The sequence below is a fragment of the Alcanivorax sp. UBA3183 genome, assembly GCF_002364155.1.
Classification (GTDB): domain Bacteria; phylum Pseudomonadota; class Gammaproteobacteria; order Pseudomonadales; family Alcanivoracaceae; genus Alcanivorax; species Alcanivorax jadensis.
Genome location: NZ_DEXN01000015.1, coordinates 26351 through 83720 on the forward strand (window position 1 = coordinate 26351; position 57370 = coordinate 83720).

The 57370-nt window shown below is 57.5% G+C and carries 52 protein-coding genes (1 of these 52 only partly in view); 36 read left to right on the forward strand and 16 right to left on the reverse strand.

Going from position 1 to position 57370, the window contains the following annotated elements:
• Positions 1 to 475 precede the first annotated feature (475 nt).
• Genes B3Q33_RS06450 through xthA form a run of 4 tightly spaced genes read right to left on the reverse strand, consistent with a single transcriptional unit; the run spans position 476 to position 4141 of the window.
• Positions 476 to 1690: a serine/threonine-protein kinase gene (locus B3Q33_RS06450; RefSeq protein WP_286827266.1), complete on the reverse strand. Its 1215-nt coding sequence runs from the start codon at positions 1688 to 1690 to the stop codon at positions 476 to 478.
• A gap of 51 nt (positions 1691 to 1741) precedes the next feature.
• Positions 1742 to 2245: a response regulator gene (locus tag B3Q33_RS06455; RefSeq protein ID WP_035244105.1), complete on the reverse strand. Its 504-nt coding sequence runs from the start codon at positions 2243 to 2245 to the stop codon at positions 1742 to 1744.
• A 51-nt stretch (positions 2246 to 2296) separates the two neighbouring features.
• Positions 2297 to 3322 carry an ion transporter gene (locus B3Q33_RS06460; protein WP_035244108.1) on the reverse strand — a complete coding sequence of 342 codons (1026 nt, stop codon included), beginning with the start codon at positions 3320 to 3322 and terminating at the stop codon, positions 2297 to 2299.
• A gap of 3 nt (positions 3323 to 3325) precedes the next feature.
• Positions 3326 to 4141 (reverse strand): exodeoxyribonuclease III, encoded by an 816-nt coding sequence (xthA, locus tag B3Q33_RS06465; RefSeq protein ID WP_272962656.1) that lies wholly within the window; start codon positions 4139 to 4141, stop codon positions 3326 to 3328.
• Positions 4142 to 4385: 244 nt separating this feature from the next.
• Here xthA and B3Q33_RS06470 point away from each other — a divergent pair, with 244 nt between their 5' ends.
• The 6 genes from B3Q33_RS06470 (at position 4386) to B3Q33_RS06495 (ending at position 9446) form a co-directional block, all read left to right on the forward strand.
• A complete protein-coding gene (locus B3Q33_RS06470) occupies positions 4386 to 5198 on the forward strand; it encodes an alpha/beta fold hydrolase (RefSeq protein WP_272962655.1) in 813 nt (270 codons plus the stop codon).
• Entirely contained in the window at positions 5198 to 6046 is an 849-nt protein-coding gene (locus B3Q33_RS06475) for an alpha/beta fold hydrolase (protein ID WP_272962654.1), read from the forward strand. The genes B3Q33_RS06470 and B3Q33_RS06475 overlap by 1 nt, the downstream gene beginning before the upstream one ends.
• A 108-nt stretch (positions 6047 to 6154) precedes the next feature.
• Positions 6155 to 6616 (forward strand): MaoC family dehydratase, encoded by a 462-nt coding sequence (locus B3Q33_RS06480; RefSeq protein WP_272962653.1) that lies wholly within the window; start codon positions 6155 to 6157, stop codon positions 6614 to 6616.
• Positions 6617 to 6905: 289 nt separating this feature from the next.
• Positions 6906 to 7859, forward strand: coding sequence for a hypothetical protein (locus tag B3Q33_RS06485; RefSeq protein WP_035244113.1), 954 nt, complete (start codon positions 6906 to 6908; stop codon positions 7857 to 7859).
• On the forward strand, positions 7852 to 8940 hold the full coding sequence (locus B3Q33_RS06490) for a GGDEF domain-containing response regulator (protein WP_272962652.1): 1089 nt from the start codon (positions 7852 to 7854) through the stop codon (positions 8938 to 8940). Before B3Q33_RS06485 ends, B3Q33_RS06490 begins: the two co-directional genes overlap by 8 nt.
• A complete protein-coding gene (locus B3Q33_RS06495; protein ID WP_272962651.1) occupies positions 8937 to 9446 on the forward strand; it encodes a DUF2505 domain-containing protein in 510 nt (169 codons plus the stop codon). The genes B3Q33_RS06490 and B3Q33_RS06495 overlap by 4 nt, the downstream gene beginning before the upstream one ends.
• 168 nt (positions 9447 to 9614) lie before the next feature.
• Here B3Q33_RS06495 and B3Q33_RS06500 read toward each other — a convergent pair whose 3' ends face one another.
• Positions 9615 to 10415: an SDR family NAD(P)-dependent oxidoreductase gene (locus tag B3Q33_RS06500; RefSeq protein ID WP_272962650.1), complete on the reverse strand. Its 801-nt coding sequence runs from the start codon at positions 10413 to 10415 to the stop codon at positions 9615 to 9617.
• Positions 10416 to 10516: 101 nt separating this feature from the next.
• Between B3Q33_RS06500 and B3Q33_RS06505 the strand changes: the two genes are divergently transcribed.
• Positions 10517 to 10726, forward strand: a complete 210-nt coding sequence (locus B3Q33_RS06505; protein WP_035244118.1) for a hypothetical protein — start codon at positions 10517 to 10519, stop codon at positions 10724 to 10726.
• Here the strand turns inward: B3Q33_RS06505 and B3Q33_RS06510 are convergent.
• The 5 genes from B3Q33_RS06510 to B3Q33_RS06530 form a co-directional block, all read right to left on the reverse strand.
• Complete coding sequence (locus B3Q33_RS06510; protein WP_272962649.1) at positions 10711 to 12039, reverse strand: dicarboxylate/amino acid:cation symporter; 1329 nt, start codon at positions 12037 to 12039, stop codon at positions 10711 to 10713. The genes B3Q33_RS06505 and B3Q33_RS06510 overlap by 16 nt on opposite strands.
• Before the next feature lie 101 nt (positions 12040 to 12140).
• Complete coding sequence (locus B3Q33_RS06515; RefSeq protein ID WP_035244123.1) at positions 12141 to 12758, reverse strand: hypothetical protein; 618 nt, start codon at positions 12756 to 12758, stop codon at positions 12141 to 12143.
• A complete protein-coding gene (locus B3Q33_RS06520) occupies positions 12755 to 14050 on the reverse strand; it encodes an ammonium transporter (RefSeq protein ID WP_272962648.1) in 1296 nt (431 codons plus the stop codon). The genes B3Q33_RS06515 and B3Q33_RS06520 overlap by 4 nt, the downstream gene beginning before the upstream one ends.
• A gap of 174 nt (positions 14051 to 14224) precedes the next feature.
• Positions 14225 to 14704: an EVE domain-containing protein gene (locus B3Q33_RS06525; RefSeq protein ID WP_272962647.1), complete on the reverse strand. Its 480-nt coding sequence runs from the start codon at positions 14702 to 14704 to the stop codon at positions 14225 to 14227.
• A complete protein-coding gene (locus tag B3Q33_RS06530; protein ID WP_035244128.1) occupies positions 14701 to 15081 on the reverse strand; it encodes a hypothetical protein in 381 nt (126 codons plus the stop codon). Before B3Q33_RS06530 ends, B3Q33_RS06525 begins: the two co-directional genes overlap by 4 nt.
• A gap of 223 nt (positions 15082 to 15304) precedes the next feature.
• On the opposite strand from B3Q33_RS06530, the gene prmB reads away from it, so the two are divergent.
• From prmB to B3Q33_RS06545, 3 genes are all read left to right on the forward strand, one after another.
• Positions 15305 to 16231, forward strand: coding sequence for a 50S ribosomal protein L3 N(5)-glutamine methyltransferase (gene prmB / locus B3Q33_RS06535; protein WP_084573341.1), 927 nt, complete (start codon positions 15305 to 15307; stop codon positions 16229 to 16231).
• Between the two features lie 70 nt (positions 16232 to 16301).
• Positions 16302 to 17387: a chorismate synthase gene (gene aroC, locus B3Q33_RS06540; protein ID WP_272962646.1), complete on the forward strand. Its 1086-nt coding sequence runs from the start codon at positions 16302 to 16304 to the stop codon at positions 17385 to 17387.
• Between the two features lie 258 nt (positions 17388 to 17645).
• Entirely contained in the window at positions 17646 to 18800 is a 1155-nt protein-coding gene (locus B3Q33_RS06545) for an MFS transporter (protein ID WP_272974626.1), read from the forward strand.
• A gap of 4 nt (positions 18801 to 18804) precedes the next feature.
• Here the strand turns inward: B3Q33_RS06545 and B3Q33_RS06550 are convergent, their stop codons facing one another.
• Positions 18805 to 19680, reverse strand: a complete 876-nt coding sequence (locus tag B3Q33_RS06550; RefSeq protein WP_084573342.1) for a LysR family transcriptional regulator — start codon at positions 19678 to 19680, stop codon at positions 18805 to 18807.
• A gap of 159 nt (positions 19681 to 19839) precedes the next feature.
• Here B3Q33_RS06550 and leuC point away from each other — a divergent pair, with 159 nt between their 5' ends.
• The 21 genes from leuC (at position 19840) to B3Q33_RS06655 (ending at position 43911) form a co-directional block, all read left to right on the forward strand.
• Entirely contained in the window at positions 19840 to 21258 is a 1419-nt protein-coding gene (leuC, locus tag B3Q33_RS06555) for a 3-isopropylmalate dehydratase large subunit (RefSeq protein WP_035244134.1), read from the forward strand.
• A 10-nt stretch (positions 21259 to 21268) separates the two neighbouring features.
• A complete protein-coding gene (gene leuD, locus B3Q33_RS06560; RefSeq protein WP_272962644.1) occupies positions 21269 to 21907 on the forward strand; it encodes a 3-isopropylmalate dehydratase small subunit in 639 nt (212 codons plus the stop codon).
• 42 nt (positions 21908 to 21949) lie between these two features.
• Positions 21950 to 22390, forward strand: a complete 441-nt coding sequence (locus B3Q33_RS06565) for a hypothetical protein (RefSeq protein ID WP_035244137.1) — start codon at positions 21950 to 21952, stop codon at positions 22388 to 22390.
• A gap of 46 nt (positions 22391 to 22436) precedes the next feature.
• Entirely contained in the window at positions 22437 to 23513 is a 1077-nt protein-coding gene (leuB, locus tag B3Q33_RS06570) for a 3-isopropylmalate dehydrogenase (RefSeq protein WP_286827279.1), read from the forward strand.
• Between the two features lie 62 nt (positions 23514 to 23575).
• A complete protein-coding gene (gene asd, locus B3Q33_RS06575; protein ID WP_272962642.1) occupies positions 23576 to 24688 on the forward strand; it encodes an aspartate-semialdehyde dehydrogenase in 1113 nt (370 codons plus the stop codon).
• Between the two features lie 126 nt (positions 24689 to 24814).
• Positions 24815 to 25828: an aspartate-semialdehyde dehydrogenase gene (locus B3Q33_RS06580; protein WP_035244143.1), complete on the forward strand. Its 1014-nt coding sequence runs from the start codon at positions 24815 to 24817 to the stop codon at positions 25826 to 25828.
• Between the two features lie 206 nt (positions 25829 to 26034).
• A complete protein-coding gene (locus B3Q33_RS06585) occupies positions 26035 to 29112 on the forward strand; it encodes a FimV/HubP family polar landmark protein (protein ID WP_273009590.1) in 3078 nt (1025 codons plus the stop codon).
• 226 nt (positions 29113 to 29338) lie between these two features.
• Positions 29339 to 30136, forward strand: coding sequence for a tRNA pseudouridine(38-40) synthase TruA (truA, locus tag B3Q33_RS06590; protein ID WP_272974641.1), 798 nt, complete (start codon positions 29339 to 29341; stop codon positions 30134 to 30136).
• A gap of 92 nt (positions 30137 to 30228) precedes the next feature.
• Positions 30229 to 30885, forward strand: a complete 657-nt coding sequence (locus tag B3Q33_RS06595; protein ID WP_272962640.1) for a phosphoribosylanthranilate isomerase — start codon at positions 30229 to 30231, stop codon at positions 30883 to 30885.
• Positions 30878 to 32089, forward strand: a complete 1212-nt coding sequence (trpB, locus tag B3Q33_RS06600) for a tryptophan synthase subunit beta (RefSeq protein WP_035244150.1) — start codon at positions 30878 to 30880, stop codon at positions 32087 to 32089. The genes B3Q33_RS06595 and trpB overlap by 8 nt, the downstream gene beginning before the upstream one ends.
• A gap of 9 nt (positions 32090 to 32098) precedes the next feature.
• Entirely contained in the window at positions 32099 to 32902 is an 804-nt protein-coding gene (gene trpA, locus B3Q33_RS06605) for a tryptophan synthase subunit alpha (protein ID WP_272962639.1), read from the forward strand.
• Positions 32903 to 32914: 12 nt separating this feature from the next.
• Positions 32915 to 33796, forward strand: coding sequence for an acetyl-CoA carboxylase, carboxyltransferase subunit beta (gene accD / locus B3Q33_RS06610; protein WP_035244153.1), 882 nt, complete (start codon positions 32915 to 32917; stop codon positions 33794 to 33796).
• On the forward strand, positions 33789 to 35015 hold the full coding sequence (locus B3Q33_RS06615) for a bifunctional folylpolyglutamate synthase/dihydrofolate synthase (protein ID WP_272974628.1): 1227 nt from the start codon (positions 33789 to 33791) through the stop codon (positions 35013 to 35015). Before accD ends, B3Q33_RS06615 begins: the two co-directional genes overlap by 8 nt.
• Position 35016: 1 nt before the next feature.
• Positions 35017 to 35631, forward strand: a complete 615-nt coding sequence (locus B3Q33_RS06620; RefSeq protein ID WP_272974629.1) for an SPOR domain-containing protein — start codon at positions 35017 to 35019, stop codon at positions 35629 to 35631.
• A gap of 140 nt (positions 35632 to 35771) precedes the next feature.
• Positions 35772 to 36257: a CvpA family protein gene (locus B3Q33_RS06625; RefSeq protein ID WP_272974630.1), complete on the forward strand. Its 486-nt coding sequence runs from the start codon at positions 35772 to 35774 to the stop codon at positions 36255 to 36257.
• 68 nt (positions 36258 to 36325) lie between these two features.
• The gene (gene purF / locus B3Q33_RS06630) at positions 36326 to 37849 is read left to right on the forward strand and encodes an amidophosphoribosyltransferase (protein ID WP_272961896.1); all 1524 of its coding nucleotides are present in this window, start codon (positions 36326 to 36328) and stop codon (positions 37847 to 37849) included.
• Between the two features lie 30 nt (positions 37850 to 37879).
• On the forward strand, positions 37880 to 39091 hold the full coding sequence (locus tag B3Q33_RS06635; protein ID WP_035244164.1) for an O-succinylhomoserine sulfhydrylase: 1212 nt from the start codon (positions 37880 to 37882) through the stop codon (positions 39089 to 39091).
• Between the two features lie 94 nt (positions 39092 to 39185).
• A complete protein-coding gene (locus B3Q33_RS06640; protein WP_035244165.1) occupies positions 39186 to 40097 on the forward strand; it encodes an AAA family ATPase in 912 nt (303 codons plus the stop codon).
• Between the two features lie 3 nt (positions 40098 to 40100).
• The gene (locus B3Q33_RS06645; protein ID WP_272961895.1) at positions 40101 to 41057 is read left to right on the forward strand and encodes a DUF58 domain-containing protein; all 957 of its coding nucleotides are present in this window, start codon (positions 40101 to 40103) and stop codon (positions 41055 to 41057) included.
• A gap of 8 nt (positions 41058 to 41065) precedes the next feature.
• A complete protein-coding gene (locus B3Q33_RS06650; protein ID WP_272961894.1) occupies positions 41066 to 43108 on the forward strand; it encodes a DUF3488 and transglutaminase-like domain-containing protein in 2043 nt (680 codons plus the stop codon).
• A 68-nt stretch (positions 43109 to 43176) separates the two neighbouring features.
• Positions 43177 to 43911 (forward strand): TenA family transcriptional regulator, encoded by a 735-nt coding sequence (locus B3Q33_RS06655; protein ID WP_035244169.1) that lies wholly within the window; start codon positions 43177 to 43179, stop codon positions 43909 to 43911.
• 121 nt (positions 43912 to 44032) lie between these two features.
• On the opposite strand, the gene B3Q33_RS06660 is transcribed toward B3Q33_RS06655, so the two are convergent.
• Positions 44033 to 44599, reverse strand: a complete 567-nt coding sequence (locus B3Q33_RS06660) for a hypothetical protein (RefSeq protein WP_272961893.1) — start codon at positions 44597 to 44599, stop codon at positions 44033 to 44035.
• Positions 44600 to 44739: 140 nt separating this feature from the next.
• On the opposite strand from B3Q33_RS06660, the gene hrpB reads away from it, so the two are divergent.
• The 4 genes from hrpB (at position 44740) to B3Q33_RS06680 (ending at position 51452) form a co-directional block, all read left to right on the forward strand.
• Entirely contained in the window at positions 44740 to 47193 is a 2454-nt protein-coding gene (gene hrpB, locus B3Q33_RS06665) for an ATP-dependent helicase HrpB (protein WP_272961892.1), read from the forward strand.
• Positions 47194 to 47567: 374 nt separating this feature from the next.
• Positions 47568 to 48056, forward strand: coding sequence for a hypothetical protein (locus B3Q33_RS06670; RefSeq protein WP_272961891.1), 489 nt, complete (start codon positions 47568 to 47570; stop codon positions 48054 to 48056).
• Between the two features lie 57 nt (positions 48057 to 48113).
• Positions 48114 to 49160, forward strand: a complete 1047-nt coding sequence (locus B3Q33_RS06675) for a hypothetical protein (protein WP_272961890.1) — start codon at positions 48114 to 48116, stop codon at positions 49158 to 49160.
• A gap of 54 nt (positions 49161 to 49214) precedes the next feature.
• Positions 49215 to 51452 carry a tetratricopeptide repeat-containing sulfotransferase family protein gene (locus tag B3Q33_RS06680; RefSeq protein WP_272961889.1) on the forward strand — a complete coding sequence of 746 codons (2238 nt, stop codon included), beginning with the start codon at positions 49215 to 49217 and terminating at the stop codon, positions 51450 to 51452.
• Between the two features lie 86 nt (positions 51453 to 51538).
• Here the strand turns inward: B3Q33_RS06680 and acnB are convergent, their stop codons facing one another.
• Together acnB and B3Q33_RS06690 are read right to left on the reverse strand one after the other, a co-directional pair.
• Positions 51539 to 54139 carry a bifunctional aconitate hydratase 2/2-methylisocitrate dehydratase gene (acnB, locus tag B3Q33_RS06685; protein ID WP_035244172.1) on the reverse strand — a complete coding sequence of 867 codons (2601 nt, stop codon included), beginning with the start codon at positions 54137 to 54139 and terminating at the stop codon, positions 51539 to 51541.
• Between the two features lie 181 nt (positions 54140 to 54320).
• Positions 54321 to 55229 (reverse strand): lysophospholipid acyltransferase family protein, encoded by a 909-nt coding sequence (locus B3Q33_RS06690; RefSeq protein ID WP_272961888.1) that lies wholly within the window; start codon positions 55227 to 55229, stop codon positions 54321 to 54323.
• A gap of 120 nt (positions 55230 to 55349) precedes the next feature.
• Between B3Q33_RS06690 and B3Q33_RS06695 the strand changes: the two genes are divergently transcribed.
• A complete protein-coding gene (locus B3Q33_RS06695; RefSeq protein ID WP_272961887.1) occupies positions 55350 to 55955 on the forward strand; it encodes a tRNA-(ms[2]io[6]A)-hydroxylase in 606 nt (201 codons plus the stop codon).
• 163 nt (positions 55956 to 56118) lie between these two features.
• On the opposite strand, the gene B3Q33_RS06700 is transcribed toward B3Q33_RS06695, so the two are convergent.
• Together B3Q33_RS06700 and B3Q33_RS06705 are read right to left on the reverse strand one after the other, a co-directional pair.
• A complete protein-coding gene (locus tag B3Q33_RS06700; protein ID WP_272961886.1) occupies positions 56119 to 56847 on the reverse strand; it encodes a UDP-2,3-diacylglucosamine diphosphatase in 729 nt (242 codons plus the stop codon).
• A gap of 2 nt (positions 56848 to 56849) precedes the next feature.
• On the reverse strand, positions 56850 to 57370 hold the 3' portion of the coding sequence (locus B3Q33_RS06705; protein WP_272961885.1) for a peptidylprolyl isomerase. 76 nt of this gene lie beyond the right edge of the window; only the last 521 of its 597 coding nucleotides appear in the window; its start codon lies off the right edge, out of view — the gene reads right to left on this strand; it ends in the stop codon at positions 56850 to 56852.

The following is a 57370-nucleotide window of genomic DNA, read 5'->3' on the forward strand; positions in this document are numbered from 1 at the left end:
GCAAGCTGGACCGGTTCGGTCGAGCGTATCGGTTTCAATGTGGGGACCGTGGCCTGTCTGGATGTGGAGGTGGCCGCAGCCGCCGGTGCTCGCCTGCTGTGGTTACGCAGCCCCGGCGAAGCCGTGTCTGGCCGCTAATCCGGAAAACCCTACCCTTGATAACGCGTTGCGTACCGTTCGCCGATAGGCGCTGGTCAGGTTATTTGCGATTGCCCTAATCTGACCCTGATGGCACTGGAACGCATGGCAGACTCCTGAACGGTGTCATCGGTACCACCCTAAGGGGGGGAATGTGATGTCTCCTTGCATCACATCAACTTAGGCAGATCCTCGAGCACCAACCTATGTTGGTGCTTTTTTTATGTCTGTCAGCCAGCGATTTCTGCCCCGGCAGATACCCTGTTTTCGCAGTGAATTCGCGAGGGGAACGGGGAACAGACACGGTTTTACGCTGTGACATTGCGGCCGCTGGGTTTTAACTGGATTCGGAGTCCGGTTCCCAGGCTAACCGTTCAATGGGCTGACCATCGGCGGCCACCAGGTTGAGCAGAATTGGCAGACCACCGAGAAATTCCAGCCCCTCTGACTGACGAAGCTCTTTGAGATACTGCTTTACCCGGCCACTGATCCACGGGTGCAGGGTCGCCTTGATGGTGACACCCTTGCAGCGCGAGCCCCTTTGCCGGTGCCAGTCCTGCAGAGCAGAGCGCAGTACCGGAAAGTGGGACTGGAACTGCTCGAAGTCGTCGGCCACCAGATAAATGTCGTACTGGTAGAGATTGCCTCGCCAGCTCATTCCTGCCTTGGTTTCCTTGAGCCGCAGCCGTGGTGCCAGGGTACCGTTGATGCCGGCTTCCCGTGGGCGGTAGCGGGCCCGTTCACGGGTGTAATGCTCCGGGGATTCCAGGTGGTCGAGGGCGTCAACCAGAGCGGCGCCGCTTTCCGGTCGATCTGCCGGGGCCTTGGCCAGCAACTGGCGCAGCAATGGCTGATAATGGCGGAGTGTGACTGGCAGTAAAGGTATCGGCTCACGCAGGTGGGCCTGCGCCATAGCGCTGGTATCCTCGCCGTGATAAGGCGGTTTGCCAGTGAGCATTTCGTAGAACACACAGCCCAGGGAATACAGGTCTGATTGCGGTGTCAGCGGCTGGGAGCGGTGTTGTTCCGGGCTCATGTATTTGGGGGTGCCCATGATGCTGTTGGTAGCGGTGACGCTGTTATCGCGCAGCATGTTGGCGGCGATGCCGAAATCCATCAACAGTGCGGAGCCGTCGGCACGGAACATCACATTGTCCGGCTTCACGTCCCGGTGAATGAAGCCATGCAGGCCGGCGTAGTCCAGGGCGCCAGCCAATTGCCGCAGCACGTTTTCTGCTTCCCTGGGCTCTATGCCATCGCGAATGCGCTGTTTCAGGCTGCCCCCGGTCACGTACTCCATGCTCAGATAATAGTAACCCTCGTGCTCGCCCACGTCGTACACCGGCACGATATGGGGATGATTAAGGCTGGCCACGGTGCGAGCTTCCTGCATGAAGCGTTCGGCAAAGCTGGGTTCCAGGGCGAGGGAGGGGGTGAGTATTTTGATCGCGACCTGGCGCTCGAAGGAATGCTGGGTAGCGAGAAAGACATGCGCCATGCCACCCTTGCCAAGGCGTTCGGTAATTCGGTATCCGGGAAGTCTGATGGCCATGCTGTTATCGAGGTCGTCCTGACCGATTATTGTTGTCGGGCCCGGGAAAATTTACTCGGGCGGTTCGCCGTAAAGCGCCTTCATTTCGGCTTCGGAGCGACGGGCCTGGGCCAGTTTCGCTTCCAGTCGCTTCTTCTGTTGATCGAGGCTGAGGAAAAAGCTGACCTTACTCTGCAGCAGTTGCGGATCAATAGGCTTGAACAGATAGTCTACGGCACCACTACGATAACCTTGTTGCACAAAGCGGGTTTCTTTCGAGATCGCAGTCACAAAAATGATAGGCACATTCTGGGTGCGCTGATGGGATCGCATGATGCCGGCTACTTCGAAGCCGTCCATTTCCGGCATTTGTACGTCCAGTAAGACCAGGGCGTAATCTTCCTTGAGGAGCTTGGCCAGGGCCGCATTGCCGCTGGTCACGCTGTCCAGATCACAGTCCATATCTTCCAGTACCACTTCGAGCGCCACCAGATTCTGCGGGGTGTCATCCACCAGCAGGATACGGGAGCGGGGTAGTTGCAGATTGTCGTCACTGGAATCGGCAGTGGTACTCATGATGTGATCCGGTTGGCGTAGTCGCTGAGACTTTAGTCTTACTCGATGTTATCAACTTTTTTCGGGGCCGTCTTGCTCTTCCAGCTTCCATTGTTGCACGGCCATCTGGGCTTTTACCTGTTCCAGCACATCCAGCAAGGTATCGCGGATCAGCTGGTCGAGTTGCTCGCCTTCTCCCTTGGCGGCACCGATCAGATCGTGGAGAAGTTGCTCAAGCTGCGGCCGGTTGGCCGGTGAGGCCAGGTCATCCACCAATTGATCCACGAAAGCGGTGCCGGTCTCGCGCACGGCGTCGCCGAGCAGGGCGATAGCCCTTGGCCCGGCCACGGGGATGGCCGCCAGGCGTTTACCGGCCTGGGTGCGGGTCAGCGATTCGTCGGTCAGGTGGGCGAAATATTCCGCCAGTTGATCGCGATACTGGCCGTGGCTTTTCTGGGTCGCGTCGGCGATGCGGGTGGCGATAAAACTCACCAGCTTGTCCTGGCGCGGTGCCAGTACCTGAGTTTCGATACGATGCAGCAGCGGACTGCCGCCACCGATTTCTCGTTGGGCGCCGCTTAAGACATTGATGACCACGCGGTCGGACACTTCCTCTACCACGATGCCGTAATACTTGAGGATAGTCTGGCCCAGCCAGGTTTGTGACAGGTCGATAATGCCCATGCGCTGCAGACGCATGACCAGGCCAACCACACGCAGAATCCGCAACCAGCGGAAACTGCCCACCGGAATACAGCCGAGCAGGTCATACCAGTGGGCAAAGGGGTAGAAGAACCAGCGGTGGTAGGTGCTGCGGGCAATGGCGACAATCCAGCGGATGACGAACTCGGTCAGGTAGACAGCGACGAAACAGAGGTCGTAGAACAGAAAATTACTGTGGATGGTATCCCGGTAGAAGGCATGGAATGCTGGCGTCATCTCTGCCAGAAACCCCTGTACCGGTGGCACCTGGAAAAGCCAGTCGAACAGGATCAGGCCAAGGTTGAGGATGACCAGGGCAATCATCAACAGATCGATAACAAAACCGATCGTGTCCAGATTGAGCTTCAGCTTTTCCGGGTGCAGTTTGATCTTCATGGGTTAGCCGCGAAACCTGGCCCATACCGGGCAGTGGTCGGACGGTTTTTCCATGCCACGCAGGTCATAGTCCACGCCGGTGGTATCGAGTTTTTCCAGCAGCGGGGCTGTGGCCAGGACGGTATCGATGCGCAGGCCCCGGCGTGGCTCGCGCTCGAAGCCCCGGGAGCGATAGTCGAACCAGGAAAAGATGTCATCAGTTTCCGGGTTCTGGTGCCGGAAGGTGTCGGTGAGCCCCCAATCGATCAGGCGCTGCCACCATTCCCGTTCTTCGGGCAGAAAGCTGGTCTTGCCCTCGCGTAGCCAGCGCTTGCGATTTGCTTCGCCGATGCCGATGTCCAGGTCGGTGGAGGAAATATTGAAATCCCCCATGACGGCCACCTGCTGGTCGGGTTGCTGGTGGTTATCCAGGTAGTTCTGCAGGTCCTGGTAGAACTTTTCCTTGGCAGGAAATTTGAGCGGGTGCTCGCGGTTTTCGCCCTGGGGGAAATAGCCGTTGAGCACGGTAATGGCAGAGCCATCGGAATGACGCAGGGTGCCAATGATCATGCGACGTTGGGCGTCCTCATCATCGGAGGGAAAGCCGTACTGAACCGATTCCAGCGGTTCGCTGGTAATCAGTGCCACGCCATAGTGGCCTTTCTGGCCAAAATAGTAGGGGTGGTAGCCCATGTCGCGAACCGCCTGTTCGGGAAACTCCGGGTCGTGAACCTTGGTTTCCTGCAGGCCGATCAGGGCCGGCTGATATTTATCGATGACTGCCTGCAACTGGTGCAGACGGGCGCGAATACCATTGATGTTGAATGAAATCAGGGTCATGGAGCCTCCTTTGTGCGGGCATTGTACACCAACAAAAGATGACCAAGGCAGACCACTCTGTGGCGTTATCGGACATGGTCCGGGGTGAACAGTTGCGGCTATGATGTCTCCTGAAACCGTGACTTCATCGTGGCGCCTGACGCAAGCCTTTGCCGCCACAGAAAATTCTTACGCCATGCATCTACGCTGAAGTCACGGTTTCAGGAGATCTCTTTTATTTTCGTGCCCAACTTAGGGAGACACCATGTCAGCAGTTTCCGCCGGTCGTCAGACGCTGGTCTTTGCCCACGCCAACGGCATTCCCGGCCATAGCTATGACACCTTTCTGGCACCGCTGGCGGACGAGTTCGATGTCATCATCATCGATCGCTTGGGCCACAATCCGGCTTACCCGGTGGATGCGGACTGGCATAGCCTCAGCCTGGAGCTGGAAGCCAGGCTCGAATCCCTGCCCAAGCCGCTGGTTGGAGCCGGACATTCGCTGGGGTCGGTAGTCATGTACCTGGTGGCCCAGCGCCGCCCGGAATGGTTTTCCGCGCTGATCATGCTGGACCCGCCGATGATGAATGGTTGGCACGGGGTGATGATGCATGCGGCGAAGCTGACCGGCATGATTGATCGAGTGACACCGGCGGGCAAGAGCAAGGGGCGGCTGGATTACTGGCCGAACTGGGAAGCCGTGGAAAGCTATTTTTCCTCACGCGGCCTGTTCCGGGCCTTTGATCCACGTTGCCTGGCAGATTATTTGCGTGCGGGGCTGGAGCCCTGGGAGGGCGGCTGGCGATTGCGTTTTCGCCCAGAGGTGGAAGTGGCCATTTTTCGACATACCCCCACGGCTGCCACACGCATGCCCAGGCTGAAAGTGCCTGGGGCAATTATCACCGGCAAAGGGTCACCATCTCCGTTTCTCGACAGTGCCCGGCGCCATGTGCGCCGCCACGGCATGCTCCACCGCATTGCGGAAGGATCGCACATGTACCCACTGGAGAAGCCTGAACAGACCCTGGCCCTGTTTCGCGAAACCCTGCAAACGCTGCAACAGGGGGAGGCGAGTTAATGGCTGCAAAAGAGAAGAAATTTCAGGTTTTCGGACAGGCTCTGGCCGCCCTCAGCTGGGACGGCGAGGGCGAGCCGGTGTTGGCCCTGCATGGCTGGCTGGACAATGCCGCGTCCTATATTCCGCTGGCGTCGCAGTGGCAACGCCCCATGGTGGCACTGGATTTTTCCGGTCATGGTCACTCGGACCATCGCCCCGACGGGGTGGTAACCCACCTGGTGGATCATGTGCGAGATGTGCTGGCAGTGGCAGATCAGCTCGGTTGGCAACGCTTTACACTGGTTGGCCACTCCATGGGGGCGGGGATTGCCTGCCTGTTTGCGGCAGCGTTTCCGGATCGGGTCTCCCGGCTGGTGCTGATTGAAGGATTGGGCCCGCCCAGCACGCCCGGTAAGGACGTGGCCAGCACCCTGCGCAAGGCACTGGATGACATGATGGCGTTGGCAGACAAGCGCAAGCCGGTGTACACGGACATTGCCGACGCGGTTGAGGCACGCACCCGCGGCTTCGGTGGACTCAGCCGGGAGGCGTCTGCGTTGCTGAGTGAGCGTGGCCTGATGCCGGTGACCGATGGCTGGACCTGGCGGGCGGACAGCCGCCTACGGCTGACTTCCTCGTTGCGGCTTACCGAAGAACAGGTGGAGGGTTTTGTTCGTGCCATTCAGGCACCGGTTTGCCTGATTCTCGGTGAGCAGGGCATGGGCGGCAACGGCATGTTCGATCACCGGCTGGACTGGTTGCCGGATGCCAGCGTGGTGCGTTTAGCGGGTCGGCACCATTTGCATATGGAAGCACCGGAGGTCGTGGCAGGCGCAATCAATACCTTTCTGGATGACAACAACCGCTGACTGACCAAAAGCACCAGACCTGTCCAGGCCACTGCCTGAAAGGGTCATGTATTGCCTTGCCCAGGCTCGCTAAGCTTCAGGAAAAATGTATTCAAGGAGCGCGTTACGATGAAAGTGGTTGAGGTAGCCTCGCTGACCGATTACGTGGGCAAGGAACTGGGAGCGTCCGACTGGTTCCAGATAGATCAGGACAGAATTAACGCTTTTGCTGACGCGACCCTGGACCATCAGTTCATTCATGTGGATCCGGATCAGGCCAAGAGCACCCCTTTCGGCACCACCATTGCACACGGTTATCTGACCCTGTCGCTGCTGCCTTATCTGCAAGCCTCCATTGATGGCTTCTTGATGCCCAAAGGCATGAAAATGGCCATGAACTATGGCTTCGACAAACTGCGATTCATGGCACCGGTGAAAGAGGGCAAGCGGGTTCGAGCAGTAGCCACCTTGCTGGAGGTCACCGAAAAGCGTGAAGGGCAGTGGTTGTTGAAATTCGCCTTTACGGTGGAAATCGAAGGAGAGGACAAGCCGGCACTGGTTGCCGAGTGGTTGCTGATGTACTTCGTCTGAGACAAACAGCGCCATAGAGAGAATCACAAGGTCTCCTGGTCAGGTCTGTCGTTTTGTGCACGGCAGGCCTGTTTTTTTATCGCACACTCCTCTCGACAGACATAACTGATGTCAGCTTTGAAAGTTCGGGTTCTACACAAGGTTGATCAAATAAGCTACTGATTTGGCTCAGGTTGAGTTGTGGCGCTGGCCGTTATTGTTGCTGGCAAAATAGCGCATTTCGACGTACTGTACAGGGGAACTTTCGTGTTAGAGCGAATTTGTCGCCACCCCGTATCAGGGCTTCCCAATGTTGCACCGTCCCCGACAATGGCTTCGCCGTCTGGTAGACAACCGTTCTGCCATCCGTCGTGATCTGCGCCTTAGCCTGACCCATGCAGCGGATATTCCCCGCATGGTCCTACCATTGGGCCGGGAGCCAGGTGTTCGCTCGGAAATGGCCTGGTCATCCTACTCCAGCCGCGGTGAGGCCCTGTTCTCGCTCTTGCAGTTGCTGGTGCCGGCCACCCGTGAGTCCATCAGCCAGGGCACCCTGGTCTGCCATCCTCCGCGGACCACCCATGAAGGGCGCTCTTCGCGCTGGTTCTTCATCAATGGCATGGGAACGGCCGGGCCGGTGGCGCTGCTCAATGCCAGCGAGATCGCGCGGATTTTTCGCCGTCCGGTGCACCTGATCCATACCCCTACATGGGGACTGATCCGCGATGTGGCCGAGTCGATTACCGCTCGTACCCTGCGCAAGGACGGCAAACTGTCGCGCCCGGCGTTGAATATCCTGGTGGAAGCACTGGAAAATAATGATCAGGTAGTGCTGGTCTGCCACTCCCAGGGCACCATTGTTGCCAGCTATATCGTGCGCAAACTGCTGCGTCACCCGAGCGCCCGGCAACTGGTCAAGAAGCTGGAAATTTATTGTATCGGTGGGGTGGCCGACAGCCTGGAAATCGATCCGCAGCTGACGCTTGCGGCCGGTCACCCGGTGCCCTATGTGGAACACTTTGCCAACGGCCGTGATTATCTGGCGCAGATCGGCATTCTTTCCCATCTGGACAGTACCGCTGGCACTGTCTATTGCCTGGCCGACCGCCCCGGGCATCTTCTCAACGAACATTATCTGCCTGCCATCGCGCGCGGGGATTTTTGTCAGCGTCATTCCCGGCTTTACGGGTATGTGCGAGGGCGAGAGCCCGGCCTGAAAGGGGCGCTGTCCGTGGTAAAAAAGGGAATGGAGCCACATGGATAACAACAACAAACCGGTGCTGCTGTTTGTCGATGACTCGAAGGTAATGCGTCTTGCTGCTGACAAGATGCTGGGCAGGGAATTTCGTGTCGAAGTGGCGGAAAACGGCGTCGAAGCCTGGGAAATGATCTGCCACAACCCGACCATCAGCGTGGTTTTTTCCGACCTGGCGATGCCGGAGATGGACGGCTTTACGTTACTGAAAAAAATCCGCACCAGTGACGATGACGGCATTGCCGGTCTGCCGGTGATCATCGTTACCGGTGCCGAGAACGACGAGGAAACACGCAGCGAAGCCCTACGTCTTGGCGGCACCGACTTCATCAGCAAACCGTTCAATTCCACGGATCTTCTGGCCCGTGCTCGTGCCCATGCCCACTACCAGCGTGAGCGCAAGGAACTGGCCCGCCAGGCCATGATCGATCCGCTCACCCGACTCGGTAACCGTCGTTATCTGCAGCATCGCCTGCGCCAGGAGCTGGCGCTGGCCAGTCGTCAGCAGATCCCGCTATCGGTTGTGCAACTGGAGATTTACCAATTCAATCAACTTTTCGTACAGCTCGGTAAACGTAGAACCGATATGGTGTTGATGAAAATGGCGCAATTGATGCGGGGAGTGGTACGTAAGGAAGATTCGCTGGCAAGAAGCAGCGTGGCCCAATTTACCATTCTGCTGCCCAGTGCCGGAGCCAATGGCGCCCAGCGTTTTGTCGAGCGGGCGTTGAAGGTCAGCGAGAAACTGGCTTTCCAATTTCGCGGCCGGGCACAGCAATTGCCGCTGTCGGTGGTCATTCATACGCCCACTGCGCATACCGGGCTGATGCCCCGCCAGGTTCAGGCGGTATTGGATGAACAGATGAGCAAGGCGCGCCTGGCCGGGCCCGGGGCGGTGGTCAGAGATGGCCCCGATGAGCCTCTGGCCACCGCCCTGACGACGCCTTCGATAACCATAGAGCAGGCACTCACCCTGTTGCGGGCTGGCAAGCCCCGTGTGGTGGTGAATGCATTGCCGGACTTGAAACGCCAGCTGGCGCCCCTGTTGAAATTGATTGAGCAGACGCCGGCGGGTCAGGAGACAGCATGAAGGTAATGGTTGACCGGGAATTTCCTGTCGGCGTGGACCGGCTTTATGAGATTCTCACCAGCAAGGCCTATTTCGAACAACGATTCGAATGGGGCAAGGTAAATGACTACCGTTTCCAGGCCTTCCAGGAGACCGGGGAAGGTCTGCTGATACAGATCGTTCAGCCGATACAGATTCGCACCGAAAAGGTACCGTCATTTGCGCGGCGTTTGCTGCCCAGTCAGGCGGATTTGCTGACGGAATTCCTGTGGCAAGCCACCGGCCGGCCGGGTTTCTATCAGGCCCGCTATCGCTTTCAGCTTGGCAATGTGCCGTTGAAAATCAGTGGCACCATGGTGCTCAACGCCGACGGTGAGTCCCAGTCCATCCAGCAAACCCAGGTGGAAATCACCTCATCGGTTCCCCTGGTGGGCAGGAAACTGGTGGATCTGGTGGCGCCGAAAATTGACGATGCTCTGGCAGGGGATTACCGGCATACACTGCGTTATGTGGAACAGTTTGCCTGACGTGGCTGGAATAATTTTTACCACAGAGTGCACAGAGAACACTGAGTGAAAACCGGGCCATGACTGCCATGTTATCGCGGGCACTGAAATGCGCGGCGAGGTACGGCGGGGCTTTTGATCTTTCTCAGTGTCCTCTGTGCCCTCTGTGGTGAAACCAGTCTTTTGCTCTTAGCGCCGATACCTCGCCCCTAACTCCCGCAATCCCCGCTCCCAGCGTTTCCTGAACCAGCGCTTGCGCCGCCATTTCGCCCGTGTATAGCCGGAGGCGATGTGCAGGGCGTTATCGCTGTTCAGGGCATCCAGGATCTGCTGGCTGAGCTCCTCTCGGGTGACCGGGCTGCGAGCAATCTTGCGCTGGAAGCGAGCGTCGCTGAGCGGGTCGGTGGCGCACAGGCTGCTGGCCTGCTCCTGATACAGGGGGATCACCAGGGTGGTCACCCTGATACCGCTACTGTGCAATTCACTGTGCAGGCTTTCTCCCAGGGCCACGATGGCGGCGCTGGCAGCGCTCTGGGCGCCAGCCAGAGGCCCTGCCAGGATGCCGTATTCCGGTACCACATTGAGAATCCGGCCACCTTCTTCCTGGCGGTGCATGGCGCTGATCGCGCTCTGGCACAGATTTACCGTATCCATCAGTTGCTCATCCATAACCCGCTGCCAGTGTGATGTCTGGGTCGCCTCGAAAGGGCCGAGGGTCAGTGGCGCGGGCAGGTTAATCACGGTATCCAGCTGTTGCCAGCGACGTAGCACCCGTTCTACACCCCGTTGACGGTCGCGGGAGCTGCCGGGAAGACAATCCAGGAAAAGCGCTTCTCGACCATTGCCGTGCAGGTTGGCACAAAGTTGGTTTCCGAGTTGCCCATCCGCGTCTGCCAGGGCAACCCGAAAATGCTCTGCAGCGTCACTGACCAGGGCCTGACCAAGTTCGGAGCAGGCATTGCTGATAAGCAGGGTAGGCTGATGTTTCAAGGGATCTCCGGGAAATAATCATTGAAAGTGAACAGGTGTTGACTTTCCATTCTTGTGAGTTAACATGTGTTCACTAAAACAATTTAAGAGGAGCGTTACCCATGACTACTATCTCTCGTATCAGTAAAGACATTTTCGCTCTGGTTGTGGCTGTTCTGTTCACCGTGCTGATGGTAGCCGGTCTGGCCGATCAGGGGAAAAATCTGTTCCCGGCCATGCTGGCATTTGCCGCCATGGTGCCGATCGTTGGCAGTGCGGCGGTGGCCATCAAGCGTGACTGGGACAACCGCGACCATCACTTGTCAGTCTGACCTTGTCCGGCGTGGGCGCTTGCCGCCTGCGCCATTCTCTCTGCGTCGGCTACCGGCCTCTGCAGCACCTGTTCTTCCTCTTCGCTGCGTGCCAGCACTACGGTGACGACACTGTCGCCCCATACGTTCACTGCGGTGCGGAACATGTCCAGTAGCCGGTCGGTGACCAGAATCAGGCCGATGGCTTCCGCCGGTAGTCCGATGGCAGCCAGTATCACGGTGATTGCCACCAGGGACGCGGCCGGAATACTGGCCACGCCAATGGAGGTGAGTACCGCGGTTATCACGATCATGAATTGTGTCGCCAGCGACAGGTCCATGCCATAGGCCTGGGCGATAAACATGGCGGCCACGCACTCATACAGGGCCGTGCCGTCCATGTTGACGGTGGCCCCCAGTGGCAGTACGAAGCTGCTGCTTCGTTGTGATACCCCGGCCCGGTTCTGCACGCATTCCATGGTCAACGGCAGGGTAGCTGCGGAGCTGGCCGAGGAAAACGCGGTGAGCAGGGCCGGTGTCATGGCTTGGATGTGCCGCAACGGTGAGCGGCGCGCCAGGAAAAACACCAATGCCGGCATGAAAACAAAGGCATGCAGGGTGAGTGCAACGACCACTGAAGCGAAAAACCAGGCCAGCGGCTCGATGGCATCAAGGCCGGTGCGGGTCACCGTGGCGGCAATCAGGGCGAACACCCCCAGCGGTGTGAAACGAATCACCAGCATGGTGATTTTCATCACCACCTGATAAATCCCCTCGATCAGATCTCGCAGACTGCGGCCGGCATCATTGCGTTCGGTGCGCAGAAAATAGCCGAACAACAGGGCGAACACGATAAGGCCAAGCATCTGCCCATCGGCAGCGGCAGCAATCAGGTTGGGGGGTAGCATCTGCATCAGGATCTGGGTGAAATCCCCGGCGCCTCGCCCTTCGATGCCAGCCAGTACCGCTTCGGTATCACTGGCCAGACCAAGCAGGTCCCGGGCCGGTTGGCCGTCGATGACCCCGGGGCTGAACAGATTGACAGTCAGCAGCCCGATCAGCACCGCGACCACGGTGGTGGTCATGTACAGTGCTACCGTTTTTAGCCCCATTCGACCCAGATTGTTGCCGTCGCCGACGCTGGTCATGCCATTGATGATGGCGGTGACAATCAGGGGCACCACCACCATTTTCAAACCATTGATGAACAGACTTCCTACCAGGTCGTAACCGGCCAGTATCGGGACCCCGAACAGGGTAGTGGACTCGCTGGTCAGGCTGCCGACCAGGGCGCCGGCCAGCATGGCAATAAAGATCTGGTGGTGTAGCTTCATGGTGTTCCCTATCGGTTGTTGTTATGGCTCAACGCGCGAACAGGATTACAAGACTACCTGATCCTCGGTGGTGTCACATGGCTGAAATGGCAGGAACCCTTCTACAGCAGCTGGCGCAATGCCGTCGGGTCAATGCGGGTTTGCAGGGCGTTCTGATAGGCCGCCTTCAGTTGCTGGTCGGCTTCCACCGGTCCCAGTCTTTCGCACAACAGCACATAAGTACGGTTGAGCTGATCGCGCAGGGCGGCCAGTGTCAGTGGGGCCAGCGGGCGTTCCGGAGCTTGCAGCCAGTATTCCATGGTCAGCCGGGTTTCCGCCCCGACCTGATTGCTGCGCAGTTGGGCGGCCATGTCCAGCCGCAACTGGCTTGCCGCACGGGCGCCAATGCCTTCCCACAGCGAGCGCATGATCTGCTCGAACGCCTGGCTGCAGGGGTGCTCCCGGGCGGGATTTTCCTCGCTTCCGGCCAGCGGATCGTCGGCCAGTTCCTGCTCCGACAGTGTCATGGCCTGCACCAGGCTCATATGGATCTGATGCCGGCGCTCCCCCAGGTCGAACATCTGACACAACTCACTGACAAAGCCCTGCAGGGAAAAGCGAGGGCGTTCGGCATAGGTTTGTTGCCAGAGGCTGATCGCCTCCAGCAAGAGAGGTTCGTTCATGTAGGGCGTCAGCCCGGTGGCAATGGCGCGCCGTCGACGTTGCAGCTCCTGACTCATGGACGAGACTCCGCCGAGCGGGTCAGCTCACTGTTATAAAGCGTGTTCTGGGGAAACTCCGGATAGCCACTTTCTGCGTGTTCGCTCAGGTCCAGGCCGCGTTGTTCATTCAGAGCAGGGGCTCGCAGGCCTGTGAGCAAGGACACCAGCATGTACATCACCAGGGCGGTGAAGAAGGCCCAGCCAAATGCAACCACGATGCCCAGCAGCTGTACGGTAATTCGTTCCGGGTTGAACAGGTCACCATCGTAGAACAGTCCAGCGGCCAGGGTGCCCCAGGCACCGGCGAAGGCATGTACCGGCACCGCGCCGACCACATCATCGAGACGCAACGCCAGCAACATTCTCGCCCCGAAAGCTGCCAGCGCGCCGGCGACCAGGCCGGTGAGGACAGCAAAGCCAGGGGTCATCACGGCGCAGCCGGCGGTGACTGCCACCAGACCAGCCAGGCTGCCGTTAACGGTTTCCGTCAACAGAATCGGTCGGCGGCTGACCATGCGGTAGATCACGCTGCCCACCGCGCCGGCGGCGGCGGCAAGTTGGGTATTCAGGTTCACCTTGGCAATATCCACGCTGGCAGCCAGGGTGGAGCCGCCATTGAAACCGAACCAGCCGAACCAGAGGATAAAACCACCCAGGGCCACGTAGGACAGGTTATGCCCCGGGATGGTACGGGGCTGGCCGTGACGGTCAAAGCGGCCCAGTCGTGGGCCAACCACCAACACGCCGGCCAGGGCGCACCAGCCGCCGATGCTGTGCACCACCGTAGAACCGGCAAAATCAATAAAGCCGAGTTTGGCCAGCCAACCCTCACTGTTCCAGGCCCAGTGGCCGTAGAGCGGATAGATCAGCCCGGTAATGACAATGGCCCCGCACAGGTAGCCAACGTAACGGGTGCGTTCTGCCATGGCGCCGGAAGCGATGGTGGCAGCGGTGGCAGCAAACATGATCTGGAACAACAGCATGGCCCAGGTGCTGCCGTCGGCATGGCTGAGCATGAACTGGTCCTCGCCAAACCAGCCGGTGCTGCTGGTGCCAAACATCACGCCAAACCCCACAGCCCAGAACACCAGGGTACCCACGCACAAATCCATGTAGTTTTTCATCACCACGTTCAGTGCATTCTTGGCGCGGCTCATGCCACTTTCCAGCAGCGCGAAGCCCGCTTGCATGAAGAAAACCAGGGCGGCAGCCACGGCAATCCAGACCGTATCAACGGCGCTGAGCGAATCCGCCCTGGCCAGGCCGGGGAGTAGCAGTAAGGCAAACCAGGGTAAACGGCGCTGTGGCATGGTATGAATCCCATTCGTTAGTAGTGACGAAGGGGCAATTGCAACCGCTGTGCCAAGCCGGCCACGGAAGGGATTATGGGGGTGTGTCGTGCTTTTTTCGTATCTGCCTGCGCGGTTTTGGGGCGCAGTCTTGCGCTGGTGCGATGCTGTGCACTGCACTGGTTCGCTTGCTGGTCAGGCGCTGGCGCTTTCTGGCATGCAGAGTTGCTGGATGCGCTGAAACTGACGTTCGGTGACTTTCTGTACTGACAGGCGTGGCCGCACAACCAGTTCCATATCCGCAAACTCCGCGTACTGGCGAAGGGTTTTCAGCGACAGGGGCTGCGGATACGTGCACAGATAACGGATATCCACCTGATACCAGCGCGGTTCTTCGCGGCTGCTGCGATTGTCGAACCCCCCTGAGTCGAGATCAAACTGGCTGGGGTCCGGGTAGGGGGCACTGACCACACAGGCTTCACCGACAATGGCGGGCTGTGCGCAACTGGAGTGGTAGATCAGCACGCAATCACCTTCGTTCATCTCGTCGCGCAGACGATTGCGAGCCTGGTAATTGCGCACTCCGTCCCAGCCGCTGGTGCCCCCAGGACAGGCCTGCAGGTCATTGATGGAAAAAGTGTCGGGCTCGGTTTTCAATAACCAGATCGCGCTCACTGTTCCTCCCGGGGGTGTTTTTCCAGCAGGCACGCCTTGGCCTCTGCCAGGCTCGCACACACGTAGACCGGGAATTGCGGTTTGTTCAGGGTCAGCATCATGTTGGCAAAGGTACGGTTGAGTATGCTTTCCAGTACCAGCACTTTGGCCTCGGTAATTTGCTTGAAGTCTTCGCCGCAGGCATAGCGGGAGGCGGTAAAGTCGAGCCCACAGATGCGACCCACATAGATTGCCAGCTGTTTGCGCTGGAGATTCATGTTGAACAGGGTCAGTCGCTGTCGATAGATCGATAGTTCCACGCTCATGTCGACCAGGGTGCCGTTCTTCAAATCCACCAAGGTAAAAGGGCCGTCTTGGAACACCGTAACTGCGGTCATACTAATCCTTTCCAACAGCCTCCCAGAGAGCGTGAGCGCATCTTATACGCAATGCTGCTGTCGCTGAAATGATGGCACTTGATTTTCCTATGCCGACATTGCTGCTAACCGACACCATTTGCAGGTTAACAGCCATGCCTGCTGGCAGGCCAACAAGTTACCCTCTACAGGCTTTCATGGCGGATTTTGTGCTAATCTTCGCCGCCTGCTTGAGGAGTATGCCGTGATTAGCCCGCAACAACAGAAAGAAGCCGTTACCGCCCTGCACACAGTCAGGGATTGTCTGCGTTTTGGTGAGAGTGCCCTGCGTGCCGGTGAGGTTTTCTTTGGTCACGGTAATGATGACCCCTGGGACGAGGCGCTGGCGCTGTTGATGAGCACCTTGTCTCTGCCGTTGCATGGCGATCCTCGCATTCTCGATGCCCGCTTGTTGCCTTCTGAAATCAGTGACTATCTGGGCTTGCTGTGTCGTCGGGTGAATGACCGGGTTCCGGTACCTTATTTGACCCATGAAGCCTGGTTTTGCGGGTTGCCCTTTTACGTGGACGAACGCGTCCTGATTCCCCGCTCGCCGTTGGCAGAGCTGATCGAGCAATCCTTCACCCCCTGGGTAGAGCCGGAGCAGGTCCATGCGGTGCTGGATTTGTGCACTGGCAGCGGCTGTATCGCCATCGCCTGTGCCTACGCGTTTGACCATGCCCGCGTGGACGGCAGTGATATCAGTGAAGAAGCTCTGGCCGTCTGTGAAGACAATATTCGCCGTCATGGCCTGGAAGGGCAGGTGAAAGCCCTGCATTCCGATGGCCTAGCCCAGGTGGATGGCCCCTATGACCTGATCGTCTCCAATCCGCCCTATGTGGATGCACAGGATATGGCCAGCCTGCCGGATGAATACCGCCACGAACCGGAATTGGCACTGGCCTCCGGCGATGACGGCCTGGATTTTACCCGCCGCCTGCTGAGTGAGGCCCCTGATAAGCTTACCGAGCATGGGGTATTGATCGTGGAGGTGGGCAATAGCTGGGAAGCCATGGTCAATCAGTGGCCGCAGGTGCCTTTCTTCTGGTTCGAATTCGAGCGTGGTGGCCACGGTGTATTCATGCTTACCCGTCAACAGCTGCTAGAATACCGCGAACAGTTTTCTTCCTGAGCCGTTGATGCTCCTTTTACCGGGCAGGTGAGGGGAGATGCAATGGCCCAATGCTTTTTTGAGGATCCGCATGTCCGGCAACAGTTTTGGTGAACGTTTTCGCATCACCACCTTTGGTGAGAGTCATGGCCTGGCACTGGGGGCCATCGTGGATGGCTGCCCGCCGGGGCTGGAAATCAGCGAGGAAGACCTGCAGGTGGAGCTGGACCGGCGCAAGCCAGGCACCAGCCGCTACACCACTCAGCGTCGTGAGCCGGATCAGGTGAAGATCCTTTCCGGGGTGTTCGAGGGCAAGACCACCGGCACGTCCATCGGCTTGCTGATCGAAAACACCGACCAGAAGTCCAAGGACTACTCCGACATCGCCACCACCTTCCGGCCCGGGCATGCGGATTACACCTATACGCAGAAATACGGTTTCCGCGATTACCGCGGCGGCGGGCGGTCATCGGCCCGGGAAACGGCCATGCGCGTGGCGGCCGGCGCCATTGCCCGCAAGTATCTGGAGCAGACACTGGGTATTCGCATCTATGGGGGCTGTACTCAAATCGGTGAGGTCAAAGCGGAGCAATTCGACTGGTCTACCGTAAACAGCAATCCTTTCTTCTTCCCGGATGCAGGCAAGGTGCCGGAGCTGGAAGCTCTCATCAATGCGCTGCGCAAGGATGGCTCTTCCATCGGTGCACGGGTGGAAGTGTTTGCCGACGGCGTGCCGCCTGGCTGGGGCGAGCCGGTGTTCGATCGTATCGACGCGGATCTGGCCAAGGCAATGATGTCCATCAACGCGGTCAAGGGTGTGGAAGTAGGCGACGGCTTTGCAGTGGTCAATCAGCGCGGTGAGCAACATCGTGATGAGATGACCCCGGAAGGCTTCCTCAGCAACCATGCCGGCGGTGTGCTCGGAGGTATCAGCTCCGGGCAGACCATCCGTGTGGCCATGGCGCTCAAGCCCACTTCCAGCATCCTGATTCCCGGCAAGAGCATTGATCTGCAAGGGAACCCGGTTGAAGTGGTTACCAAGGGGCGCCACGATCCTTGCGTGGGCGTGCGGGCCACTCCTATTGCCGAGGCCATGCTGGCCCTGGTGCTCATGGACCATTGCCTGCGCCATCGGGCGCAGAACGGCGATGTGACGCCACCATTTCCGCCGATTTAAATGCCTGGCCATCCGTAGGATGCGTCGCTGGCGGCGCGATGACACGCAATCAAAAGCATTTTCACCACAGAGGGCACAGAGTACACAGAGAAAAAACCAGTCTTTTCCTCGGCGATCTCTGTGGTTACATTGCTGTTCAACGCCTTTGATCGCGCCGCCAGCGACGCTCCTACGGCAGGTTTGATTTAGCGCCGGATGTCCGACATCAGACGTCCGGCCTTCCATTCATTTAACCGCCACGCCAAGGTTCAGCCCCTAATGCCTTACTACTGGCGATTGTCAGGCTTCTATTTCCTCTATTTCGGACTACTGGGCACCCTGGTGCCTTACTGGTCCCTGTACCTGAAGGACCTGGGTTTCAGCGCTGCCGCCATCGGCCTGCTGATGGCCATTCCCCAGCTGACCAAAATTGGTGCCCCTAACCTGTGGGGCTGGCTGGCGGATCGTAGCGGTCAGCGCCTGCGTATCATCCGGACCGGCAATCTTCTGGCGGCGATAGTGTTCCTGCCGGTGTTCTGGATCGACCAGTTCTGGTCCATGGCGGCACTGCTGGTGTCGTTCAGTTTCTTCTGGAACGCGGTGCTGGCCCAGTTTGAAGTCCTCACCTTGCAGTCTCTGGGGCGTCAGTCTCACCGCTATAGTCTTGTGCGCCTGTGGGGCTCGGTGGGGTTTATCCTGGCGGTACTGGTGCTTGGCGAGGCGCTGGACCGGCTGGGTACTGATCTGCTGCCCTGGGTATTGAGCGCGTTGTTGTGGCTGTTGTGGCTGGGTACGTTGACGTTGCCGGCGGGTGACGGGGAGGCGCGTCATCGGGAACAGGGTGGGCCATCTGTGTGGAGCGTGTTGCGCCGTCCGGCCGTTTCCCTGTTTCTGGTGGCCGCTTTTCTGATGCAGCTTTCCCATGGGCCTTACTACACGTTCTACAGCATCTATCTGCAGGATCTGGGATTCAGCAAGTTCGTGGTGGGTAGCCTGTGGGCGTTGGGTGTACTGGCAGAAGTGGGACTGTTTCTGGTCATGCATCGGCTGATGCGGCGTTTCTCTATTCCCTGGATTCTGGTGGCCAGTCTGTTGTTGGCGGCCCTGCGTTGGCTGTTGATTGGTGTGGTAGCCGATTCGTTGTTATGGCTGGCGCTTGCCCAGCTGCTCCACGCGGCCAGTTTTGGCAGCTTTCATGCGGCCAGCATCGCCTGGGTGCACAAGCAGTTTGAGGCGTCACTGGGCGGTCAGGGACAGGCCCTGTATTCCAGCCTGGGCTTTGGCGCAGGCTGGGCGGCGGGTGCCGGGTTGTCCGGTTTGCTGTGGCAGCAGTGGGGAGTGGACCTGTTTTTCGGCGCGGCGCTGGCCGCCGTGCTGGCGGCCATCTTGCTGATCGTGGGCGGCGTTACCCGTTCCCGGGATTCAGCCGCTTAAACGGCTACAGACCGGATGCCTCCAGCGCCTGCAAAAATGCCCTGGCGGCATTGGAGCGGGTACGGGCAGGGTGGATTACCACACCCAGCTCCCGTTCCGGTAACGGCACATCCACGGCCAATTCCACCACCGAGCCATCCACCATTGTGGCAGGCAGGACGCTCCAGCCCAGGCCGATGGACACCATCATGTGGATGGTTTCCAGGTAGTTGGTGGACATGGCGATATTGAGCTTAAGATTATGTTCGTCAAACAGCCGCTCCACGATGCCGCGGGTAAAGGTGACCGGTGACGGCAGGATGGCGCTGTAGCCGGTGAGGGTTTCCAGGGTGATATTGTCCACCTTGGCCAGCGGGTGTTCCGGCGCGCACATGAACACCAGCGGATCGCGCCAGATCACATCACTTTGCAGGCGCTCATCCGGCTGCGGGGGCAACGTGACCACACCCATTTCCAGTTCCCCGTGCAGCACCCCCTCCCAGGCTTCTTCCGAATCGATAAAATGGATGTCCAGTTCCACTTGCGGGTAGTCCCGGGAGAACTGACGCAGCACAGGAGGCAGGCGATGCAGGCCGATATGGTGACTGGTGCCGATGCGCAATTTGCCGGTGACCGAGCCGGACAGGTCGTGGATGGCTCGAGCCATGTCTTCCACGTCCATCAGCACCTGCCTGGCCCGTGGCAGCAGGGAGCGGCCTGCTTCGGTAAGCTGAATCTGACGGCCCACCCGATCAAACAGACGTGCGCCAAGCTGCTGCTCGAGCAGGGCGATGCGTTTGCTGATGGCAGGCTGCGTGATGTAGAGGCGCTCAGCGGCGGCAGAAAACGAGCCGGTTTCAGCCACTCCCATGAAGGCGCTCAGGGTCGGTGTGTCTATCATTACCGGGGCATCCAGTTGTTCGGTTGCGAGATAATAATTGGTTATCTTAAAAATGAAAAATATGAATTGGATTTATTGGTGGGTGAACCCTACATTAATCGTTATTGACAAACCAGTCGCAATGATGAAGTTGCTGCAGTGCGACGCAGGGAGAGAAACATGGCCGGCAAAACCCTCTATGATAAATTGTGGGACGCCCATCTCGTCACCGAGCGTGAGGATGGCTCCGCGCTGATCTATATTGACCGTCAGATCATCCATGAGGTGACCTCGCCCCAGGCGTTTGAAGGCCTGCGCCTGGCCGGCCGTAAACCCTGGCGTACGGGCGCCAGTGTGGCCACCATCGACCACAATGTACCGACCACGCCATTCAAGTCGGCCGCTGAAATTGTGGATCAGACCTCCCGGATCCAGGTACAGACTCTGCAGGACAACACTCGCGAATTTGGCATTACCGAATTCGGTATTGGTGATGTACGCCAGGGCATCGTTCACGTGATGGCGCCGGAGCAGGGTGCCGTCCTGCCCGGTATGACCGTGGTCTGCGGTGATTCCCATACGTCCACCAATGGCGCGCTGGCCTGTTTGGCCCATGGTATCGGCACCAGCGAGGTTGAACATGTGCTGGCGACCCAGACCCTGGTGGCCAAAAAAATGAACAACATGCGGGTGTCCGTGGAAGGGGATTTGAGTCCCGCTGTCACCGCCAAGGATGTGGTGTTGCATATCATCGGCATCATCGGTACCGCTGGCGGCAACGGCTATGCTATCGAATTTGCCGGCAGCGCCATTCGCGGCTTGTCCCTGGAAGGGCGAATGACCATCTGCAACATGGCCATTGAGGCGGGTGCCCGTGCCGGCATGGTAGCGGTGGATCAGACCACCATTGATTACGTGGAAGGTCGCCCCTTCGCGCCGAAAGGTGAGGACTGGGACAAGGCGGTGGATTACTGGCGAACCCTGGTGTCCGATGCGGATGCCGAATTCGACGCGGAAGTGAATATTGATGCGGCGGATATCCGTCCGCAGGTGTCCTGGGGCACCAGTCCGGAGATGGTGGTGCCGGTAGATGCCATGTTGCCGGATCCGCAGGCCGAGAGCGATGAAGTGAAGCGCTCTGGCATGCAGCGCGCCTACGAGTACATGGGGCTGAAGCCAGGTATTCCGGTCACAGATATCAAGGTCGACCGGGTCTTTATCGGCTCCTGTACCAACTCACGCATTGAAGACCTGCGAGCCGCAGCCGAGGTGGCCAAGGGCCGCAAAAAAGCGGATTCCGTCAAACAAGTGCTGGTGGTGCCGGGCTCCGGTCTGGTTAAGCAGCAGGCCGAGAAGGAAGGTCTGGACAAGGTCTTTATTGAAGCTGGCTTCGAATGGCGGGAGCCGGGTTGCTCCATGTGCCTGGCCATGAATCCTGACCGCCTGGAAGCCGGTGAACACTGTGCGTCCACTTCCAACCGTAATTTCGAGGGGCGTCAGGGCAATGGTGGCCGCACGCATCTGGTTAGTCCGGCCATGGCCGCGGCCGCTGCGGTGGCGGGCCATTTTGTGGATATTCGCGAACTCGACCAGGCCTGAGGAGCAGATCATGGAAAAGTTTATTCGTCAGGAAGGGCTGGTCGCGCCGTTGGATCGTGCCAATGTGGACACCGACCAGATCATCCCCAAGCAGTTTCTCAAGTCCATCAAACGCACCGGTTTCGGGCCGAATCTGTTTGATGAGTGGCGCTACCTGGATGAGGGTTTTCCTGGCCAGGACAGCAGCCAGCGCCCGAAAAACGAAGACTTTGTGCTGAATCAGCCCCGTTATCAGGGCACCAGCATTCTGCTTACCCGTCGTAACTTCGGGTGTGGCTCCAGCCGTGAACATGCTCCCTGGGCACTGATGGATTTTGGTTTCAAGGCCATCATCGCGCCGAGCTTTGCGGATATCTTCTACAACAACTGCTTCAAAAACGGGTTATTGCCCATTGTGTTGTCTGAGGATAACGTGGAAGCCTTGTTCAAAGCGGTGGAAGGGAAGGAAGGCTTCCGAATCACCATTGATCTGGAGCAACAGCAGGTGATCCCGGAAAGCGGGGAGCCGCTGGCGTTCGAGATTGATGAGTTTCGCAAGCATTGTCTGCTCAACGGTCTGGATGAAATCGGCCTCACGCTCAACGAGGCAGAGACCATTCGAGCCTATGAAGCACGCCGCGCCGAGCGGGAACCCTGGATTTTCCAGTAACAGAGTCCGGGACCATTAAAAGAAAAAACAAGGAGGCGACACATGTTGCGAATTTTATCTTTGCTGTCAGTACTGACTCTGGCCGGTTGTGCGACCGGCATGTACAACGAACCGGACGCGGGTGATGCGGCCAAACTGAGCGTGGACAACCAGCTTTCCGTAGCGGCAAAGGGGGATGGCGGCGGTGGTTGGCAGATGCCCACCAGTAGCTCTGCCAAGGCGGAAATCTTCAAGGTCGACGGTGACCGGATTTCCGAGCAGGGCGGCGTGGAGTCGGTGTTTATTGATGCCGGCGAGCGTTCCGTGGAAGTGTTTGCCGATCAGGGTGGCATCCTGCGGTTCGGCAAATTCCGTCATACCTTTGAAGAAAAGGGCATTTACCAGGTGCGGGTGAAACCATCTCCCGGCAATAAGGGTGATTACACTCTGGAGCTGGTCAAGGCCTCGGCACCTGACGATGTGCTGGTAAGCAAAAACTTTTAAGCAATAGATCAAGCATTCAGATCAAGCAGTAAACAGGAAGCAGGTAATGAGCAAGGTACTGGTGTTGCCCGGTGACGGTATCGGCCCGGAAATCGTGGATGAAGCGGTGAAGGTGCTGAATGTCGCCAAACAGAAGTTTGGCCTCGATGTAGAGCTGGATGAGGCCCTGGTGGGCGGCGCGGCGGTGGACGCGGAAGGTGATCCGCTGCCGGAAGGTACCCTGGAAAAGGCCCGCGCTGCGGATGCGATTTTGTTCGGCTCCATCGGTGGTCCCAAATGGGACGCCATTGAGCGGGACAAGCGCCCGGAGCGTGGCCTGCTACGCCTGCGTTCCTCGCTGGGCCTGTTTGCCAATCTGCGCCCGGCGATCCTGTTTCCGCAACTGGCGGATGCCTCCAGCCTGAAACCCGAAGTGGTTTCCGGGCTGGATATCCTGATCGTGCGCGAGCTGACCGGTGGCATCTACTTCGGTCAGCCCCGTGGCATCAAGGAAGAGAACGGCGAGCGCGTAGGTTTCAATACCTATGTGTACACCGAGTCGGAAATGCGCCGTATCGCCAAGGTGGCTTTCGAGCTGGCCATGAAGCGTGACAAGCGAGTCTGTTCGGTGGACAAGGCCAACGTGCTGGAAGTCACCGAACTTTGGAAAGAAGTGGTCACCGAGGAGGCCAAGGCCTACCCGGAGATAGAGTTGTCCCACATGTACGTGGACAACGCGGCCATGCAGTTGGTGCGTGCGCCGAAACAGTTTGATGTGATTGTCACCGGTAACCTGTTCGGTGACATTCTCTCCGATGAAGCCGCCATGCTCACCGGCTCCATCGGAATGCTGCCCTCCGCGTCCCTGGACGAGAACCGCAAGGGCTTGTACGAACCCTGCCACGGCTCGGCACCGGATATTGCCGGTCAGGGCATAGCCAACCCTTTGGCGACCATCATGTCGCTGGCCATGCTGATGAGTTACAGCCTGGAGCGCGGCGATGTGGCGGATGCCATTGAAGCTGCGGTAGAGCGGGTACTGGATCAGGGATTGCGTACTGCGGACATCTACACCGAGGGCACTCGCAAAGTGGGCACTGAAGAGATGGGTAACGCCGTGGCTGAAGCTCTGGCCCAGGCGTAATAGCGCGTTCACCTGTTTATTCACAGATAGAAAGGGCAATCCTTTCAGGAGACAGTTTTCCAATGAAGAAAGTCGGTTTTGTCGGCTGGCGTGGCATGGTGGGTTCCGTTCTGATGGAGCGCATGATTGCCGAAAATGATTTTGCAGATATCGAACCGGTCTTTTTCTCGACCTCCCAGGTCGGTCAGGCGGGCCCCGATGTGGGCAAGGATATTCCTGTCCTGGGCGATGCCAAGAGCATTGATGAGCTGAAAAGCCTGGATGTGATCGTGACCTGTCAGGGTGGCGACTACACCAATGAGGTGTATCCCAAGCTGCGTGAAGCCGGCTGGGACGGTTACTGGATTGATGCCGCTTCTGCCCTACGTATGGCGGACAACAGCGTTATCGTGCTGGATCCGGTCAACCGCAATGTGATCGACAGTGCCCTGGATAAGGGTGTGAAGGATTATGTAGGTGGTAACTGCACTGTCAGCCTGATGCTGATGGCTCTGGGTGGCCTGTTTAATGAAGGCCTGGTCGAATGGGCCAGCGCCCAGACCTATCAGGCGGCATCCGGTGCCGGTGCCCAGAACATGCGCGAGCTGATTGCCCAGATGGGCAAGATTCATGGCGATGTGGCAGACAAGCTGGGGGATCCGTCCAGTGCGATCCTGGATATCGACAGCCAGGTGGCGGCCACCATGCGCAGCAGCGATCTGCCCACGGAACATTTCGGTCATTCCCTGGCGGGCTCCCTGCTGCCCTGGATCGACAAGGAAATGGAAAATGGTCAGAGCAAGGAAGAGTGGAAAGCCCAGGCAGAAACCAACAAGATTCTGGGTCGTGCCGCGGATCCCATTGCTCTGGATGGCACCTGTGTGCGTATCGGCGCCATGCGCTGCCACGCCCAGGCCCTGACAGTGAAGCTCACCCGCGATGTGCCGCTGGATGAAATCTACGAGATCATCGGCAAGGCCAATGACTGGGTGAAAGTGGTGCCCAACGAAAAAGAGGCTACCCTGCGGGATCTGACTCCCACGGCGGTGACGGGTACCCTGAGCGTCCCGGTAGGTCGCTTGCGCAAGCTCAACATGGGTGGCGAGTACCTGAATGCCTTTACCGTGGGCGACCAGCTGTTGTGGGGCGCGGCGGAGCCACTGCGTCGCATGCTGCGTATCCTTATGGAGCGTTGATAAGCTGCTAAATAGTGAAAGTAGAAAAGCGCGGGCAGGGCCGAGGTAGTATCAAGGCCGTGCCCGCGTTTGTATTTGTGGGGGATGTTATCAGCGCTCCTGCAGCATCGTTGTCGCGAGGTTTCTATGCGTTCAATCAATCTTGCCATTGTCGGTGCAACCGGACTGGTCGGCGAGGCCATTATCAAGCTGCTGGCAGATCGGCAATTTCCGGTCGGCGAGCTTTTTGTGTTGGCATCTGAAAACGGGGCAGGGGGCAAGGTGTCCTTCGGCGGCAAATCGCTGACCGTAAAGAAAACCGAAGATTTCGACTTTTCGCAAGTGGAGGTGGCGCTGTTTGCCGCTGGCGCCACGGTGAGTCAGCAATTGGCGCCCCGGGCTGCCGAAGCAGGGGCGATGGTGGTGGATTTGTCACCGGCGTTTCGTTACGAATCCGATGTGCCGTTGCTGGTGGCTGATGTTAACGATGAGCTGCTTGGTCAGGCCCGGGAAAACAACCTGGTAGCCTGTGCGGATGCCGCCACCGTCCAGCTGGTGCGGGCTCTCAAGCCTCTTGCTGATATGGCCCCGCTGCAGGAAGTGGTGGTGACCCAGCTTCAGGCGGTGTCTGCGACTGGCAGGAGCGGGGTGGATCAACTGGCCCAGCAGAGCGTGCGCCTGCTTAATGGCCTGTCGCCCAGCGAGGCGGCCCAGGCACAGATTGCCTTTAATGCACTGCCGCTTAGCGGCCAGGCTCAAGAAAACGGTTTTACCAGCGAAGAGCTCAAGCTGATGCTGGAAACCCGCCGTGTGCTGGCCGACCAGCCCTTGTCGGTTCAGGTCACCACGGTGCGCGTGCCGGTCTTCTATGGCCATGGGCAGAGTGTGTCGGTTCGTAGCATTCAGCCCCTGGCAATGGCGCAGGCGCTGTCGGTCTGGGAGGGGCAGAATGATCTGGATGTGCTGGAAAATGACGACCCCCAGGCAATGTCCCCGGTGGCTTCGGTGGAAGGGGAGCCGCGCCTGCGGATTTCTCGAACCCGGGAAGACATGGAAGGCAGCGGCGGTTTGAGCTATTTTAGCGTCGCCGACAATGTCCGTTGGGGGGCCGCTCTTAACGCGGTGAAGGTGGTCGAGAAGTTGCTAAAAGACTATCTGTAATGGATACTTACTGACATTATGTGACGCGGTTTCTAGGTTTTGAGTCCAGCCTGGGGCAGAATGTGTGATCAGCGTCATAGGACTGCTTGCCGCCTCGGGTTCGTCCGGTAGCGCCCGCGGGATCGGGCTGAGCGCGGGAAACATAATAAATAAAGGGTTCGACCATGCTTCGAAAACTTGGGTTTGGCTTAACCGCACTGGTAATCATGTCACCAGGCGTTGCGGCGGCTTTAGGGGTTGGGGAATACGAGCTGAATTCCTACCTGAATCAACCCCTGGATATGGAAATTTCCCTGCATGAGGTTGGGGATCTGACCGCAGAGGAAATCCTCGTGAACCTGGCGTCGCAGGCCGAATTCGACGCAGCCGGGGTGGATCGTGCCTATTTCCTCAACCGTATGGATTTTGCGGTCGAGCTGCAGGCCGGTGACAAGGCGCGGCTACATGTCACTACGGATCAACCAGTTCGCGAACCCTATCTGAATTTCCTGGTGGAGTTTCTCTGGCCGACCGGTCGACTGATGCGTGAGTACACGGTGCTGCTGGACCCGCCCAGCTATGCCGACAGCGCTTCTACAGCCGCTCCGACCATCAGCCGGGCACCACAGCCGGTAACCCGCACTGAGGCAGAACCTGAGCCGCAAGCCGCGCCGAGCCGTCCGGTCGCCCAGTCATCCCCGTCAGAATCTGCAAGCCCGGCGCCGGTGGCGGATAGCGGCCAGCGCAACACCTACACGGTGAAAGCCTCAGACACCATGTGGCGTATCGCCCTCGACAACCGTCCTGCAGAAAGTGTGTCCGTGCAGCAGATGCTGGTCGCAATCCAGACCATGAATTCTGACGCCTTTATCAACAATAACGTCAACCTGGTTCGGGAAGGGACGGTGCTGCGCATTCCCAACGAACAGGAAGTGCGCAATATCTCTACCCGCAATGCCATTGTGGAAGTGGCTGACCAGAATCGTAAATGGCGCGAGATGCTGGAGGCCCGTGGTATTGAGGCCCCTCAACAGCGTGCCCAGCTTGATGGTAGCCGCCAGGCTGCCGGCAGCGATGACGATGAGCAGGGTCCGACCACTGGCCAGGTGAAATTGGTTTCCCCGGAATCCACTGCTGGTGTAGATGACGGTGACAGCACCGGCTCGGCCCGCGATGGCAGTGCCAATACCGCAGTGCTTGAGAATGAGCTGGCCATTCGTGACGAGAATCTGGACCGTCTTGACCGGGAAAATTCCGAGCTCAAATCCCGTCTGGATGACCTTGAAGGCCAAACCCGTACCAGCGAGCAATTGCTGAAGCTGCGTAACGATCAGATTGCTCAATTGCAGGAAGAACTCCGCAAGTTGCGTGAAGAGCAGGGTGTCGCTGTGGAAGGCGATGATCCGCTTATGGAAGCGCCAGCTGAACCTGTGGCGACTGCAGATGAAGAAACTGATTCCACTGTTGCTAGCGACGATGACATAACGGCTAACGGTGACGAGGCTTCCGAGCCGACCGCGGGCGACGACGCTGACAGTGCTACTGTGGCGCAAACAGATGCCAGCGTTACCGAGGATGGCTCTGCAGCCGCTGATGATGCGGAAGGTGCGGACCGTGACGCACAGGACAATACGGATGCCGCCGTTACTGCGGCTGAGCCTGCAGTGGAAAAAGCGCCAGAAGTGGTCAAGCCAAAGCCGGTGGCACCTGCGCAGCCTCCCGTCCAGGAGCAGCAGGGCGGCATCGTTGCCCTGTTGCTCGACAACCTGATGTATATCGCTCTGGGCTTGGTTGCCATCCTGTTATTGCTCTTCCTGCTGCTGCGCGGCAAGAAGAAGGACGGTGGTGACGACGAGACTGATGGTGCTCTTTTTGAAGATCTGGACGATGACGGTCAGGACGAATTTGGCCTCAACCTGGACGATGACAATGTCGCTACCGGTGCCGTCGCTGACCACGATGAAGAAGCTGACGTTCCGGAGCAGAGTAGCAGCCAGGATCCGCTGGAAGACGTGGAAGTCTATGTGGCCTATGGCCGCTACCCGCAGGCGGTGGATTTCCTGCGCAACGAAATCAACAAGCATCCTCAGCGGGCCGATCTGAAAGTTCGCTTGTTGGAGCTGCTCAAGGAAATGAATGACGATGCTGCCTTCCAGCAGCAGACCAGCATTTTTGCTGGCACTTCCGCCGAGGTGGATGAAGCCATTGCCCGTCTGGGCGGCAGTGTTCCATCCCAGACATCAGACAGCGATGATGAAGCGTTGTCCCTGGATGATCTTGAAATGGGCCTGTCCTCCGGTCTGGATGACGATGTCCCCACCATGCAGGCCGATAAGCCGGAATTGTCCACCGACGCCTCTGATGACCAGGCGAAAGGGCATCAGGACGATGAGCTGGCTGATTTCGATTTCGAGCTGGATGCGGATGAGGGCAGCGACAGTGAAGATCACACTCTGATGCTGGATCCTTCCGAGGATACGGCCTCTCTGAATGATGATTTCAGCCTGGATTTTGAAGACGACAGCAAAACGGAAGCCGGGCAGGAAATACCTCTGTCCGACGCGGACAAGCAGTCCCTAGCTGCCAGCCCTGTTCTGGAACTGGACGATGTCAGCAGTTCCTCCATGGGCGATGGTGATGCCGAGTACGGGGATCTGAATCTGGATGACATGAGCCTCGAGTTCGATGAGTCCGGCGACAGCGAAGATAGCAAGGAAGAGCTGGATCTTTCCCTGGATGACCTGGACCTGGACGGCGGTTCTGACGACAGCGCCGATGACACCCTGGCTGATCTGGACCTTGAACTGGATGAAGCGGAGAAATCCCTGGCCAGTTCTGCGGACAGTGACACAGGGGATGATCTCGCCGATCTGGATCTGGAAATGCCCGCTGATGAACCGACACCGGCATCTGAGCAGGCTGCCTCCCTGGAAGATCTGCTGGGTGATGAAGACCTGGAACTGGAGGGTGAGGGTGACAGCCTCTCTCTGGACGAGGATCCTGTCCGGGAAGAAGCTCCGACTCCTGAGCCGGAACCGGAAGCCCCGGTAGCTCCTGCTGAGCCGGCTGAGGAGATTGCATCGTCTGCGGAACCGCAGGCGGCGACCGGCGATGTGCTGGGCGACGAGGACGATTTCGACTTCCTCGGGGAGACCGACGAAAACGCTACCAAGCTGGACCTGGCCAAGGCCTATATCGATATGGGCGACAGCGAAGGTGCTCGTGATATCCTCAATGAGGTGATCTCTGAAGGTAGCGATCAGCAACAGGCGGAAGCCCGTGAGCTGATGGGGCAGGTTGGTTAACCTCTACTGCTAGGAAATAAGGGGGCGATGCCTTATGGTATCGCCCCCTTTTTGTTTAGCTGCGAGTTGGAAGTTCAGGGTTGAAACAGTGTGTGGCGGGGTGTTGTTTGACGTTGAGCACCCTGCCCGCAAAGCAGGGCTGGTAAGTGTGGCTCCATCTTATCGGCTGGTTGGCACTTTGGTTCGCGATTTAACTTTCAGCTTTGACCTTTTAACTGAGGTTGCCATGGCCCGGATCGCCCTTGGAATTGAATACGACGGTACCGACTTTCGCGGCTGGCAGACCCAGCAAGCCGGCGTAAGAACTGTGCAGGAATGCCTTGAGAAGGCGCTATCGAAAGTGGCGCACCATCCTGTGTCGGTGGTCTGTGCTGGTCGCACTGATGCCGGCGTGCATGGCACCGGTCAGGTGGTGCATTTTGACTCCGATGCTCCCCGGGAAATGAAAAGCTGGATCATGGGTGGCAATACCAACCTGCCTCGGGATGTGACCGTTCGCTGGGCCACTCCGGTGAGCGAAGAATTTCATGCGCGTTTTTCTGCCGTCAGTCGCCGCTATCGATACGTGATCTACAACCACCCACGCCCACCGGCCCTGTATCGCAATCAGGTTACCTGGAATTATCGGCCGCTGAATCTCAACGCCATGCGTGAAGCAGCCGGTCACCTGGTCGGCAGCCACGATTTTACTGCTTACCGCAGTGTGCACTGTCAGGCGAAGTCACCGCACAAGACACTGCACAGTCTGAAACTGCATGAATTTGGCAAGGTGATCGTGCTGGAGGCTCATGCTAACGCCTTCTTGATGCATATGGTGCGTAATATAGCAGGTGTGCTGATGACGATCGGGGCGGGTAAGCGACCCGCCCATTGGGCTCGTGAGGTGCTGGAATCCGGGGACCGTCGCAAGGGGGCTGCAACGGCACCACCATTTGGCTTGTACCTCGTCGACATCGAATACCCGGACCATTTCGATTTACCCAGAGAGCCGCTTGGCCCCCTGTGGTTGCCGGATTCCCTTTAGGCATAATGAGCAGCCGGGCAGTGGTAAATGATTTATTGCCAATGCCCCGAAACATCCCTAATCCGCCGGGCTTTTGATACACTGGAGAACCCATGACCATACCCCGGGTCAAAATCTGTGGCATCACCCGCATCGAGGATGGACTGGCGGCAGCAAACGCCGGTGCCGATGCTATTGGTCTGGTATTTTACGAGCCCAGCCCCCGTTACGTTACGGTCGCCCGGGCGGCGGCAATATGCGCCAGCTTGCCCCCGTTTGTGACCACGGTTGGTTTGTTCGTGAATGCGTCGCAAGCCACCATTGACCATGTGCTGGCTCAGGTGCCGCTGGATCTGCTGCAATTTCATGGTGATGAGCCCGCGCAGTTCTGCACCCGTTTTTCGCGTCCGTGGATCAAGGCGGTGCGCATGAAAGATGATGTGGATTTGTATCGCTGCGCGATGGAGTATCGTGAGGCGGCAGGGCTTCTGGTCGATAGCTATGTGCCCGGTGTGCCCGGTGGTACCGGTGAGACGTTTAACTGGGGCAGATTACCCAAGGATCTGCCCCTTCCCGTGGTGCTGGCCGGTGGCCTGCACCGGGGCAATGTGGCCGATGCCGTAGCACAGGTGCGGCCTTGGGCGGTGGATGTCAGTGGCGGCGTTGAGCAGAAGACTGTTCAGGGCGGCCGCAGTGGAGGGGTCAAGGACCCGTCCGCCATCCGCGCCTTTATCAAAAGTGCGAAAATACGAGGAGTAGCTGGTGTCTGAACGCCCTGATTTTTCTGCTTTTCCTGACGCCCGAGGCCATTTCGGCCAGTTTGGCGGCTGTTTTGTTTCCGAGACCCTGATGGGGGCTCTGGACGATCTGGCCGCCATGTATGAGCGTCTCAAGGATGATCCGCAATTCCGTGCGGATTTCGACTACGACCTGGCCCACTATGTTGGCCGTCCGTCTCCGCTGTATCTGGCGGAGCGATGGTCGAAGCAGCTCGGCGGGGCAAAGATCTGGCTCAAGCGTGAAGACCTCAATCACACCGGTGCCCACAAGGTAAACAACACCATTGGCCAGGCCCTGCTTGCCAAGCATATGGGTAAGCCGCGGGTGATTGCAGAAACCGGAGCAGGACAACATGGTGTGGCAACGGCCACTGTGGCGGCCCGCCTGGGTCTCGAGTGCCAGGTGTATATGGGTGCGGAGGACGTGGAGCGGCAAAAGCTCAACGTCTATCGCATGAGGCTGCTTGGCGCTGAGGTGATTCCGGTCACGTCCGGTTCAAAAACCCTCAAAGACGCCATGAACGAGGCCATGCGTGACTGGGTTACCAATGTGGATGACACCTTCTACATCATTGGTACCGTGGCCGGCCCGCATCCGTATCCGCTACTGGTGCGTGACTTCCAGTGCGTGATCGGTCGCGAAGCCCGCGAGCAGAGCCTCAAGCAGGCCGGCAAGCTGCCTGATGCGCTGGTGGCATGTGTCGGCGGCGGTTCTAACGCCATTGGCCTGTTCCATCCTTTCCTCAATGATGATGGTGTGGCCATGTATGGTGTGGAAGCTGCGGGTGACGGTATCGAAACCGGCCGCCATGCGGCGCCCTTGAGTGCCGGCCGTCCGGGTGTATTGCACGGTAACCGTACCTACCTGATGGAAGACGATAACGGCCAGATCATCGAAACCCATTCCGTGTCTGCTGGGCTGGATTATCCCGGTGTGGGGCCAGAGCATTCCTGGCTCAAGGATCTGGGGCGGGTGAAGTATGTGTCGGCGGATGACAAGGAAGCCCTCTCGGCGTTCCGTGAGCTGACCCAGGTAGAGGGCATCATGCCGGCCCTGGAGTCGGCCCATGCGCTGGCCTATGCTCGCAAACTGGCTCCGACCATGTCACCGGATCAGGACATCGTTATCAATCTGTCCGGTCGTGGAGACAAGGATATTCTGACTGTCGCCGCCATCGATGGCATTGAATTTTAAGGAGCAGTAATGCGTCGTATTGAAAGCTGTTTTCAGCGGTTGGCCGAGCAGAAGCGCAAGGCTCTGATTCCCTTTGTGACCGCCGGTGATTCCAGCAAGGAAGTGACGGTGCCGTTGATGCATGCCATGGTGGAAGCGGGGGCCGACATCATTGAATTGGGTGTGCCTTTTTCGGACCCCATGGCCGATGGCCCGGTAATCCAGAAGGCCTGTGAGCGGGCCCTGGCCCACGGCACGTCTACCCATGACGTGCTGGCCATGGTAAAGGAATTTCGCGAGCGGGATACCCAGACGCCGGTAGTGCTGATGGGCTATTTGAACCCGGTGGAAGCGCTTGGGTATGAAAGCTTTGCCAAGGCCGCCTCGCAAGCCGGTGTGGATGGCATCCTGCTGGTGGATCTGCCTCCGGAAGAAGCCCTGGAAATCAAGCCGGTGATGGATGCCCACGAGCTGGACATGATTTTCCTGGTGGCACCGACTACCTCGGATGCTCGTATCAAGCTGATTGGCAAGGCCGGCTCCGGCTACCTGTATTACGTCTCCCTGAAGGGCGTGACCGGCTCCGCATCACTGAATGTGGACGAGGTGGCTGGACGGGTTGAAACAATTCGCAACCTTGCTCAATTGCCCATTGGTGTCGGCTTTGGTATCAAAGACGCTGAATCTGCACAGGCGGTGAGCCGGGTGTCCGATGGTGTGGTCGTAGGTAGTGCTCTGGTGAACCAGATCGCTGCCAATCCGGATAACCCGGAGGCGATCAATAAGGCCATCAGTGACATCCTGGCCGCCATGCGCAACGCTATGGATCAGTAACGGGACCTTTGCATGAGCAACAGCAACTGGCTGGAGAAAATCCTGCCTGCAGTACGTCGCCCCCAGGAAAACCGGCGCAACAACATTCCCGAGGGGCTGTGGCGTAAATGCCCACGCTGCGACGGGGTGGTGTACCGGCCCGAACTGGACCGCAACATGGATGTTTGCCCGAAGTGTGAGCATCACCTGCGCATCAATGCCCGGCGGCGGCTCAAGCTGTTTCTGGACGAGGGGCCGCAGACGGAAATCGGTGCCGAACTGGCGCCAGTGGATCGTCTCAAGTTCAAGGACTCCAAAAAGTACAAGGACCGGCTGGTTGCTGCCCAGAAAGCCACTGAAGAGAACGATGCGCTGATTGTCCTTAAAGGGGCCCTGCACGGTGAGCCCCTGGTGGCCTGTGCCTTCGAGTTCAACTTCATGGGTGGTTCCATGGGCTCGGTGGTCGGCGAGCGTTTTGTCCGCGCCGTGGATGTGTGCCTGGAGCAGAAGCTTCCGTTGGTGTGTTTCTCTGCCAGTGGCGGCGCGCGTATGCAGGAGGCCCTGTTCTCCCTCATGCAGATGGCCAAGACCAGTGCGGCGCTGGAAAAGATGCGTCAGGCGGGCCTACCCTTTATTTCCGTGCTCACTGATCCGGTATACGGCGGCGTTTCCGCGTCCCTGGCCATGCTCGGTGATGTAAATGTTGCTGAACCCAATGCCTTGATCGGTTTTGCGGGGCCTCGAGTGATTGAACAGACCGTGCGACAGAAACTGCCCGAAGGCTTCCAGCGCAGTGAATTCCTGGTTGATCACGGTGCCATCGACATGATCGTGTCTCGCCACGATATGCGCGATACCCTCCATCGCCTGCTGGCGAACATGATGGGCTGGCCCCTCCAGACCGTTGATGACTGAAGACTCTGCCGCTTCCGCTCTGGCCGCCTGGCTGGAGCGGATTGAGGCCATGCATCCCACCGAAATCGAACTGGGCCTGGAACGCATCCACCAGGTGGCCTGCCGTCTTGGTGTGGATGCCATGCCGGTGCCGGTGATCACCGTGGCTGGCACCAATGGAAAAGGCTCCACCCTGCGCCTGATGCAGGTTCTGGCCGAGCGTCATGGCCGTCGAGTCTGTCTCTACACCTCTCCTCATCTGCATCGTTTCAATGAGCGCGTGCGTCTGCCCGGTGGCTTGGCCTCGGATCAGCAGCTCTGTGAGGCGTTTGAGCAGGTGGAGCGGGCACGCCAGGACGTTTCCCTGACCTATTTCGAGTTCAGTACCCTGGCGGCGCTGTTGCTGTTCCGGCAAAGCGAGGGGGATCTGGTACTGCTGGAAGTCGGCCTGGGTGGCCGGCTGGATGCGGTGAATATCGTCGACCCGAATGTGGCAGTGGTCACCTCTGTGGGACTGGATCATCAGGACTGGCTGGGTGACACCCGCGAGGCCATAGCGAGGGAAAAGTGCGGCATTGCCCGTCCCGGCAGACCGCTGATTTTTGGTGAGGCAGACTGGCCTCACAATCTGCCGGCCCTGGCAGACAGCTATGGCGTTGAGCCGGTGTTTGCCGGGCGAGAGTTTCGCCTCAATGAGCAGGGTGTGACGCTCTGTGATGGTCGCGAGCTGGGTTTTCCCAGCATGGTGACCCTGGGTCGGGATAACCTGGCGACCGCGTGTCAGGCGCTTGCCCTGGTTGGCGTCCCGGTTACCACACAGGACTGCGCAGCGGTGGCCGATGTGGCTCTGTTCGGGCGTTGTGAATTTCGCCAGCTGCAGGGACACCCCTGCTGGTTTGATGTGGGCCACAATCTGGCGGCGGTGACCCGCTTCCTGCAACTGTTGCCGCCCTGCGAAGGCCGGCGGCATCTGGTGTTCGGAATGATGGCAGACAAGCCGATTGATGAGGTGGTGGCGTTATTTGCCGGTCAGTCAGTAAGCTGGCACCTCGCCGCCCCGGCCATGGCCCGGGCTGCATCGCCATCCCGGCTGGCAGCTGCCTTGCCGGCGCAGGCGCAATGCCGTCAGTATGACAGTGTCTCCGAGGCATTGAGCGGCGCCCTGGACGCTGCACAGAGCAGCGATCAGGTGCTAATCTTCGGATCTTTCTATACCGTTGCGGAAGCGAGGGGAGAGTAAGGTGGATAAACGAACCCGCCAGCGCATTATCGGCGTTGTCCTGTTGTTGCTTCTGGCGGCCGTCCTGGCGCCCTTAGTATTCCGGTCGCCGGAACAGATTCGCAATGCGCTGGATATGCAAATACCGGATCAGCCAGAGATGACTGCTGTGAATGTGGAACCGGTGGTCTCTGAAAAGGTGGAAAGTGCCGCAGCGGAAAGGATCCAGTCTGAGCGCGAGGCTGTTAAAGAGGCTGCGCAAGAGCAGTTATGGGTCGAGACGGACAACTCCGGTGAGTCTGCTGCTGATGCCCGTGAAGACGGCCAGGCAGCGCCGGTTATCGACGACGCGCCAGTGCCACCGCCCGTCAAACCGGATGATAGCCCGGTTCTGGCCGGTTTCGTGGTTCAAGTGGGGAGTTATGCCAGTGTTGATAATGCTGCAGGTGTGGTGGAAAAGCTGAAAGCCGCTGGTTATCGGGCCTACAGCGAAACCGACAGCCACCAGGGCAAGGTCGTTCATAGGGTCATGGTGGGTCCGGAAATCCACAAGAAGGATGCAGAGCGAACCCGCCAGCAGCTGGCGGATGACAGTCGTTTTGGTTTCAAGGGTCTGGTGCGGATTTATGCTCCCTGATTCATACCGCCCATTGGGCGTATCCATGGGCAAGTGCCCCTGCCTCTGTTAAACTTCGCCCTCTGAATTTTCCGGGTAGCCGGGTGCGAGCAAGCGCACCCGGCCGCTTCAGGAATCAAGCCGGTGAGAGCACGCTTTACATGAATCTGGCAGACGCCATCATTCTGATCGCCATCGCAATTTCCGCTTTGCTGAGCGTGCGCCGTGGCTTCACCCGCGAAGCCTTTTCATTGCTCACCTGGGTGGCTGCCTTTATCATCGCGCGCCTGTTCAGCCCGGCCCTGGATCTCCTTCTTCAAGATCAGATTGCCACCCCCAGCTTGCGAGCCGCCGTTGCTTTCGGCTTGCTGTTTGTCCTGACGTTGGTGGTGGGCGCCCTGATTAACCATTTGCTCGGTGAATTGATCCGTGTTACCGGGCTGAGCAGCACTGATCGCTTACTGGGTATGGTCTTCGGCGCCTTGCGAGGAGTGCTGCTGATGGTCGTGCTGGTAGCCTTGGGTCGGCATATGTTTGGCGCTGACCCATGGTGGCAAGAATCCACTCTGGTTCCGCATCTGGTCATGATGGAAGCGTGGACTCGGGACATGGGTGAGAAGCTGCTCGCCCTGGTCATGAACGTATAAGCAACGAGGGTGTGTAACACATCATTGATAGTGGTGGTGTTAGCAGGCCCTAACGAGAGGAAAGTACCATGTGCGGCATTGTGGGCATTGTCGGCCATCGCTATGTGAACCAGGGCATCTATGATGCGCTGACAGTCCTTCAGCATCGGGGGCAGGATGCAGCCGGTATCGTTACCTGTGACGGGGATCGTCTCTATCTGCGCAAGGATAACGGAATGGTGCGGGATGTGTTTCGTACCCGTCATATGCGCCGTCTGGTCGGCAACATGGGTATTGGTCATGTGCGCTATCCCACTGCCGGTAGCTCCAGTTCGGCGGAAGCCCAGCCATTCTATGTGAATTCGCCCTACGGCATCACCCTGGCCCACAACGGCAACCTCACGAACGCTGAGGCGCTGGCAGAACACATTTTTCGGGCTGACCTGCGCCATATCAACACCACCTCCGATTCCGAGGTGCTCTTGAATGTGTTCGCTCACGAATTGCAGAGCATCGGCAAGCTGCAGCCAGAACCAAACGATATTTTTGATGCCGTCGCGGCGGTTCACAAGCGGGTGGAGGGAGCCTATGCGGTGGTGGCCATGATCACTGGCTACGGCATTCTGGCATTCCGTGACCCCCACGGTATTCGGCCGGTCTGTTTTGGGCGCAAGGACACCCCCAACGGGCCCGAGTACATGGTGGCTTCCGAGTCCGTGGCGCTGTCTTCCCTGGGCTTTCATATCGAGCGAGACCTGGAGCCGGGTGAGGCCATTTATATTACTGCCGAAGGTGAAATGCACACTCGCCAGTGTGCAGAAACTCCGAGCCTGCACCCATGCATTTTCGAGCAGGTTTACCTGGCTCGTCCTGACTCGATCATTGACGGTATCTCGGTGTACAAGGCGCGTTTGCGCATGGGTGAGAAACTGGCGGAAAAAGTGGAGCGAGAGTGGCCGGATCACGATATCGATGTGGTCATTCCCATTCCAGATACCAGCCGTACGTCGGCCCTGCAGATGGCCAATCATCTTGGCGTCAAATACCGGGAAGGGTTCATTAAGAACCGTTATATCGGCCGCACCTTCATCATGCCCGGTCAGCAGCAGCGCAAGAAATCTGTACGCCAGAAGCTCAATGCCATCGAGCTGGAGTTCAAGGGTAAGAATGTGCTGCTGGTAGATGATTCCATTGTGCGCGGTACCACCTGTAACGAGATCATCCAGATGGCACGGGAAGCCGGCGCCAAGAAAGTGTATTTTGCCTCGGCGGCGCCAGCGGTACAGTTCCCCAATGTCTATGGCATCGATATGCCGGCTGCCCAGGAGCTGATTGCCCACGGTCGTACCACTGAGGAAATCGGCAAACTGATTGGTGCAGACAAATTGATCTATCAGGACCTGGAAGATCTGGTGGAGACGTGCAAGGAAGGCAATCCCGGAGTGGAGTCTTTCGACTGTTCCGTGTTCAATGGAATCTATCTGGCAGGCAACATCACACCGGAATATCTGGCAGGCCTTGAAGCACGGCGCAATGACATGGCCAAGGGCAGTAATGAAAAAACCCAGGCACTGGCAGATAACGAGATTATCGATTTGCACAACACAAACTGAGTAAGACCCAAGAGAAAATTGAGGCCATCAATGAACGATCTTGATCCGACACAACTCGATGTGGAAACCCTGGCAATCCGCACGGCACAGTTGCGTACGGACGAGATGGCGCACTCGGATCCGATTTTCCTGACCTCCAGCTTTGTCTATGAAAGTGCCGCCCAGGCGGCGGCGCGTTTTGGTGGTCAGGAACCGGGGAATATCTATTCCCGTTTCACCAATCCAACCGTGCGTGCTTTTGAACAGCGCCTGGCCGCGCTGGAAGGGGGCGAGGCCTGCGTGGCCTTTGCCTCCGGCATGGCCGCTATCAGTGGCACCTTCTTTTCCCTGCTTTCACCCGGCGATCATATCGTAAGCTCCCGCAGTGTGTTCGGCACCACCAATGTGGTGTTTGACAAATATCTGGCCAAATTCGGCATCGAGACGTCGCTGGTGGACCTGAGCGACCTGAAGGACTGGGAATCGGCAATCCGTCCGGAAACCCGCATCCTGTACCTGGAAACACCGTCCAATCCGCTATCGGAAATTGGCGATATACGAGCCCTGGCCAAACTGGCCCATGACAATGGCGCCTTGCTGGTGGTAGATAACTGTTTCTGCACGCCGGCCTTGCAGAAACCGCTGGAACTGGGCGCGGATATCATTATTCACAGCGCCACCAAATACCTGGATGGTCAGGGGCGCTGTCTTGGTGGTGCCGTGGTTGGGCCGAAAGCAGAAATGGAAGAAGTGCTGGGTTTTGTCCGCTCTGCTGGTGCCTGTATGAGCCCCTTCAACGCCTGGGTATTCCTGAAGGGGTTGGAAACATTATCGTTGCGCATGGAAGCCCAGAGTGCCCGCACTCAGGTGTTGGCCGAGTGGCTGGAAAGTCAGCCGGGCATCGTTCGGGTGCACTATGCGGGTCTCAAGAATCATCCCCAGCATGCCCTGGCCGGTAAGCAACAGTCAGGTTACGGTGCGGTCATGTCCATTGAAGTCGAAGATGCCGCGGGCAACCGGGATCGACAGGCAGCCTGGCGCTTTATTGATGCCACCCGGCTGATTTCCATTACCGCTAACCTGGGTGATGTTAAAACGACGATTACGCATCCGGCGTCAACCACCCATGGGCGCGTGAAAGAGGAAGAAAAACAACGGGCCGGGGTTACCGAAAATCTTATCCGTCTGGCCATCGGCCTGGAATCGGTCAACGACCTGAAGGCAGATTTGAACCGGGGGTTAGAGGCGCTCGGTAGCGCATAAAACGAGACGTTGCATACGCAATGCAACCTGTAAACAGAAAACGCTTTGGCATGACGCGTGAAGCGTCCAGCCTGTGGCGTTTGAAAGGGGAACCATGCAGGCACTGGATAAAGCCCTGGCCCAGGTGGGGCGTGTGGTACTGGGCAAAGAAGAACAACTGAAGCTCGCGCTTACCTGCATGCTGGCCAATGGCCATCTGCTTATCGAAGACCTGCCCGGCATGGGAAAAACCACCCTTGCTCATGCCCTGGCCCGGGTGTTCAAGCTTGAGTACCGGCGAGTGCAATTCACCAGCGACATGTTGCCGGCGGATATTCTCGGCGTTTCCGTATTCGATCCCAATACGCAGCAATTTTCCCTTCGCGAAGGGCCGGTGTTCACCCAGTTGTTGCTTGCCGATGAGATCAACAGAGCCACCCCGAAAACCCAGGGCGCTCTGCTTGAGGCCATGGAAGAGCGACAGGTGACCCTCGATGGTGTAACCCGTCCCTTGCCACAACCGTTCTTTGTTGTCGCCACCCAGAATCCGGTGGACCAAGCTGGCACGTTTGTGTTGCCTGAATCCCAGCTTGACCGTTTTCTGATGCGGATTTCCCTAGGCTACCCGGCTCCGGAAGTGGAGTTGCAGTTACTGGCCGGTGGCGACCTTCGCGAGCAGGTTCGTGAGCTGCAGTCGGTGATCACCAGTGAAGGACTGATCAAGTTGTCACGATTAGTGGGCAAGGTCCGCGCCAGCCACGAGTTGCTGGACTATGTACAGCGTTTGCTGGATGCCACTCGTTCTGATGATCGTTTCGTTGCTGGCCTTTCTCCCCGCGCCGGCCTGGGTTTGCTCAAGGCAGCCCGGGCATGGGCCCTGCTCAGTGGTCGCGATTATGTGCTGCCGGAAGATGTTCAAGCGGTGTGGCCATCCGTGGCGGAGCACCGTCTCAGTGCCCGTCAGGGAGGGAGTGTGGCGGCCATCACCCAGTCCCTACTGCAATCCGTCCCAGTCATCCGTCGCTAGCCCATGCAGTTGTCGGCGCCGCTTCGCAACTTCTACGAACGCTGGCTGGCCCGGCGTTTGCCGTCGGCGAGACAGATCGTGCTGGATCAACGGCGCATCTTTATCTTCCCCACCGGGTACGGTTTCTTTTATCTGCTGGTAGCGGCATTGCTGTTCATCGGTGGCATCAATTATGAAAACAACCTGATCCTGGCCTTGTCTTTCCTGCTTGCCAGCCTGTTCATGGTGGCGATTCTGCATACCTTCCGGAATCTTTCTGCTCTGGGTATACGAAACGGTGACAGCGAATCCGGTTTTGCCGGAGAAGAAGGGGCGCTTGAAATCGTATTGTTTGCCCAGCGACGGGAGCACCATTGCGTCTGGCTACGCTGGCGTGGCCAGGACGGTCAGCAGATCAGCATCCGCAGAGGGGAAGAGGAGAGCCTGTGGCTGAATTTGCCTCTTGCAGAGCGGGGCAGGGTGATGGCGCCTCGTCTCAAGGTAGAAAGCCGCTTTCCGCTTGGGCTGCTGCGTACTTGGTCCTATGTGACCCTGGACCATTATTGCCTGGCCTGGCCGCGTCCGAAGGAAAGCTTGGATTGTCCGGCAGATGGCGGTAAGGAAAATCAAGAGGCGTTCAGTAGCGGCCAGTCAGGGAACGACGAATTTCAAGGGCTGCGCAGCTACATCCCCGGAGATTCCCTGCGCCGGGTAGACTGGAAAGGTTACGCAGCTGGTCGAGGGTTGAATACCAAGCAGTTCGAGGAACCGGTGGGTGGTCGGCTTTGGTTGCGTTGGGATCGTTTGCCGGGGATTGGCGAGGAGCAGCGACTATCCGTGCTCTGCTACTGGATTTTGCAACTGGATCAGCAGCGCCAGCCCTATGGTCTGGCGTTGCCGGGTCTGACGTTAGCGCCGGATACCGGTGACGTGCATCGTTGGCGATTGCTGGATGCCCTGGCCGGTTATCCGGATTTCTGAGGTTTTCCATGGCGCGTATTTATCAGGTCCCGTCCCATACCCGACTCTGGCTCGCCCTGGCGGTCTTGCTGTGTTCCTTGCCGCAGCTTGTCAAAGGGCCTCCCTGGCAGGCCGGGTTGTTGCTGCTGGTGATTCTGATTCGCTGGCTGGTGGAGCAGCAGCGTATGACGTTGCCGGGTCGCATGGTTCGTTCGCTGCTGTTGATTGGCGCTGTGGTGCTGACCTTTTACAGTTTTGGCAGGTTGTACGGCCCGGAAGCAGGCGTTGCCTTGCTGGTCAGCCTGTTTGCGCTCAAGTATCTGGAAGTGGTGCAGCAGCGTGATGCCTATGTGGTGATTGTGCTGGGGTATTTTGTCTGTGCAACGGCGCTGTTGTTTTCCCAGGCACCGGGCATGTTCCTCTATGTTGTCCTTTGCATGACGGTCCTCACGACCTGCCTGGTGGGGATAAATCACAGTGATACCCGTGCCAGCGGCCTTCTGCATGGCAGGCGTGCACTGGTGATTACCCTGCAGGCTATTCCCCTGATGGTGGTGTTGTTCCTGTTGGTGCCTCGCGTGGCACCGTTGTGGAATATGCAGGTTGGAGGTGACAAGGCCCGCACTGGCATGAGCGACAGCATGTCGCCAGGGCAGATAAGCGAGCTGTCGGAATCTGCAGAGCTGGCTTTTCGAGTGGACTTTCAGGGGGATATGCCGCCTCGGGCTCAGCGTTACTGGCGGGGGCTGACACTGAGCCACTACGACGGACGTACCTGGCAGCAGGCAGTACCTCAGGGGCAGCCGGAATCGGAATATCTTTACCAGCGAGGAAGCGAAAAACCGGACTGGTACAAACGGCTTGAAGGCCGCCGATCCCCTGATCAGCAATATTATCGTTACCAGGTGATTGCTGAACCGACCCAGCGTCGCTGGTTGTTCAGTCTGGATGTTCCCTTCCCGTTGTACGGCGATGTGTCTTTAGCGAAAGATATGCGCCTGGTGGCCAATCAGCCGGTCTCTGAGAGGTTTGCCTATCGAGTGGACAGCGTTCCCGCGGTCTCTGCTGCCATAAACCTTACTAGCCAGGAACGACAACTGATGTTGTCGCTGCCGGAGGGAGCCGGCAGGAAGGCACGGGGATTAGCGCATCAGTGGCGACTTGAAAGTGATTCGGCGTCGGATATTGCACAGCGAGCACTGGATTACTTCCGTGATCAACCTTTTCATTACACCTTGCGTCCACCCAGGCTTACCGTGGATCCAGTGGATGACTTTCTTTTCCGAACCCGGCGGGGCTTCTGCGAGCATTATGCCTCCAGCTTTACTTTCCTGATGCGTGCTGCCGGGGTGCCGGCCAGGGTTGTGGTGGGCTACCAGGGGGGAGAGCGCAATGAACTGGGCTCTCATCTGCTGGTGCGACAGTATGATGCCCATGCCTGGAGTGAAATCTGGCTGGGCGGGCATGGGTGGACTCGTGTTGACCCCACCGGCGCGGTTGCGCCGGATCGTATCGAACTTGGACTCAGGGAAGCTCTCGAGAACAGCGAAGATGGTAGAGATCTGTTGGATGATCTGGGGCTGCGTCGTTTCTCGGATGGGGGCTTGTTCGCGAAAGTCAGTCAGTTGATGGATTACGTGGATTTCCGCTGGCAGACTTGGGTGCTGGGCTATGACAGCGCCTTCCAGTCCGAATTTCTGGAAGATCTGCTGGGCGCGGTTTCGCCAGTGCGCATTGCCATTGCCCTGATTGTCGCCGTCACCCTATTGATGGGGCTGTATGCATTGTTTCTGTTGTGGCACGGCGGCAATGAAAGGCTGACCCTGATGGAGCGGGAATACTGGCGACTGCATCAGCGTGTCAGTGAGCGGGGCCGCCCGCTGGAGGCGGGTCTGACTCCTATGCAGCTTTGCCAGGCGATCAGTGAACAGTGGCCTCAGGCAGCCATTGCTGCCGATAACTGGGCAAAATACTACCAGAAGCTCCACTATGACCCCGTCTCATTACCGAATAAACAGCAAAAGCGCCATTTACGCAGCCTGAGAAATCGCTTATACAAATTATTGGACTAGTGTGCTATCACTAGTCCATGGCCCTCTGGCCACGAGCTGCGATAACCGGTTGTTATGGAGAACGACAAATGCGCGCCGCAAATTACAAGAAAGGGCTGGAACTCACTGACCACGGCCCCTGGGCTCAGGCCTTCTGGGACGATCTGGTACCGTTAAAAAATCGGGTGGTGGAGCATCCGGTGTTTGTGGAAATGGGGGCCGGGACACTGAGCCTGCCTCGTTTTCGCAGTGCCTTGCTGAATTTCTACCCGCTGGTTGAAAATTTCCCCAAATACATGGGCCTGAATCTGGCCAAAACCCAGCCCGGTCGCTACCCAGGGCACGAAGAAAGCAAGAATTGGCTGATCAGCAATATCAAGGTCGAACAGCGCCATGCCTACTGGTACCAGGACTGGGCCATGGGCTTTGGTATCAGCCTGGAAGAGTTGGAGTTCGTGACTCCACCGGCAGCCATGGACGCGGTGAATCATTATCTCTGGCACATGGGCCGACAGGCTAGCCTGGAGGAAGGATTGGCTGCTACCAATCTGGCCATTGAATGGGCCACCGGCGAATGGAGCCAGAGTGTAGTGAAGGGCATGCAGGCCTACCAGGAAAATGGGGTGGCCACCATCAACCGCCATTCCATGGCCTGGTTGCGGGCCCACGCTTCCTACGATGATGCGCATCCCCATGAGGCCATGGAGTTGATCAAGCTCACCTGTGCTGATGAAGCAAGCCGGGAGAGGGCCTTCGCGGCAGCGGCGAAAGGGCTGGAGTACTACATTCTGGCACTGGACCACTGCTACACAGAGTCGGACTGAATCGACGGGGCACGCCTGCAAAGCCGTGAAAGCTGCCTATTGAGACTTGGTGGTTCTTCACGGCGTGGTGCCTGTTCTCGCTGTCAACTATTAACTATTAACTATTAACTGTTCGCTGCCTCTACATATAGACCTTCAGCTTGTCGCGAATCACGCGTTGTATCGCTTTGATTTCCATGGGTGAGCGTTCCGATAGCCTGGACGGCTGAATCCTGTGCAGATGCAGGCAGGGAAAATCCTTTTTGAAGGCGCGTAAGTCCCCCTTGGTGATGACCGGCAAAAAAGGAATATCACTTGATTCCTTTTTCATCAGGGCCCACAGACCCACTTTCAGTGGCACCGGTTTGATAACCCGTTTGCCATACTTGAGCAGACGTAACGTCAGAAAAAGCCCTTCCTTGCCAAACAAGTCCCCCGGCACGATATACATGCCCGTGGCGTGAACACTGTGATCCCCAATACTGTTAAAGGTATCGTGGTAAGCATAGGGGTTGGGCAGAATCACCAGTGAGCGATCATCATCCGGCGGTATGGAAATATCGTAGTTGGTATAGAGCTGCTCCACAGGTGCACTGTAAACACACAGCGTATCCTGAAACTGTTTGATAAAGTTGACCGCCCGCTGGTGGTTGTCAAAGTCATTCAGTTTCCAGATAAGGTGCTCTGGAATCCCCAAATCGTTCAGCATATTTCACTATATTGAGTAGTTATTAATTATTAGTTAATGAGCAGAATACAGCATAGGTTTAACCCCCGGCCAGTGGTATAGCCCTGTCAAAGTGATCAGAAGTGACCGCCGTCACGATGGTTGAGTAATGGACGGAATGAATGCATAAAAAATTTCCCGTTGATGATGTTGTCGTGCCATTGCGTGACGCTTTGCTGAGTGCGGGGTGCGCGATTCTGGAAGCTCCGCCCGGGGCCGGGAAATCCACGCGTGTACCGCTACGGCTACTGGACCATTTCGGTGCTGATCAGGGTCGTATTCTGATGCTGGAACCACGCCGGGTGGCGGCTCGTTCCGTGGCCACCTTTATGGCCTCTCAGCTGGGAGAGCCGGTAGGGCAAACCGTTGGTTACCGGACCCGCACCGATACCCGGGTTAGTGCTGCCACCCGGTTGGAAGTTGTCACTGAAGGTGTTTTGACCCGCATGGCGTTGAGTGATCCGGAGTTGCAGGGCATCTCACTGGTGATCTTTGATGAGTTCCATGAACGCTCCCTGAATGCGGATCTGGGACTGGCGCTGGTCAGTGAAATCCGTGAAGCATTCCGGCCGGATCTCGGGCTGCTGGTCATGTCCGCCACGCTGGATTGCGGACCGCTGGTGACCCTGCTGAATGCGCCTGTGATTCGCAGTGAAGGGCGCAGTTTTCCAGTCGATGTGATGTATCGGCCGCCTGCCCCTCGTCAGGACTGGCGAGATCATTGCGTGCAGAAAATCTGTTCTGTGGCCGGTGATGCCCAGGTGGTACTGGTGTTTCTGCCCGGCCGTGCGGATATCCGTCGGGTGGCCCGCGGTCTTTCCGAATCGGGACTCAGCTTGCCGATCGCCGAGTTGCATGGGGGGCTGCCGCTGGCGCAGCAACAGCAGGTGCTCGATTCAGCCAGAAACGGCGATGCCCTGATTGTACTAACCACCAATGTGGCGGAAACCAGCCTGACCATTGAGGGGGTCACCCATGTCATTGATAGTGGCCTGGCTAGGGAACCGGTCTATGATCCGGCCCGTCACCGTAGCCGGCTGGTCACGCGTCGAATCAGCGAGGCCAGCGCCCGCCAGCGGAGCGGTCGGGCAGGGCGGTTAGGTCCCGGTTGCTGCGTGCGGCTATGGCCTGAGTCCGAGGTCATGGCCAGCCACCAGAAACCGGAAATAGCGCGAGTGGCGCTGGATCAGCTGGTGCTGGATCTGGCCCGCTGGGGATGCCGGGAGCCGCAGCAGATGCACTGGCTGGAGGCACCGCCATTGCCGGCCTGGCAGAGCGCGGTGGCCAGGCTTCGCGATGGTGGCGCGCTGGATAGGCAAGGCGGGCTGACAGACCATGGTGCAGCCATCGCCAGCCTGGGAGTCGAGCCGGCGCTAGCCATGCTGATACTGGCAGGCAGGGAGCAGGGATTGCCGGTGGCCGCAGCCCGAGTCGCGGCCTTGTTGTCCGAGCGGGACATCCTCAATGGTCAGGGCGTGGATTTGCGTAGTCGCCTGCAAGCACTGGAAAGCCACCCCGACCGCCACAGACTACTTCTGGCTGAAGCTCAGCGACTACTGCCTGGCAGGCCACCCCGCGATAGCAATGACTGGCGGGATTGTCTGGGTGGGTTGCTGGCCCGGGTCTACCCTCGACAGGTGGCCCGCCTGCGCCAGGGGCAGGGCAATCGTTACCAGATGATGGACGGCCCCGGTGTACAACTGCCACCCGGAGATAGTCTGGCTGGAACACAATGGTTGTTGATTCTGGATACGGACGGCCAGCCCCGGGATGTCCGCATCCGACTCGCCATGCCACTGGAAGAGTCGGATCTGCAATCAGTCATGGCGCAGCATGGACAGTGGCATGAGCAGATTGGTTGGGATAGCGAGCGTCAGCGGGTAACTGGCTGGCGTCAGCACAGGCTGGGAGCCATTGTTTTGCAGAACCAGCCCATGGAATCGTTGAGCGCGGAGCAACAGATTCAGGGCTTGTTGGAGGGGTTGCGTGGGGATGGCCTGCGGCTGTTGCCCTGGTCTGAGAGCTGTCGGCAGTGGCAGGCCAGGGTGACAAAACTGGCCGCTGTGGACGAGAGCGCCTGGCCGGATGTGAGTGATGCGGCCTTGCTGGAAAATCTGGAACGCTGGCTGGCACCGTTTCTCGCCGGCATGCGCACGCTGCAGGATTTAAAGCGGGTAGCCGTGCATGACGCTCTCAATCTGTTGTTGACGGAAGATCAGCACAAGCATCTGCAGCGCTGTATGCCAGAGGCTATTGTCATTCCCACCGGGCGGCGGGTGCAACTCGATTACAAGGGGGATACGGTGGTGCTGGCCGTCAAGTTGCAGGAACTGTTCGGGCTCACCCAACTGCCGCTCATTGCTGAGGGCAAGCTGACTATCAGTGCGCATTTGCTGACTCCGGCAGGGCGGCCGGCAGCCATTACCGATAACCTGGAACGATTCTGGCGGGAAAACTACCAGGCGGTGCGCAAGGACTTGCGTGGCCGATACCCCAAACATCCCTGGCCGGAAGATCCGCTAACGGCACTGGCCACAGCGGCCACCAAGAAGCGGATGTCGTCTGACTCTACCTAAAATAAACCAGATCTAACCAGAGAAGCCTTCCAGAGTCACATGTTCGCATGTAGTAAGCCTGCATAAATAACGCTGCGTTTAAACCTCCCATCGATCATGCAGTCCCGTATCCAAGTCAGAAATTGCCGATACCCTGCCAAGCGAATCAATGTATACATATTTCGATAAAATGTTCACATTGGCCGCTTATCACAAATATCTAAAAAAAAGCTGCAATTTTGAGAGGTGCATCATAATATCCATGATTGTAAAATTATGTATCTATAAGAATCCAATGGTTACATTTTGTTGGCGTAGCCAATCAGAGCTTCAGCGCCAATTCTGCACTCCGGGGGTATTCTCTGAATTTTTCATCATCGTTCTCGGCTAGCTTGTTGCTGGCGATATGGCTGCTCGTGCCGAGCTACAGTTTTGCCGACAAGTTGATTGTTGAGCATCAACGTCGAGTTTCGGTTGAAGCTGTGGATGAGCCATTAACAGTTGTTCTGGCCCATATCGGTGAGTCTGCGGGTCTGGAGGTTGTCGTGGATCCGGCTGTCGACAAGGCTGTTTCCGTCTCAGTGAGCAATCGTTTTATCAAGGCTGCTCTGGAAAAAATTGCTCGGGAAAATGACTTAAACATGATTATCGGCTGGCAGAAACAGGTGAGTGGTCCCGCAGAGATCGTCACGGTGAGAGTTCTGGCGAACGGCCAGGTGGCAGAGGCGGGAAGCGCCAATACGAAAAAAGTGGACTGGTACCGCGCGTCAGTACGCCAACACAACAAAGAGAAGTCACTGGTAAAACGAGAAGTAAAGAAGCAGCAGCGTGCCGATAGACGACGAGTCAGGCAGGAGGGCCTCGCTGAGGGTCACATTGAATAAAAATATAAATTTTTTAGATGTTAAAGGGATTCAACCAATGGTAATAGGGGATAGAAAATGAGTAGCTTTAATAAACTAAAAGGAATGGCGGGAGCCTCAGTCGTAGCGGGTGCAGGTCTTATCGGGATGATGGCCTCGTCAGCACGAGCTGGAGTGAAGACGTCATTTACCGGTAGTAACGGTGGTTACCTGACCTTTCATGATGCGGACAAAGATTGGGCACACGGATTTTATTTCAGTGGCTCAAACTCCTCCGTAGTTACGGATTATTACAGCAGTATCTCAGAAGGTGCTATTGGAAAAACAAGCTCATGTACAACATCAGTCACTACTTTCTGGAGTTGCTATTCATATTCCGATGCTTATGACGGAGTGCTTGGCTTGGAGGTGAACTCCAATGGTTTCAGCCCGGTGTTTGCTGAAGTGGTGGTCAGTGATTATCAAATTGATGCCGGCTCCAATGTGGATATTGATACAGACCTTGATGCCAGCGTGAAATGGGCGTTTTTGAAGGATAGCCCGGTAACCCGGGGATTGTTCTCTGTGATGAACAAAAGTGCTGTGGAACAGTCAGTGACCCTTTCTGTTTATGGTAACTGGGGCGCTGATGGTCAGGGGGGCATTATTGATACCAGTAACGGCGACCAAGTTGTCGATAATACTGATACATGGGTAACAATTGCCGATGATTTGGTCAATGGTGATAATAGCGATCCCGTTATTACCACGGGTATTTCAGGGCCTGGTTCTACCGTGACGACTACAGTCGTCGATCTTGATACTAGTAATTACGTGATCGACTACACCTTTGATGTTCCAGCTGGTGCCACTCGCAGTATTGTGGCGTTTCATGAGATGTCGAAAGACATTACTGGCGCTGCAGGAATTGCGAGTCACTATGAGAGCGGTAGCGCCCTGAATCAAGCGAACCTGTTGGCTGGTTTGACTAATTCTGAGCGCTCACGGGTTGTCAATTATGCACTGCCGCAGGCATCAGTTGCGGAAGATACCCGTGCACGCAGTAGTAGCGGGGGAAGTGCGGGTGCCGCCTTTATGGCGTTGATTGCAGGAATGGGAATTGCTCGCCGTCGCACCAAGCGTTAATAGCACCACGAGAAGCCATCCCTGGATGGCTTCTTTTTTACAGCGGGAAGACCATTGAACAACGAATCCTTTTCCTCTTTGAAAGCCTCTATTCTCGCTGCCTTGTCTGCAGACAATCCGCATAAAACGGCCGCGCTAATTAATGAATTTCTTATTGCTTTCCCTGATAGGCCTGAGCCTCTCTATTTTGATGGCCTGAGGGCTCTCCTTGCCGGCGATAATATCAAAGCCAAAGAGAGACTCTCATTGGCGCTGGGTTTCGACCCCGGTAATATTAATGTTCTGCTGAATCTGGCAGTGGCTCATCAGCGAACCGGAGAACTGGGTCTGGCCATTGCCTACTATTGTTCAGCACGTCAAATTGATCCTAAAAACTTGCAGGTTTTGATCAATTTGGGGAGTTGTTATTATCAGGCTGAATCCTATCAGTTGAGCAAAGAAACATTTTATCAAGCACTGAAACTGGATGAAGGTAATGCCGTCTGCCTATCCGGACTGGCGGATATTGACCGGGCACAAGGTAATTGGCGTCGGGCAATACAATTCTATAAAAAAGCTGTTGCGGTTGAACCAAATAACGAGCTGGCCAATAACAATCTGGCGTTAATGTATCTGAACCTTCAGAATCATGAACTTGCGCAGGAAGCAGCCAAAAAAGCCATCGAAAAGAATCCTGACAACATTGATGCGCATGTGGCTCTGGGCCGCTCTTTGATTGCACGAGAGGATTATGAAGCGGCTATGGATGTCTTCGCGGCTGCTTTCGAGCGTAATCAGGACCATGCGGAGCTAATTTCACAGATTGGTAGCAATTTTCTGAATGTTGGTGACCATTCCGAAGCTTCGAGTTGGTTTAACAAGGCGCTTTCCATTGAGGCGGGTCATCCGACTGCTATTATTGGCATGGCGCAGGCTCTAGATAAGCATGATCTACATCGGCAAGGCATTGAATTGCTGAAAGAGCATGAAGAGACATTAAATCGGCGCCCCCATTACTGGTCTACCTTGTCTGATCTTTATTGGAATGAGGGGCAGGCTGATGACGCTCTAGAATGTTTGTATGAGGCAAAAAAACTGGCGCCACAACAAGCGAGTTTATATAGCAAAATCGGAAATATTCTTTCCTCCTCCGGAAATGTAGAGGGTGCAGAAAAAAGTTTTTATAAGGCCTTGGAGGAGCAGGAGCACTGTATTTCGGCTATTAGCGGCCTGGCTACATTGAAAAAATCAGGCCTTGATTCGCACCATGTGGCGACAGCTGAAAGACTTATTCTAGAAAGCTCTATTGCTGATGGCGGCAGGGCATCATTGCACAACGCGCTCTCATATTACTACGCTGGGAAAAAGAACTTTGAAAAAGCTGCTTTCCATATGCAGCAATCAAATGCCTTGCAGTGGAATTCCAAGGTTCGCCAAGGTTGGGAGTACGATACACAGAAGCATATTGAGAATGTCCGGCATCAAAAGAGAGTTTTCAGCAAACAGCAGATTGTCAGTAATATTCAGTTTGGTCATCCTTCAAGAATGCCTGTCTTTATCGTCGGTATGCCACGTTCAGGAACCACATTGACGGAACAGATTCTTGCCAGACACCCGGCTGTTCTTGGGGTGGGCGAGAAGAACTATGCAATTATTGCGTTGCAGGCTTATCAGAACCTTTATGCGAAAAAGTATGGGATCAAACCAAGGGTCGCAAATGACCAGTGTCTGACCGAGCCGGATGGAGAATTGCTCACGCGAGTTGCTGAAGAATATCTGACGACACTACAGGAACAGATTGATAAAGCGAACAAGCCTGATGTGCAGTTTGTAGTGGACAAAATGCCAGACAATTATCTCAATATCGGCTGGTTGAAGTTGCTGTTCCCGAATGCGTGCATTGTCCATGCTCGACGAGATCTTCGTGATGTGGCTATGTCATGTTGGCAAACGCAGTTCGGAATGATTCGTTGGGCTTGTCACATTGATCATCTGGTTGCCAGGTTTGAAGGTTATCTTGAAATCATGAAGCACTGGCGTGATGCGTTTTCTGGAGGTTTTCTCGAAACAGATTATGAGCATCTTGTCGAGGATCAGGAAGCAGGATCAAAACGGTTGATTGAGTATATCGGACTACCTTGGGATGAGAGCTGCTTGCGGTTCTATGAATCTGACAGGTTGGTTAGAACCGCCAGCATTACTCAGGTACGGCAACCGATCTATAGCACATCCGTAGCAAAGTGGGCCCCATATGAGCCGTTTATTCCGAAGTTGATCAATCCTCTTAGCGATCTGATGCTAAGTTATCGCTAATGTCTGCCACTTTGAATGTGGTTATTTGAAGTGTAAAAAAAAGCCCGGCGTATGCCGGGCTTTTTCGGTGAAGCGATCAGTCAATCTTAAACAGATTGAGCAACCGGGATCTTCACGGTATCTGCCACGTCCTGGTACTCCGGCATCTGGTCGAAGTTCAGGTAGCGGTAGATCTCGGAGGACATGGAATCGATGGTGTTCGCGTATTCCATATACTCTTCGGTGGTCGGCAGCTTGCCGAGAATGGACGCCACAGACGCCAGCTCAGCCGATGCCAGGTACACATCCGCACCCTGACCCAGACGGTTCGGGAAGTTACGGGTGGAGGTGGATACCGCGGTGGACTTCGGCGCGATGCGAGCCTGGTTACCCATGCACAGGGAGCAGCCCGGCATCTCGGTGCGCGCACCGGCACTACCGAAGATGTTGTAGTAGCCTTCTTCGGTGAGCTGGTGCTGATCCATCTTGGTCGGCGGAGCGATCCACAGACGGGTCGGCATGGTCCCGCTTTCCACTTTCTGCAGCAGTTTACCGGCTGCACGGAAGTGACCGATGTTGGTCATGCAGGAACCGATGAACACTTCGTCGATCTTGGCGCCAGCCACGTCGGACAGGGTCTTGGCATCATCCGGGTCGTTCGGGCAGCACAGTACCGGCTCGTTGATCTGGTCCATGTCGATTTCGATGACGGTGTGGTACTCGGCATCGGCGTCGGCACGCATCAGGCTCGGGTTTGCCAGCCACTCTTCCATGCCCTGGATACGACGCTCAATGGTGCGGGCATCGCCGTAGCCATTGGAGATCATCCACTTGAGCATGGTGATGTTGGATTTCAGGTACTCGGTCACGCTGTCTTCAGACAGGGTGATGGTACAGCCGGCAGCGGAACGCTCGGCGGATGCATCGGACAGCTCGAATGCCTGCTCGACGGTCAGGTCGTCCAGACCTTCGATTTCCAGTACGCGACCGGAGAACACGTTGACCTTGCCGGCTTTGGCAACGGTCAGGTGGCCATCTTTGATCGCCTGCATGGGGATCGCATGTACCAGGTCACGCAGGGTGATGCCCGGCTGGCGTTTGCCCTTGAAGCGAACCAGAACGGATTCCGGCATGTCCAGCGGCATAACGCCGGTGGCGGCGGCAAAGGCTACCAGGCCAGAGCCCGCGGGGAAGGAGATGCCCATGGGGAAACGGGTATGGGAGTCACCACCGGTACCGACAGTGTCAGGCAGCAGCATGCGGTTCAGCCAGGAGTGGATGATGCCGTCACCCGGACGCAGGGACACACCGCCACGGTTCATGATGAAGTCGGGCAGGGTGTGCTGGGTTTCCACGTCAACCGGCTTGGGGTAAGCGGCGGTGTGACAGAATGACTGCATCACCAGGTCCGCCTGGAAGCCCAGACAAGCCAGGTCTTTCAGCTCGTCACGGGTCATCGGACCAGTGGTGTCCTGGGAACCCACGGTGGTCATCTTCGGCTCGCAGTACATGCCGGGGCGAACGCCGTCCATGCCGCAGGCCTTGCCGACCATTTTCTGGGCCAGGGTGAAGCCCTTGTCGGAATCGCCCGGCTGCTCCGGCTTGCGGAACAACTCGGAAGGTGCCAGCCCCAGGGCTTCGCGAGCCTTGGTGGTCAGGCCGCGACCGATAATCAGGTTGATACGGCCACCAGCGCGGACTTCGTCCAGCAGTACCTGGGAGCGCAGGTCGAATTCGGCGATCACTTCGCCGTCTTTTTCTACCTTGCCTGCGAACGGGTAAACGTCGATCACGTCACCGGTGTTCATTTTCTCTACGTCGCACTCGAAGGGCAGGGCGCCGGAATCTTCCATGGTGTTGAAGAAGATAGGAGCAATCTTGCCGCCGATGCAGACACCGCCTGCACGCTTGTTGGGTACGAACGGGATGTCGTCACCGAAGTGCCACAGTACTGAGTTGGTGGCGGACTTACGGGAAGAACCGGTGCCCACAACGTCGCCCACATAGGCAACCGGGTGACCTTTTTTCTTCAGCTCGTCCATCTGGCTCAGCGGGCCGATCTCACCGTCTTTCTCCGGGTGGATGCCTTCACGGGCATTCTTCAGCATGGCGTTGCCGTGCAGCGGGATATCCGGGCGGCTCCAGGCGTCCTGTGCGGGGGACAGGTCGTCAGTGTTGGTCTCGCCGGTAACCTTGAAGACAGACAGGGTCATCTTTTCGGCAAGGTCCGCGCGATTGGTGAACCACTCACCTTCAGCCCAGGACTCGATGACTTCCTTGGCCTTGGCGTTGCCGGCTTTCATCTTGTCTTCCACATCGTGGAAAGCATCAAATACCAACAGAGTGTGCTTGAGTTCGTCAGCAGCGATTTCTGCCAGTTCGGCATCATCCAGCGCTGAAACCAGCGTGGCCACATTATAGCCACCCTGCATGGTGCCCAGCAGCTGCACGGCACGTTTACGGTCGATCAGGGGAGAGCTGGCTTCACCGTTAACAATCGCGGTCAGGAAGGCGGCCTTCACATAGGCGGCCTGGTCCACGCCCGGCGGCACGCGGTTAACGAACAGGTCCTGGATGAATTCTTCTTCGCCGGCCGGCGGGGCTTTCAGCAGCTCTACCAGGTCGGCAACCTGATGCTCGTTCAGCGGCTTGGGCGGCACACCGTCAACGGCGCGCTCTTCAACATGTTTGCGATAGGCTTCTAGCACAGCGTTTCCCTCTTTCTCGAATTGGCTGATTTCTTTTGGAAATCAGTCTTTTAGGGTGTTACTGGGGGTTGGAATTGCGCGCGGAGTATAGCCGAAATGCCATCAACTGTTAAGCCAAACCGCGGTTGTAGTCATTCACGGGATGAATACTCGTAATCACTGACAGCATGGTATGCGGCAATCAGTAGGGGGCTTTCAGGCCGTCCGGCGGGCGCCGGAAGCGTTTGTAGCTCCACAAGTACTGGTCAGGGGATTCGTCGATAAGATGTTCGATGGAGCGATTCATTGCCGCAAGGGCAGTATCCAGGTCGTCATCAGCGACGGCGGGATCAGCCGGACGGACTCGAATTTCGTAGCCCTGGGTGCCGGGCAGGCGGCGGGCCCAGGCCATGAAAGTGACCGCGCCGGTCTGGCGTACCAGCTTGCAGGCCAGTGTGCCGGTGTAGGCCGGCTGTCCGTAGAAAGGTACATGCCGGCCGCTGCGGCGGTCGGGTACCTGATCAGGAAGAATGGCGGTCAGGGCACCTTTTTTCATGGCGCGCACTAATCCGGCTACACCGCGAGCGGTAGTCGGGTACATGGTGGAGCCAAAATGCTCCCGCCCTTGCCTTACCAGTTGATCGACTTCTGGCAGGCCGGAAGGAGCAAACATGGCGTGCAGCCCGAACTCGGTGGCGAGCCAGAAATTCAGTACTTCCCAGCAACCCAGATGAGGCGCCAGGATCATGATGGGTTTGCCGTCCTCCACCGCTTGCCGCAGAGGGGCATCGCCGTCCACGGCGACTATCCGTGTCAGTCCTTGGTTGGGGCGCCGCCAGAAGAGTGCGATTTCAAAGGTGTTCTTGATGCTCTCCACCAATGATTTGCGGGCGAGCCGGGTGCGTTCTTCCTCAGATAAGGCAGGGTAGCTAATTGCCAGATTGGTCTTGCTGATCGTCAAAGCCTGGGTCGGCAGCCAAGACAGCAACGTGCCGATAAAGGAGGCGAGTGCTCGGTTGACAGCAAAGGGTAACGCGCCCAGCAGTCGCAGTGCGATGATGGCCGCTTGTCCTTTTGCCCGCTGTACGCGTGGATGTGTTTTTCTGCCCATGACGCGACAGTATACGGGCGCGGCGAGTGAGCACCAGCGGTACGGATGAGATTGCGCACAAAAACGCTATAATGCCGGCGCCTGTTTCCTGATCGGCTCCTCTAAGCCAGCGAGATTCCCATGCACGACATTTCCCACATTCGCGATTTTCTTCCCTGTGACACACCGTCGGCCTGGGTCAATTGGGCATTGCAGCATCCTGATATCTTGCTTATCGACCATGCTCATTGTGAAAAGAAAGCGGCCAGCACCGCGTTGAATCTGATGTTTCGTTATGTGGACCGGCCCGAACTACTGGATACGCTGAGCCAGCTGGCGCGAGAGGAGCTGCTGCATTTTGAGCAAGTCATACAGCTGATGCGAGAGCGCGGTGTGACCTACGACCACATGACGCCTGCGCGTTATGCGAAGGGGCTGCGCCAGCATATACGCACTTCGGAACCTGGCCGCTTGGTGGACACCATGATCGTAGGGTCGTTAATCGAGGCGCGGAGTTGTGAGCGTTTCGCCGCGTTGGCGCCGCATGTGGATGCGGAGCTGGGGCGTTATTACCGTTACCTGCTGAAGAGTGAGTCGCGCCATTTTGAGGATTATCTGAAGCTGGCTGAACAATATGCCGGTGGGCCGATCGAGGAGAGGGTGAGTTTTTTCAAGGAAGTGGAGCGTGAATTGGTGGAGTCGCCGGATTCGGAGTTTCGGTTTCATTCCGGTATTCCGCAAGCCTGACAGAATTCCCTGTAGGAGCGGTGCTCTCTGTGCTCTGCGAGTATGAGCCGCGAACCTCGCTTGCGAGGAAATCGCCGATAGGCGATCAGGCATGGTCGCTAGGGACAGATCTGTCAGGTATTTTCCGGCGGATTCGCGCCTCGAGCGGCGCTCCTACAGGAGGTCAGATTTCAAAGCTTTCCAGTCTTAAGCCCTTCTCGCTATCCGCCACAATCTGCCACCCCAGCTTGCCCCAATCACCCAGCACCCAGCGCTTACCCTGGCCGTCGGCCAGTTCAACATCGTGGATATTGGGGCGATGGGTGTGGCCGTGGATCAGGTGTTTGACGCCGGCCTCTTCCATAACCCGAACCACTTCTTCCGGGGTCACGTCCATGATGTTTTCTGCCTTGTTGGCGTTGTTGCCCTGGCTTTGCATGCGCATGCCCTGGGCGATCATGCGGCGCTCTTCCAGCGGCTTTGCCAGCATGCCCTGTTGCCACTGGGGATTACGGGCCATGGTGCGAAACTGCTGGTAGGCGGTATCCAGGGTGCACAGGCTGTCGCCGTGCATCAGCAGGACGGGGGTGCCATACAGATCCACCACGGTGCCTTCTTCCAGCAAGGTGCCGCCACAGGCAGCGGCGAAATCGTCACCGAGCATGAAATCCCGATTGCCATGCATGAAATAGAGCTGGCTGCCGTTGTCACTGAAGCTGCGGAAGGCGCCAATGGCTTCCTGATTGAACGGAGTGTCATCGTCGTCGCCGATCCAGGCTTCAAACAGGTCGCCCAGTACATAGAGGGCATCAGCCTTGCCGGCGTGGGCTTCCAGCAGTTTGCCCAGCGCTTCCAGATGCTCCGGCCGGGCCGGATCCAGGTGCAAGTCTGAAATAAACAGGGTATAGCTCATGGTTACTGTGCGCCTTTTTCTTCTTCGCCGTCTGAATCCAGGCGGTAGGCTCGGGTAATCAAAATGGGCACCTCCGGCACGTCCCGCGCCAGCATGCCGTTGAGGCGCTGGCTGGTGGTGCGTTCACTGGCGATGTTGTCCACCACAGGCATGCCGTCTGTGACCTTGCCGAAAACGGCATAGCCCCAGCCACGGGCATTCTTGCCAGAAAAGTCCAGGTTGTCATTGTCGACCAGATTGACGAAGAACTGGGCCGTGGCAGAGTGCGGGTTGCCGGTGCGGGCCATGGCCAGGGTGCCACGCTCATTGCTCAGGCCGTTGTCCGCTTCATTCTGGATCGGTGAGCGGGTGGCCTTGCGCTGCCCGCTCTGGTCAAAGCCGCCGCCCTGTATCATGAAACCGCGGATTACCCGGTGGAACTGGGTGCCGTCGTAGAAGCCGTCATCCACATACTTGAGGAAGTTGGCGACAGTCTGCGGTGCCTTGTCCTCGTAGAGTTCCACGGTGACCGGGCCGGCAGAGG

Bases quoted from the DNA above. Each gene is read 5' to 3' on its own strand.
- leuB (WP_286827279.1), top strand. From the start codon at position 22,437: ATGAGCAAGGTACTGGTGTTGCCCGGTGACGGTATCGGCCCGGAAATC.
- B3Q33_RS06450 (WP_286827266.1), bottom strand. From the start codon at position 1,690: ATGGCCATCAGACTTCCCGGATACCGAATTACCGAACGCCTTGGCAAG.
- truA (WP_272974641.1), top strand. From the start codon at position 29,339: ATGGCCCGGATCGCCCTTGGAATTGAATACGACGGTACCGACTTTCGC.
- accD (WP_035244153.1), top strand. From the start codon at position 32,915: ATGAGCAACAGCAACTGGCTGGAGAAAATCCTGCCTGCAGTACGTCGC.
- B3Q33_RS06660 (WP_272961893.1), bottom strand. From the start codon at position 44,599: ATGCTGAACGATTTGGGGATTCCAGAGCACCTTATCTGGAAACTGAAT.
- B3Q33_RS06565 (WP_035244137.1), top strand. From the start codon at position 21,950: ATGTTGCGAATTTTATCTTTGCTGTCAGTACTGACTCTGGCCGGTTGT.
- B3Q33_RS06650 (WP_272961894.1), top strand. From the start codon at position 41,066: ATGGCGCGTATTTATCAGGTCCCGTCCCATACCCGACTCTGGCTCGCC.
- B3Q33_RS06485 (WP_035244113.1), top strand. From the start codon at position 6,906: ATGTTGCACCGTCCCCGACAATGGCTTCGCCGTCTGGTAGACAACCGT.
- B3Q33_RS06495 (WP_272962651.1), top strand. From the start codon at position 8,937: ATGAAGGTAATGGTTGACCGGGAATTTCCTGTCGGCGTGGACCGGCTT.
- B3Q33_RS06655 (WP_035244169.1), top strand. From the start codon at position 43,177: ATGCGCGCCGCAAATTACAAGAAAGGGCTGGAACTCACTGACCACGGC.
- B3Q33_RS06580 (WP_035244143.1), top strand. From the start codon at position 24,815: ATGCGTTCAATCAATCTTGCCATTGTCGGTGCAACCGGACTGGTCGGC.
- B3Q33_RS06595 (WP_272962640.1), top strand. From the start codon at position 30,229: ATGACCATACCCCGGGTCAAAATCTGTGGCATCACCCGCATCGAGGAT.
- B3Q33_RS06625 (WP_272974630.1), top strand. From the start codon at position 35,772: ATGAATCTGGCAGACGCCATCATTCTGATCGCCATCGCAATTTCCGCT.
- xthA (WP_272962656.1), bottom strand. From the start codon at position 4,141: ATGACCCTGATTTCATTCAACATCAATGGTATTCGCGCCCGTCTGCAC.
- B3Q33_RS06455 (WP_035244105.1), bottom strand. From the start codon at position 2,245: ATGAGTACCACTGCCGATTCCAGTGACGACAATCTGCAACTACCCCGC.
- B3Q33_RS06675 (WP_272961890.1), top strand. From the start codon at position 48,114: ATGAGTAGCTTTAATAAACTAAAAGGAATGGCGGGAGCCTCAGTCGTA.
- B3Q33_RS06470 (WP_272962655.1), top strand. From the start codon at position 4,386: ATGTCAGCAGTTTCCGCCGGTCGTCAGACGCTGGTCTTTGCCCACGCC.
- B3Q33_RS06530 (WP_035244128.1), bottom strand. From the start codon at position 15,081: ATGACCGCAGTTACGGTGTTCCAAGACGGCCCTTTTACCTTGGTGGAT.
- hrpB (WP_272961892.1), top strand. From the start codon at position 44,740: ATGCATAAAAAATTTCCCGTTGATGATGTTGTCGTGCCATTGCGTGAC.
- B3Q33_RS06640 (WP_035244165.1), top strand. From the start codon at position 39,186: ATGCAGGCACTGGATAAAGCCCTGGCCCAGGTGGGGCGTGTGGTACTG.
- aroC (WP_272962646.1), top strand. From the start codon at position 16,302: ATGTCCGGCAACAGTTTTGGTGAACGTTTTCGCATCACCACCTTTGGT.
- B3Q33_RS06550 (WP_084573342.1), bottom strand. From the start codon at position 19,680: ATGATAGACACACCGACCCTGAGCGCCTTCATGGGAGTGGCTGAAACC.
- B3Q33_RS06700 (WP_272961886.1), bottom strand. From the start codon at position 56,847: ATGAGCTATACCCTGTTTATTTCAGACTTGCACCTGGATCCGGCCCGG.
- B3Q33_RS06690 (WP_272961888.1), bottom strand. From the start codon at position 55,229: ATGGGCAGAAAAACACATCCACGCGTACAGCGGGCAAAAGGACAAGCG.
- B3Q33_RS06645 (WP_272961895.1), top strand. From the start codon at position 40,101: ATGCAGTTGTCGGCGCCGCTTCGCAACTTCTACGAACGCTGGCTGGCC.
- B3Q33_RS06635 (WP_035244164.1), top strand. From the start codon at position 37,880: ATGAACGATCTTGATCCGACACAACTCGATGTGGAAACCCTGGCAATC.
- B3Q33_RS06490 (WP_272962652.1), top strand. From the start codon at position 7,852: ATGGATAACAACAACAAACCGGTGCTGCTGTTTGTCGATGACTCGAAG.
- B3Q33_RS06515 (WP_035244123.1), bottom strand. From the start codon at position 12,758: ATGAGTCAGGAGCTGCAACGTCGACGGCGCGCCATTGCCACCGGGCTG.
- B3Q33_RS06510 (WP_272962649.1), bottom strand. From the start codon at position 12,039: ATGAAGCTACACCACCAGATCTTTATTGCCATGCTGGCCGGCGCCCTG.
- asd (WP_272962642.1), top strand. From the start codon at position 23,576: ATGAAGAAAGTCGGTTTTGTCGGCTGGCGTGGCATGGTGGGTTCCGTT.
- B3Q33_RS06585 (WP_273009590.1), top strand. From the start codon at position 26,035: ATGTCACCAGGCGTTGCGGCGGCTTTAGGGGTTGGGGAATACGAGCTG.
- B3Q33_RS06460 (WP_035244108.1), bottom strand. From the start codon at position 3,322: ATGAAGATCAAACTGCACCCGGAAAAGCTGAAGCTCAATCTGGACACG.
- trpA (WP_272962639.1), top strand. From the start codon at position 32,099: ATGCGTCGTATTGAAAGCTGTTTTCAGCGGTTGGCCGAGCAGAAGCGC.
- B3Q33_RS06695 (WP_272961887.1), top strand. From the start codon at position 55,350: ATGCACGACATTTCCCACATTCGCGATTTTCTTCCCTGTGACACACCG.
- B3Q33_RS06475 (WP_272962654.1), top strand. From the start codon at position 5,198: ATGGCTGCAAAAGAGAAGAAATTTCAGGTTTTCGGACAGGCTCTGGCC.
- B3Q33_RS06545 (WP_272974626.1), top strand. From the start codon at position 17,646: ATGCCTTACTACTGGCGATTGTCAGGCTTCTATTTCCTCTATTTCGGA.
- B3Q33_RS06480 (WP_272962653.1), top strand. From the start codon at position 6,155: ATGAAAGTGGTTGAGGTAGCCTCGCTGACCGATTACGTGGGCAAGGAA.
- B3Q33_RS06505 (WP_035244118.1), top strand. From the start codon at position 10,517: ATGACTACTATCTCTCGTATCAGTAAAGACATTTTCGCTCTGGTTGTG.
- leuD (WP_272962644.1), top strand. From the start codon at position 21,269: ATGGAAAAGTTTATTCGTCAGGAAGGGCTGGTCGCGCCGTTGGATCGT.
- B3Q33_RS06615 (WP_272974628.1), top strand. From the start codon at position 33,789: ATGACTGAAGACTCTGCCGCTTCCGCTCTGGCCGCCTGGCTGGAGCGG.
- B3Q33_RS06520 (WP_272962648.1), bottom strand. From the start codon at position 14,050: ATGCCACAGCGCCGTTTACCCTGGTTTGCCTTACTGCTACTCCCCGGC.
- purF (WP_272961896.1), top strand. From the start codon at position 36,326: ATGTGCGGCATTGTGGGCATTGTCGGCCATCGCTATGTGAACCAGGGC.
- leuC (WP_035244134.1), top strand. From the start codon at position 19,840: ATGGCCGGCAAAACCCTCTATGATAAATTGTGGGACGCCCATCTCGTC.